We start from the raw sequence: 57671 nt of genomic DNA on the forward strand, positions 1-57671 counted from the left end.
TGTTCAAGGAGGTGAACGGCGTCGGTTTCATGGAATACATCCTTGGCAAGCGCATGGACTTCGCCAAGCAGCTGCTGGAGAACAGCCAGATGCCGGTCACCAGCATCGGCTACGAGGCCGGTTTCAAGGACCCGTCCTACTTCGCCCGCGCCTTCAAGCAGTTAGTCGGCTGCAGCCCCAGCGAGTATCGCCAGGGCTGTCGCTCGGACACGGCGCCAATGCCATCCGCCGTCGAAACCGACGAAGCGGTGCTGGGCATCGGCGCCTAGGCCTCAGCCCAGTCGCGCAAGTTCGGCGAGGAACTGCTCCTCGTCCAGCACCCGGACACCCAGCTCATTGGCCTTGGCCAACTTGGAACCCGCACCCGGACCGGCCACCACGCAGTGCGTGCGCGCCGATACCGAACCCGCCACCTTGGCGCCCAGGGCTTCCAGCTTCTCCTTGGCCACTTCCCGGCTCATGACTTCCAGGGTGCCGGTGAGTACCCAGGTCTGTCCGGCCAGCGGCAGGCCCTCCACGGCCTGCTTCTCGCTCTCCCAGTGCATGCCGAACGCGCGCAGCTGGGTTTCGATGGCCTGGGCGCGCTGGAGGTTCTCTTCCACTACGAAGAACTCGCGCAGGGCCTGCTTGGCCTTCTCGTTCAAGCCCTTCATGGTGCTCAGGTCCAGCCAGTCGCGACTGAGGGCGATCAGGCCGTCCAGGTTGCCGGCCCGTTCCGCCAGGTTCTTCGCGCCGGTGGCGGCAATACCGGAAACGTTGAGCTTGTCGATAAAGCCGGCGAAGGTCGCGCAAGCCGCGAACTCAGGGCTCAGGCCACTCTCCTCCTGCAACTCGACGCCGCGTGCCAGGAGGTCACCGATCACCTTCTGGTTGTGCCCATCGGCGAAGAAGGCATGGATCTCGTGGGCCACTTCCAGGCCCACGTCCGGCAGGTAGGTAAGCACGTCCGGCAGGGCCTGCTGGATGCGCTCCAGGGAACCCAGGGCGCGCGCCAGTAGCTTGGCGGTTTCCTCGCCCACGTCGGGAATGCCCAGGGCATAGATGAAACGCGCCAGCGCCGGCTTGCGGCTGTCGGCGATGGCGCCCAGCAGATTGCGGGTGGACAGGTCGGCGAAGCCTTCCAGTTCCACCACTTGCTCGTACTTGAGGGTGAAGAGATCGGCTGGCGAGGCCACCAGGCCGGTATCCACCAATTGCTCGACGATCTTGTCGCCCAGGCCTTCGATATCCAGCGCGCGACGGGAGGCGAAGTGGATGATCGCCTGCTTCAGCTGGGCGCCACAGGCCAGGCGCCCGACACAGCGATAGATGGCCCCTTCGGTCGTGGTTTCCTTGCCCTTGCCGCGCTTGATCAGCTGGGTGCGCTCCACGGCCGAGCCGCAGACCGGGCATTGCTCGGGAATGTGCACCGGACGCGCATCGGCCGGGCGACGCTCCAGCACCACCTGCATCACTTGCGGGATCACGTCGCCAGCGCGGCGGATGACCACCGTATCGCCAACCCTCAGGTCAAGGCGCGCCACCTCATCCATGTTGTGCAGGGTGGCGTTGGACACGGTGACGCCCGCAACCTGGACAGGCTTCAGACGGGCTACCGGGGTTACCGCGCCGGTCCGGCCCACCTGGAACTCCACGTCCAGTAGCTCGGTGAGTTCTTCCCGCGCCGGGAACTTGTGCGCCAGCGCCCAGCGCGGCTCGCGGGCGCGGAAGCCCAGCTCGCGTTGCCAGGCCAGGTTGTTGAGCTTGTAGACCACGCCATCGATTTCGTAGGCGAGGCCGTCGCGGCGCTCACCGATATCGCGGTAGTAGTCCAGGCAACCCTGGGATCCCTTGACCAGCTTCAGCTCGCGGCTGATGGGCAGGCCCCAGCCCTTGAGCGCCTGGAGGATGGCGAACTGGTTGTCCGGCAGCTCGCCTTCCACCCGACCGAAACCGTAGGTGCAGAATTCCAGCGGGCGGCTGGCGGTGATCTTCGCATCCAGCTGACGCAGACTTCCCGCCGCTGCGTTGCGAGGGTTGGCGAAGGTCTTGGCGCCCAGTTCCAGATTGCGGGCGTTGAGGGCATCAAAGCCGGCCTTGGACATGAACACCTCGCCACGCACTTCCAGCACGGCCGGCCAGCCTTCACCCTGCAGCTTCAGCGGCACGTTGCGGATGGTGCGCACGTTGCTGCTGATGTCCTCGCCTGTGGTGCCATCGCCACGGGTGGCTCCGCGCACCAGCACGCCGTTCTCGTACAGCAGGCTCACCGCCAGGCCGTCCAGTTTCGGCTCGCAGGTGTATTCCACTTCCGGACCATTGCCGAACAGGTCGCCGCCGGGCAGCAGCTCGCCCAGGCCCTCGCGCACACGGCGATCGAAGTCCTGCAGGTCCTGCTCTTCGAAGGCGTTGCCCAGGCTGAGCATGGGTACTTCGTGGCGCACTTCGCCGAACGCTGCCAGAGCCGCACCGCTGACCCGCTGGGTTGGCGATTCCGGGGTCACCAGCTCGGGGTGTTCGGCCTCCAGGGCCTGCAGCTCGCGGAACAGTCGGTCGTACTCGGCATCGGGCACGCTGGGCTCGTCCAGCACGTAGTAGCGGTAGTTGTGCGCATCCAGCTCGGCGCGCAGCGCGAGAATGCGTTCGGCGGCGGTTTGGGCATCGGTCATGGTTCAGGCTCGTTCTCTTGAAACAAAAAGAGCAGCCGGGGCTGCTCTTTCGTTGACTGGGCGCCGGATCAGCGCTTCTGGGTCATGTGCTTGCGCTCGAATTCGACGATGCGCTGGCGGTAATGCTCGATGGTCTGGGCAGTCATCACACTGCGCTGGTCATCCTTCAGCTCGCCGTTCAGTTCCTGGGACAGCTTGCGGGCGGCGGCGACCATCACATCGAAGGCCTGCTTTGGATGACGCGGGCCCGGCAGCCCGAGGAAGAAGCTCACGGCGCGGGTGCTGAAGTGGTCGATATCGTCCAGGTCGAAGGTGCCGGGCTTGACGCCGTTGGCCATGGAGAACAGCACTTCACCGTTACCGGCCATGCTTTCGTGGCGATGGAAGATGTCCATGGCGCCGAAGCGCAGGCCGCTTTCCAGAATGTTCTGCAGCAGGGCCGGGCCTTTGAAGCCGTCTTCATCGCGGGCGACGACGTTGATGACCAGGACTTCCTCGACCGGAACTTCCTGGGCCTGCACCTGCGGATGGACCTTGCCGTTCTTCTTGCCTTCATCGACCGGGTTGAGCAGGGTCGGCACCGGCTCGTCGAGGTTCAGGTCGCCCTGCTGCGGCTCGCCGCGGCGCTTGCCGGCTTCGCGAGCGCTGAGCGATGGCAGGTCTTCCTCGTCCAGGGATGGCTCCTGGTGCGAGCGGTCCTTGACCCGCGACGGGCCAAGCAGGTTTGGATCTTCATCGTCATCCGGGGCGTTGGAGAAGCTGCGATCCAGCTTGAACTTGAGTTTCCCCTTGCCGCCACTCATGCGGCGCCAGCCATCGAACAGAATGCCGGCGATTACGATGATGCCAATGACAATCAGCCACTCGCGCAGACCGATATCCATGTAGTCCTGTGTCCCCTAGTGAAAAAATGCAAACAGACAATGGTGAAGAAAGGACATCCCGTCCCCTGAAACGTGGCGCCCAACTCCATGTTCTGAATGGCGTTTTCCACGTGCGACAAAATTGGGCATAAAGCTAGCACGACAAGCCCAGCAGAGAAACCTCTGATAGAGGCTTACTCCAAAGCCAACGCGAATTTGATCCCCGGAGCTTTCCAGGGTTCACAAGTGGCCGACCACTAGGCCTCGACCATCGACATCGCCTCCTCCACATCCACCGCCACCAGACGCGAGCAGCCAGGCTCGTGCATGGTCACACCCATCAGCTGATCGGCCATTTCCATGGCGATCTTGTTGTGGGTGATATAGATGAACTGCACTTTCTCGGACATTTCCTTCACCAGTCGCGCATAACGACCGACGTTTGCGTCGTCCAGCGGCGCGTCCACCTCGTCCAGCATGCAGAACGGCGCCGGATTGAGCTGGAAGATGGCGAACACCAGGGCCAGCGCGGTAAGCGCCTTCTCGCCACCGGACAGCAGGTGAATGGTGCTGTTCTTCTTGCCCGGCGGCCGCGCCATGATGGCCACGCCGGTGTCCAGCAAGTCTTCGCCAGTCAGCTCCAGGTAGGCATGGCCACCGCCGAATACCTTCGGGAACAGCGCCTGGAGACCGGCGTTGATCTGGTCGAAGGTTTCCTTGAAGCGGTTACGGGTTTCCTTGTCGATCTTGCGGATGACGTTTTCCAGCGTCTCCAGGGCTTCCACCAGGTCGTCGTTCTGCGCATCCAGGTAGCGCTTGCGCTCCGATTGCTGCTGGTACTCGTCGATGGCCGCAAGGTTGATCGGCCCGAGGCGCTGGATACGCGCGGCAAGGCGTTCGAGCTCTTCTTCCCAGGCGCTTTCGCTGGCCTCGGCGGGAAGGGTGGCGAGTACGCCATGCAGGTCGTAGCCATCCTCGTGAAGCTGGTCCTGCAGGGTCTTGCGGCGGACCGTCAGGGCCTGCCATTCCAGGCGTTGCTGTTCCAGCTGGCCACGCAGCAGTTGAGCCTGCTGCTCGGCCTGGGTACGGCGTTTTTCGGCGTCGCGCAGTTCGCGGTCGGCATCTTCCAGGGCCAGCCGCGCCTGCTTGAGTTCTTCCTCCACGCCAAGGCGCTTCTCCAGCAGTTCTTCCAGCTTCAGGCGCAACTCTTCCAGCGGCGCGGCGCCCTCCTCCAGGTTCAGGCTGAGCTGCTCACGGCGCTCGTTGAGGCGCTCGAACTGCAGGGTCAGGCGCTCCAGGGCCTGGCGGGTGGAGTCGTGCTGCGCCGTCAGGGAGCCGACGCGAACCGCCAACTGGTGGGCATGGTCCTTGTGCTGGCGGGCTTCCTGGCGAATCCGGTCGAGGCGCTCACGCAGGCTGTCGCGCTCGGCGAGGAGCTTTTCGCGCTGCTCGGTATCGCTGGCCATGGCGTCCAGTGCGTCCTGCAGGGTCAGACGGGCCTCGCCCAACTGTTCATGCTCCAGGGCCCGCTGCTCGTCCAACTCGCGTAGTTCTTCTTCCAGGCGACGGCGGCGCAGGGCCAACTGCTCCACCTTCGCCTGCTGAGCGGACAGGCGGGCCTTGAGCTCGCCCAGGGCGCGGGATTCTTCCTGCAGCAGGCGGCGCTGCTGCTCACGGGATTCTTCCTGTTGACGCTGGTCGTCACGCAGCCGCTGCAGGAGTTCTTCCAGTTGCTCCAGGGCGGCTTCGCGCTCTTCGCGCTCGGCATGCAGGCGTTCCAGTTCCTGGCCACGGGCCAGCAGACCGCTCTCCGCTTCACTGGCACGGCGCACCCGCAGGAAATTGCGTCCTACCCAGTAGCCATCCCGGCTTATAAGGCTTTCGCCCTCACCCAGGCTGCCACGGCGGGCCAGGGCCTGGTCGAGGCTTTCCACGGGCTGGACCTTGGCCAGCCAGGGCGCCAGGTCCACTGGCGCCTCGACCTTGTCCAGCAGGCTACCCGGAACCCGCGCCCCGCCCTTGCCGGCACTGGCCAGGCGCAGTTCGCCCTGGCTGAAACCGGACAGGTCGAGGCCGTTGAATTCGTCCAGCAACACGGCCTGCAGATCAGCGCCGAGCACGGTTTCCACCGCCAGCTCCCAGCCCTGCTCCACGCGCAGGCCCTCAGCCAGGCGGGGGCGATCAGCCAGATTGTGCTCCCGCAGCCATTCGGCGGCGCCCTTGCCGGGGTTCAGCGCGGCCTGCTGAAGGGCCTCCAGCGAGGCGATGCGGCCGTTCAGGCGCTGCAGTTCGCCCTGAGCCTGCTGCTGGGCCTGGTTGGCCTGCTGCAGCTCTTCACGTAGTTGGTCCAGGCGCTCCGCCAGGCCCTGTTCGGCGGCCTGGAGCTCTTCCAGGCGCATGTCGCCAACAGCCAGTTCTTCGAGCATTTCCTGGATTGCGGCATCTTCCGGGTCTGCGGCCAGTTGGGCGCGCTCGTCATTGAGGCGACGCTGGCGCTCCAGCAGGCGCTCCAGGCTCTGCTCCAGCTGCTGGATGCGCGACTGCTGCACTTCGGCCTGGCGGCGCGGCTCGGCGCTGCACTGGTTGAAGCCATCCCACTGCTCCTGCCAGGCATGCATGCCGGTTTCCGCTTCCTCCAGCTGGGCAGCGGCCTCTTCGGCGGCGGCGGCACTCATTTCCTGCTCGGGGCCGAGCATCTCCAGCTCTTCGCTCAGGGTGGCGAGCAAGGTGCGGTCGTGGCCCAGGTGGGATTCGGTTTCCTGGCGGGCGCGTTCGGCCTCGCGCAGGTCGTCCTGCAACTGGCGCAGGCGCTGCTGGCCGTGCTGGATGCTCTGCTCCACCCGGGCGATATCACCGCCCACTGAATAGAAGCGGCCCTGCACCTGATTGAAGCGTTCGGACAGCTCGTGGTGTCCGTCGCGCAAACGTTCAATGCTGGCGTCGGCGTTGCGCTGCTCGGCCACCAGGGCCTCGAAGCTGACCTCCTGGTTGCCGATCACCGCCTCACGCTGGCCGACCTGGTCGTTCAACGCGCGCCACTTCAGGGCCGCGAGCTGGGCCTTGAGCTGACGCTCCTCGGCCTTGTACTCCTGGTACTTTTCGGCGGACTGGGCCTGGCGGTGCAGGCGTTCCAGTTGGCGCTCCAGTTCTTCGCGCAGGTCGGTCAGGCGCGCCAGGTTCTCCTGGGTGCGGCGGATGCGGCTCTCGGTCTCGCGGCGGCGCTCCTTGTACTTGGAGATGCCGGCGGCTTCCTCGATGAAGTTGCGCAGGTCCTCGGGCTTGGCCTCGATCAGTTTGGAGATCATCCCCTGCTCGATGATCGAGTAACTGCGCGGGCCCAGGCCGGTGCCGAGGAAGATATCGGTGATATCACGGCGCCGGCACTTTGTGCCGTTGAGGAAATAGGTGTTCTGGCCGTCGCGGCTGACACGGCGGCGAATGGAAATCTCGGCGAAGGCGGCGTACTCGCCCACCAGGGTGTTATCGGAGTTGTCGAAGATCAGCTCGATGCTGGCCTGAGCGACCGGTTTGCGGGTATTGGAGCCGTTGAAGATGACGTCGGTCATCGACTCGCCACGGAGGTTCTTCGCCGAACTCTCGCCCATTACCCAGCGAACGGCGTCGATGATGTTCGACTTGCCGCAACCATTGGGGCCGACCACGGCCGCCATGTTGCTGGGGAAGCTGACGGTGGTCGGGTCCACGAAGGACTTGAAGCCGGCCAGCTTGATGCACTTCAGCCGCATCGATGCGCTCCGTTCAACGCTCGGCCAGCGCCGCGAGCACCAGGTCGCAGTTCTGTTTGCCGTAGCCCAACAGCACTTCGCGAATCCTCGCCTGGTCGCGGGCGATCACCGCCAGCAGCAGGTCGTCGAACACAGCACCGAGGTTCTCCATCTGGCCGCGACGGCGCTCAAGGGCCATGTAGTAGGTGCGGGCGATGGCCGGCTGCAGGTTATCCAGGGTCTGCTGCAGGTAGGGGTTGTCGGCGAAGGGATAGGCCGTCTGCATGATGGCGAAGCTGGCCTCGACGAACGCCAGGATGTCTTCCCGCTGGCGCGCTTCGGCCAGGCGCTGCTGGATGGCGCGGAAGGGCAGGAGGTCGTCCTCGCTGCGCCAGTGCTCGGCAACGGCGTAGCCGAGCAGGATGTAAAGCTCCATCACCAGGGTATAGAGGCTGCGCACGTGCTGCTGGGTCAGCTCGGATACCTGGGCGCCACGGCGCGGCAGGATGGTGATCAGGTGGCGTCGTTCGAGGATCAGCAGCGCTTCGCGCACCGAGCCCCGGCTGACATTCATGGCCTGGGTGACTTTCTGTTCCTGGATGCGCTCACGCTCTTTCAACTCGCCGCGAATGATGCGCTCGGCGAGGTGCTGGGCAATCTGCTCGGAGAGGCTGTCCGGTGCCTTGAACGTCATGGTTTTCCTTCGAACTGGGGAACATTGTGCGCTGCGCCGGAGCTTTCCCACGCCAAAGCTCCGGCGCTGACAGTACTACGGGTACGGGCAGTGGGCGCAAGAGCAAAAAAGGGGAAATTTCCGACTCTGCCGCAGGACGCGGGCAGGGAGCGGATTCTACCACAAGGCAACGGGCGCCACGGGCGGCTCCACGAACGGAAACGATCGAGGACGGGCGCCCTTCCGTCTCTTTTCTACAATTAGGACAGGAGGCGCAAACGCGCCTGAACCTTGAGACAGAGCGCTCGCGGCGGCTAATAGCTGAAAGACATGAAGATTTCCTGACTTTTGGGTCAAATATTTATTGACCCACAGGTCAGACCCCTCTAAATTTGCCGCCATACGAGCCCTCGTAAAAACAATAAAGTGCCTGGAGGTCGTCCTTGATCCAGTTTTTACTCAATCGGGAGCTGCGCACCGAGCAAGCCCTCGATCCCAATGTCACGGTGCTCAACTACCTGCGTGAGCATGTCGGCAAACCCGGTACCAAAGAAGGCTGTGCCTCGGGCGATTGCGGTGCCTGCACCGTGGTTGTCGGCGAGCTGGACGGGGACCGCATCCGCTACCGCACCCTCAACTCCTGCCTGACCTTCGTGTCGTCGCTGCACGGCAAGCAGCTGATCACCGTGGAAGACCTCAAGCACCAGGGCCAACTGCATTCCGTGCAGCAGGCCATGGTCGACTGCCACGGTTCCCAGTGCGGCTTCTGCACCCCCGGCTTCGTCATGTCCCTGTTCGCCCTGCAGAAGAACAGCAACGGCTACGACAAGGCCCAGACCATGGAAGCCCTGGCCGGCAACCTGTGCCGCTGCACCGGCTACCGCCCGATCATCGACGCTGCCGAGCAGGCCTGCTGCCAGAAGCAGCCCGACCAGTTCGACGTTGCCGAAGCCCAGACCGTCGCTCAGCTGAAAGCCATCGCCCCGCGCGAGACCGCCGAGCTGAACAGCGGCGACAAGCGCTGCCTGGTTCCGCTGACCGTGGCCGACCTGGCCGACTTCTACGTGTCCAACCCGCAGGCCCGCCTGCTGGCTGGCGGCACCGATCTCGCCCTGGAAGTCACCCAGTTCCACCGTGAACTGCCGGTGATGATCTATGTCGGCCACATCGACGCCATGAAGCGCATCGAGCAGAACGGCGACTACATCGAAATCGGCGCCGCCACTCCGCTGTCCGACTGCTACGAGACGCTGTCCCAGGAGTACCCGGACTTCGGCGAACTGCTGCACCGCTTCGCCTCCCTGCAGATCCGCAACCAGGGCACCCTGGGCGGCAACATCGGCAACGCCTCGCCCATCGGCGACGCCCCGCCGCTGCTGATCGCCCTCGGCGCGGAGATCGTCCTGCGCAAGGGCAACCAGACCCGCATCCTGCCGCTGGACGAATACTTCCTCGATTACAAGGTCACCGCCCGCCAGGAGTCCGAGTTCATCGAGAAGGTGCGTGTGCCGCGCGCCCGCAGTAACCAGACTTTCCGCGCCTACAAGGTCTCCAAGCGCCTGGACGACGACATCTCCGCCGTCTGCGCCGCGTTCAACCTGGTGATCGAGAACGGCCAGGTGCGCAAGGCCCGAGTCGCATTCGGCGGCATGGCCGGCATTCCCAAGCGCGCCAGCGCCTGCGAACAGGCCCTGATCGGCGCCGCCTGGTATCCGGGCACCGTCGAACGCGCCTGCGAGGCACTGGCCAAGGACTTCACCCCGCTCTCGGACTTCCGCGCCAGCAAGGAATATCGCCTGCTGACCGCCCAGAACCTGCTGCGCAAGTTCTTCCTCGAGCTGCAATCCCCAGAAGTCGAAACCCGGGTGACCGCATATGTCTAATCACTTCCATCACAAAACCCAGGAAGAGCTGGCGGAACTGTTCCGTGCCGACATCACCACCGGCGTCGGCAAGAGCGTCAAGCACGAGAGCGCGCCCAAGCATGTGACCGGCGAGGCCGTGTACGTCGACGACCGCCTGGAGTTCCCCAACCAGCTGCACGTCTATGCCCGCATGAGCGACCGCGCCCATGCGCGCATCACCCGCATCGATACCACGCCCTGCTACCAGTTCCCGGGCGTAACCATCGCCATCACCGCCAAGGACGTGCCCGGCCAGCTGGACATCGGTCCGGTGGTTGCCGGTGACCCGCTGCTGGCGGACGGCAAGGTCGAGTACGTCGGTCAGGTGGTCCTGGCCGTGGGTGCCGACAGCCTGGAAACCGCACGCAAGGCCGCCATGGCCGCCATCGTCGAATACGAAGACCTGGAGCCCGTGCTGGACGTGGTGGAAGCGCTGCGCAAAAAGCACTTCGTACTGGACAGCCACCAGCACAAGCGTGGTGATTCCAGCACCGCGCTGGCCAATTCGAAGAACCGCATCCAGGGCACCCTGCACATCGGCGGCCAGGAACACTTCTACCTGGAGACCCAGATCTCCTCCGTCATGCCCACCGAAGACGGCGGCATGATCGTCTACACCTCCACCCAGAACGCCACCGAAGTGCAGAAGCTGGTGGCCGAGGTGCTGGGTGTGCCGATGAACAAGATCGTCATCGACATGCGTCGCATGGGTGGCGGCTTCGGCGGCAAGGAAACCCAGGCGGCCGGCCCGGCCTGCCTGTGCGCGGTGATTGCGCACCTGACCCGTCGCCCGACCAAGATGCGCCTGCCGCGCATGGAAGACATGACCGTCACCGGCAAGCGTCACCCCTTCTATGTCGAGTACGACGTGGGCTTCGACGAGAACGGCCTGCTCACCGGCATCGAACTGGAACTGGCGGGCAACTGCGGCTACTCGCCCGACCTGTCCGGCTCCATCGTCGACCGTGCGATGTTCCACTCGGACAACGCCTACTTCCTCGAAGACGCCACCATCAATGGTCACCGCTGCAAGACCAACACCGCTTCGAACACCGCCTACCGCGGTTTCGGCGGCCCGCAGGGGATGGTCGCGATCGAAGAGATCATGGATGCCATCGCCCGCCACCTGGGCAAAGACCCGCTCGATGTCCGCAAGCTGAACTACTACGGCAAGGACGAGCGCAACGTCACCCACTACTACCAGACCGTCGAGCACAACATGCTCGCCGAGATGACCGCGGAACTGGAAGAAAGCGCCGAGTACGCCAAGCGCCGTGAGGAAATCCGCGAATTCAACGCGAAGAGCCCGGTACTGAAGAAAGGCCTGTCGATGACGCCGGTGAAATTCGGCATCAGCTTCACCGCCACCTTCCTCAACCAGGCTGGCGCGCTGGTGCACATCTACACCGACGGCAGCATCCACCTGAACCACGGTGGCACCGAGATGGGCCAGGGCCTGAACACCAAGGTCGCCCAGGTGGTGGCCGAAGTCTTCCAGGTGGACATCTCGCGCATCCAGATCACCGCCACCAACACCGACAAGGTGCCCAACACCTCGCCGACCGCCGCCTCCAGCGGCACCGACCTGAACGGCAAGGCTGCACAGAACGCCGCCGAAACCATCAAGGGCCGGCTGGTGGAGTTCCTCGCCAATCACTTCAAGGCGACCACCGAGGACGTGCAGTTCAAGAATGACCAGGTGCGCGTGCGCGACCACTTCCTCTCCTTCGAGGAAATGATCCAGCTCGCCTACTTCAACCAGATCTCGCTCTCCAGCACCGGTTTCTACCGTACACCGAAGATCTTCTACGACCGCGACAAGGCCGCCGGCCGCCCCTTCTACTACTTCGCCTACGGCATCGCCTGCTGCGAAGTGCTGGTCGACACCCTGACCGGCGAGTACAAGATGCTGCGCACCGACATCCTGCATGACGTGGGCGCCTCCCTGAACCCGGCCATCGACATCGGCCAGGTCGAGGGGGCCTTCGTTCAGGGCATGGGCTGGCTGACCACCGAGGAACTGGTGTGGAACGCCAAGGGCAAGCTGATGACCAACGGTCCGGCGAGCTACAAGATCCCGGCCATCGCCGACATGCCCATCGACCTGCGGGTGAAGCTGGTTGAGAACCGCAAGAACCCCGAGCAGACGGTGTTCCACTCCAAGGCCGTGGGCGAGCCGCCCTTCATGCTCGGCATTGCCGCCTGGTGCGCCATCAAGGACGCCGTGGCGAGCCTGGGAGACTACAAGGCGCAGCCGCAGATCGACGCGCCGGCTACCCCTGAGCGCGTGCTCTGGGGCGTCGAGCAGATGAAGAAACTGCAACAGCCGGCAAAGGCCTCCAGCCAGGCGGAGACCGAGCCTGCGTAACCCGTAGGAGCCAGCTCGCTGGCGAAAGCGATTCGCCAGCAAGCTGGCTCCTACATAGATAAAACGGTGCAGAACAATGACAACATCCACCGATCAAACGAAGACTAAGCAGCAGGACGGCGAGGCCGTGCTGCTGGAAACGCTGCCGGCACCGGTCCGTCCCAAGGACGACTGGCGGCTGTCGCGGACCACCAGGCCACTGCGTAGCTGGAGATTGAGCAAATGAGCTGGATCAGCGCCCTCGCCGACCTTCAGCACCGTGGTGAACCCTGCGTGCTGGTGACCATCATCGAAGAGCGTGGCTCGACCCCGCGCAATTCCGGTTCGAAGATGGTCGTCACCGCCGAGCGCATCTTCGAGACCATCGGTGGCGGTCATCTCGAATTCAAGGCGATGGAGATCGCCCGCGAGATGCTCGAAAGTCGCAGCCAGGACACCCGCCTGGAGCGCTTCAGCCTGGGCGCCAGCCTCGGCCAGTGCTGCGGCGGCGCGACCGTGCTGCTGTTCGAACCCATGGGCCAGCCACAGGCGCATATCGCCGTATTCGGTGCAGGCCACGTCGGCCGTGCACTGGTTCCGCTGCTCGCCAGCCTGCCGTGCAAGGTGCGCTGGATCGACTCGCGGGAAAACGAATTCCCCGAGCAGATTCCGTCTGGCGTGGACAAGGTGGTCAACGAGGAAGTGATCGACGAGATCGCGGACATGCCCAAGGGCAGCTACTTCATCGTCATGACCCACAACCACCAGCTGGATCTGGAACTCACCGCCGAGATCCTCAAGCGCAACGACTTCGCCTACTTCGGCCTGATCGGTTCGAAGACCAAGCGTCTCAAGTTCGAGCACCGCCTGCGCGAACGCGGCTTCGCAAGCGAAACCGTGCAACGCATGCGCTGCCCGATGGGCATTCAGGAGGTCAAGGGCAAGCTGCCGGTGGAGATCGCCATTTCCATCGCCGGCGAAGTGGTCGCCACCTACAACGCCAACTTCGGCCAGGAAGTGAAAAAGGGCGAAACCGTCGCCAAGCTGATTCCTTCCTCGCGCCGCGAACAGGCCTGAATTATTCCTTCCCCCACGGGGAAGGCGACGCGTAAGTGCCGGGTGGGGAGAGCCGCGTGACAGGGAGCTCCCCACTCCGGCCCCTCCCCTCGCGGGACGCAAGAATCGCAACGCCAACGAACGAGACTGACATGACCAGCCACGTAACCGCCTACCGCTCCGCCATCCTGCACAGCATCGCCGACCCCGCCCTGGTGGGCGTCGAGCAGTCCTATCAGTACTTCGAGGACGGCCTGCTGGTGGTGGAAGACGGTCGCATCAAGGCCCTGGGTGAAGCCAAGTCCCTGCTGCCGGGCCTGGATGCCGGCGTCGAGGTGCATGAGTATCGCGATGCCCTGATCACCCCCGGTTTCATCGACACCCATATCCACTTCCCGCAGACCGGCATGATCGCCTCCTACGGCGAGCAGCTGCTGGACTGGCTGAACACCTACACCTTCCCCACCGAGAAGCAGTTTGCAGACAAGGCCCACGCCGCTGACGTCGCGGGCATCTTCATCAAGGAACTGCTGCGCAACGGCACCACCACCGCCCTGGTGTTCGGCACCGTGCACAAGGAGTCGGTGGACGCCTTCTTCGAAGCCGCCCAGGCACTCGACCTGCGGATGATCGCCGGCAAGGTGCTGATGGACCGCAATGCCCCGGACTACCTGACCGATACCGCCGAGTCCGGCTATGCGGACAGCAAGGAGCTGATCGAGCGCTGGCACGGCAAGGGTCGCCTGCACTATGCGGTGACGCCGCGCTTCGCCCCCACCAGCACCCCCGAGCAACTGGAGCTGGCGGGCAAGCTGTATGCCGAGTACCCGGGCCTGTACATGCACACCCACCTGTCCGAAAACCGCAAGGAAATCGAATGGGTGAAAGAGCTGTTCCCGGAGCGCAAGGGCTACCTGGACGTCTATGACCACTACAAGCTGATCGGCGAGCGATCGGTCTTCGCCCATGGCGTGCACCTCTGCGACGACGAGTGCAAACGCCTGGCGGAAACCGGCTCGGCCGTAGCCTTCTGCCCCACCTCCAACCTGTTCCTGGGCAGCGGCCTGTTCGACCTGCAGAAGCTGGAAGAGCACGGTGTGCGCGTGGGCCTGGGCACCGACGTGGGCGCTGGCACCAGCTTCTCCCAGCTGCAATCGCTGAACGAGGCGTACAAGGTGATGCAGCTGCAGGGCAAGAAGCTCGACCCCTTCAAGTCCCTGTACCTGGCCACCCTGGGTGGCGCGCGCTCGCTCTACCTGGACGACAAGATCGGCAACTTCCAAACAGGCAAGGACGCGGACTTCGTGGTCCTGGACTACAAGGCCACCCCGCTGCTGGACTACCGCATGCAGCAGGCCAAGAGCCTTCCGGAACGCCTGTTCGCCCTGACCATCCTCGGCGACGACCGCACCGTGAAGGAAACCTTCGCCGCCGGCCGTAGCGTGCACAAGCGCGGCTGATCGAACGCGCAAACAGAAAAGCCCCGCTTCGGCGGGGCTTTTCTTTTGGAGTTCCGGTGGGTTCAGGAGCCTTGTAGGAGCTAGCTTGCTAGCGAAAAGGGGCCATTCGCTGGCAAGCCAGCTCCTACGGGCAATGCAACCCGTAGGATGGGTTGAGCGGAGCGATACCCATGCGGACGCCAATTGATGGGTATCGCAAGCTCGCGGAACGCCGCCCGACCCACCCTACGTTCTGGCCGTGCCTTCAAGCCGCTCAAACAAAAAACCCCGCATTCGCGGGGCTTTTTACCTGGGTCTGAATCAGACGTTGCGCGGCGTTGCGCGGCCGGGCTTCTTCTTGGTCTGCAGCAGGTGTGAGAACACCGCGTGCAGGTCGTCCGAGGCACCGCCTTCGTCCAGGTTCAGCTTGTCGTCGATGTGATCCATGTGATGCATCATCAGCATCACCGCGCGCTCGGCGTCGCGGGACTCGATGGCGTCGATCAGGCGATTGTGCTCATCGAAAGAACAGTGGGAGCGGCTGCCGCTCTCGTACTGGGCGATGATGAGGGAGGTCTGCGATACCAGGCTGCGCTGGAAGCTCACCAGCGGGGCGTTCTTCGCTGCCTCGGCCAGCTTCAGGTGGAACTCGCCGGAAAGGCGGATGCCGGCGCCACGGTCGCCACGGGAGAAGCAGGCCTGCTCTTCAAGGACCATCTGCCGCAGTTCCTGCAGCTGCTCGGCGGTGGCGTGCTCGACCGCCAGCTCGGTAATGGCGCGCTCCACCAGTCGGCGCGCGTAGAAGATCTGCCGGGCTTCCTCGACGCTGGGGCTGGCCACTACGGCGCCACGATTGGGTCGCAACAGCACCACGCCCTCATGGGCAAGGCGCGACAGGGCGCGACGGATGATGGTGCGGCTGACACCGAAAATCTCACCCAGGGCCTCTTCGCTCAGCTTGGTACCGGGAGCGAGGCGCTGCTCGAGAATCGCATCGAAAATGTGCGCGTAGACGACGTCGTCCTGAGTGCCGCTGCGGGTGCTTTTGGCGGTGCGCGGCTGCTTCTTGAGTGGCTGCAACTGTTCGTTCATGGGTGCTCGCGTAAAGGGGGTCGGCGGTATTCCAGGGCCCTTTTTGCCCCTTTTCGCCGGGCTGAGCAGGTGGGTCAGCGGGGGAAATCAGGGAAAAATCGAGTGATATTGTACACAATCATCCCCCCTTGAACAGTTTCGCAGCAGCTCCAACCCCATTCCTGACCAGTTGCACAGGTTTTCCAGCAGGATCCAGCCACCTCTTTTTTCATTGAGGGTTGAAGCGACAAACCTGCGGATTTCCCTACATTTTTTTGTCATAAGCGCAGCTGGCGCAGTGCCATTTCGTGCTTTCGCTCCCCTCCCTCCACTCCGCCTCTCTTTTGGCATTACCTCATAAGTCATTGTTTTTTAACGATTTGGTTAATTCGTTAGCCTGCAAATTGTCGCGACATAACCTAACCGTACGGTCAACTTTTGTTGATTGGATCGTTTTTTCGAACATTGAAAACATTATTTGTTTTTTTTGTATACAAAGGCATAATCGCGCCGTGACTTCCTGACCCTGCGGTCAAGTATTGGAGGAAGTGCACCACTCACGCCATCCGCCTCAGTCAGTCCGGAGCCAGCTCCCGGCTCTGGGTGAACAAAACAAAAGAGATGAGGAGTACCACGCTGTGGAAAGCATCAAACAACAAGAACAAGGAACGTACGTCGCTACACCGCCCGCCAAGGGTCTGCTTGAACGTCTCTTCAAGCTCAGCCTGCACGGCACCACCGTGAAGACTGAGCTGGCTGCAGGCCTGACCACCTTCATCACCATGGCCTACATCATTTTCGTCAACCCGAACATCATGGCCGATGCCGGGATCGATCATGGCGCAGCTTTCGTTGCCACCTGCCTTGCCGCAGCCTTCGGCTGCCTCCTCATGGGCCTCTACGCCAACTGGCCGGTCGGCCTCGCTCCGGGCATGGGCCTGAACGCCTTCTTCACCTACACCGTGGTCAACACCATGGGCTACAGCTGGCAGATCGCGCTTGGCGCGGTGTTCCTCTCCGGCGTGCTGTTCATGATCCTGACCTTCTCGCGCATCCGTGAGTGGCTGCTCAACAGCATCCCGAGCAGTCTGCGCTTCGCCATGGGCGCAGGTGTCGGTCTGTTCCTCGGGCTGATCGGCCTGAAGACCGCCGGCATCGTGGTTGCCCATCCGGCCACCCTGGTGCACATCGGTGACCTGACCTCCCCCGGTCCGCTGCTGGCCGCCATCTGCTTCCTGATGATCGCGGTACTGGAATACCGCCGCATCTTCGGCGGCATCCTGATCAGCATCCTCACCGTGACCCTGATCGGTGTTGGCCTGGGCATCGTCAAGTTCGGCGGCGTGTTCTCCATGCCCCCGAGCCTGGCCCCGACCTTCATGGCCATGGACATCACCGGCGCATTCAACGTGACTATGGTGAGCGTGATCCTTGCGTTCCTCTTCGTGCACATGTTCGACACCGCCGGCACCCTGATGGGCGTGGCCCAGCGTGCCAACCTGGTGCAGGAAGACGGTCGTATCGAGAACCTGTCCCGCGCCATGAAAGCGGACAGCGCCTCCAGCGTCTTCGGTGGCGTGCTCGGGGTACCGCCGGTCACCAGCTACGTAGAAAGTGCTGCGGGCGTTGCTGCTGGCGGCCGCACCGGCCTGACCGCAGTGACCGTGGGCATCCTGTTCATCGCCGCGATGTTCTTCGCCCCGCTGGCCGGCATGATCCCCGCCTATGCCACCGCCGGTGCCCTGATCTACGTTGCGATGCTGATGATGGGCGGCATGGCCCACATCGACTGGAAGGAACACACCGAAACCATCCCGGCCATCGTCACCGTCATCATGATGCCGCTGACCTTCTCGGTCGCCGACGGTATCGCCCTGGGCTTCGTGACCTATGTCGCCATGAAGGCCTTCACCGGCAAATACAAGGATGTGTCGGTAAGCCTGTATGCCCTGTGCGCCATCTTCGTGGCCAAGTTCATCTTCCTGTAATCGCAGGTAGCGCTTCACCGGGCCCTGTCGCTTTGCGCCAGGGCCTTTTCATTTGGAGCTGTGGTCCTGGCCCTGCCAGTGACGATTGGAATGCACTGAATAGCAGGATGAAGCCGCATAGGTAGGGGGCACCGTGCGTTCAGCCGGGGCACATGGGTAACGCCTGTCGGGGGACATGGGTAACGGGTTGAGGGTCATAGCCCTCCCCTCCTACCCCCTGCGCTTGATTCGCCTCCCGGCGCAGAGCTGCCCCATTGCCTGACAGCGACAGACCGAAACGATTTCCGACCGTCGGCCTGCGAAATGGCAAATGCCGCCTAGACTCTCCCCTAACCCGACATTCCCCATGCATCAGCGCAGCCCCTTGGGCTGGCGCACAGGCTTTGTGTTGTCGATTTTCGCACTCCCTTGCGCATCTCCCCGTGATGCGTTTCAGCCCGGCCTTGTGCCGGGCTTCTTTTTTCGGCCTGACACTTTTCTGCAGGCGAAAAAAAGGCCCGCAGTGTGGACGGGCCGTAAAAGACTCCAGTGAGTCGAGGGTAACGAGTATTCGGTACTAGCTGCCGCGATAGGTGGAATAGCTGTAGGGGGAGATCAGCAGCGGCACGTGGTAGTGATCTTGCTCGGCGGAGATGCCGAAGCGCAGCACAACCACATCGAGGAAAGCGGGTTCGGCGAGCTTCACGCCACGGGCGCGGTAGTAGTCGCCGGCGTGGAAGTGGATCTGATAGACGCCGCTCTGGTAGTCGGCACCCTGCAGCACGGGCGCATCGCAGCGGCCGTCGTCGTTGGTGATGGCGGTGGCGACCAACTCCATGCCCGCGCCTTCTACGCGATAGAGCTCGATCTTGATATCACGGCCAGGGCAGCCGTGGGCGGCATCCAGTACATGCGTGGTCAAACGTCCCATTGCTCGCTGGGCGTCTACCGGGCCAATGCGTGGCCAAGGCAGGAACGCCACACCTCCTCTGCTTGTTCATATCGGTGTGTGGGTGGGGTCGAAGCCCCGGTATGGAACGCAGAATAACATGCGACCGAAGAAATGTAAGACATAAACTCAAAAAATTGTACACAATCTAGACGCCATATCCCGTCGAGCCTTTGCGACGACTGGCTCCATCCGGATTTACGTGCACCGGCCAGCCCTCGGGCCTTCTGCCATGCAGACCTGACAAGATGGACAGGTTCGTTAAGCGAACGCGGAATGTCGAATCAGACAAAGATTTGATTTACAAAACTCATGACAGTTTGTATACAATCACCCCATCCCCGGTCGCGCACCACTTTCCAGGCTGTCGCTGATCGCCCAACAGACAAGAAGGAAGACTGCAGTGAGCGCCGAGTACCCACGCGACCTGATCGGTTACGGCAACAATCCTCCCCACCCGCACTGGCCGGGTGAGTCCCGCATCGCCCTGTCCTTTGTCCTCAATTACGAGGAAGGCGGCGAGCGCAATGTGCTCCATGGTGACAAGGAATCCGAAGCCTTCCTGTCCGAGATGGTGGCCGCCCAGCCGCTGCAGGGCGTGCGCAACATGAGCATGGAATCCCTCTACGAGTACGGCAGCCGTGCTGGTGTCTGGCGCCTGCTGAACCTGTTCAAGCAGCACGACATCCCCCTGACTATCTTCGCCGTCGCCATGGCCGCCCAGCGCCACCCGGACGCGATCCGCGCCATGGTCGAAGCCGGTCACGAGATCTGCAGCCACGGCTACCGCTGGATCGACTACCAGTACATGGACGAGGCCCAGGAGCGCGAGCACATGCTCGAAGCCATCCGCATCCTCACCGAGCTGACCGGCGAGCGTCCGGTGGGCTGGTACACCGGCCGTACCGGCCCGAACACCCGTCGCCTGGTGATGGAGGAAGGCGGCTTCCTCTACGACTCCGACACCTACGACGACGACCTGCCCTACTGGGACCCGGCCAGCACCGCTGAGAAGCCGCACCTGGTCATCCCCTACACCCTGGACACCAACGACATGCGCTTCACCCAGGTGCAGGGCTTCAACAAGGGCGACGACTTCTTCGAATACCTCAAGGACGCCTTCGACGTGCTCTACGCGGAAGGCAGCGCCGGCGCGCCGAAGATGCTGTCCATCGGCATGCACTGCCGCCTGCTGGGCCGTCCCGCTCGCCTCGCCTCCCTGGCGCGCTTCATCGAGTACGTAAAAGGCTTTGATCAAGTCTGGTTCGCCCGCCGCGCCGACATCGCCCGCCACTGGCACGCCACCCACCCGTTCAAAGAGCAAGCCAAATGAGCCGCTTTCAGACCCTGACTCCGTCCACCCTGTCCCGCGAAGCCTTCGTCGAAGCGTTCGCCGACATCTACGAGCACTCGCCCTGGGTCGCCGAGAAGGCCTTCGACCTGGGCCAGGACGACCGCGTCGACGAGATCGATGGCCTGCACCAGCGCATGGCCGACCTGTTGCTCAGCGCCAGCCATGAAGCCCAGCTGGCACTGATCAACGCTCACCCGGACCTGGCCGGCAAGGCAGCCGTCCGTGGCGAGCTGACCGAATCCAGCACCAGCGAACAAGCCGGTGCTGGTATCCACGAATGCACGGCTGAAGAGTTCGCACGCTTCACCGAGCTGAACGACGCCTACAAGGCCAAGTTCGGGTTTCCTTTCATCATGGCGGTGAAAGGCAGCAACCGGCACCAGATCCTGGCGGCCTTCGAGGAGCGGATCCACAACTCCCCTGAAGCCGAGTTCTCCAGGGCGCTGGCCGAGATCAACAAGATCGCGCTGTTCCGTCTGCAGCAGATGTAAGCCGCAGTCGCACCGCCCCTATTCGAGACCGGGCAGGCTAAGGCCCGCCCATCGGCTCTCCACCTAATCGGAGAGCCACGGGGGAGGATGGAAATACTGCCCTCCCCACCGGCCCCTCCCCCTCGCGGGATGGGAACCAGCAACGAACAAGTAGAACAGCCATGCGAACCCTGAAGATCGAGCCCCTGACCAAAGAAGCCTTCGCCCCCTTCGGAGATGTGATCGAAACCGACGGCAGCGAGTACTTCATGATCAACAACGGCTCCACCCGCCGTTATCACAAGCTGGCCACGGTCGAGACCGCCCAGCCCGACGACAAGGCGATCATCAGCATCTTCAGCGCCGAATCCCTCGAGATGCCATTGCGCATCCGCATGCTGGAACGACATCCGCAGGGCAGCCAGGCTTTCATTCCGCTGCTCGGCAACTCCTTTCTGGTCGTGGTCGCGCCAATTGGCGATGTACCTGTACCGGGTTTGGTCCGTGCCTTCCTCTCCAATGGCAGGCAGGGCGTTAATTACCATCGCGGCGTCTGGCACCACCCGGTGCTGACGATCGAAAAGCGGGATGACTTCCTGGTGGTTGATCGCAGTGGTTCTGGCAACAACTGCGACGAGCATTACTTCACTGAGGACGAGCAACTGCTCCTCGACCCCCACCACTAATAAGAGAAGCCCAACGATCGGCGTGCTGGTCAGCGGGAAAAGAGGTAAACACTGTGGAAGCACATCTGACCGAATGGCTGAACCTGAGCATTCGCTGGGTTCACATGATCACCGGTATCGCCTGGATCGGCGCATCCTTCTATTTCGTCTGGCTGGAGAACAACCTGAACCGCGCCAACCCGCGCGACGGTCTGTCGGGTGACCTCTGGGCCATCCACGGTGGTGGCATCTACCACCTGGAGAAATACAAGCTCGCTCCGCCGAAAATGCCGGACAACCTGCACTGGTTCAAATGGGAAGCCTATTTCACCTGGTTGTCGGGCGTCGCCCTGCTGACCGTGGTGTTCTACATGAACCCGACCCTGTACCTGATCGCACCCGGCGTGGACATCGCTCCGGCTGCCGCCGTCGCCATCGGCATCGGCTCGCTGATCGCAGGCTGGTTCATCTATGACTTCCTCTGCGACTCGCCGCTGGGCAAGACCCCTGCCCTGCTCGGCCTCGTCCTGTTCGTGCTGGTGATCGGCGCTGCCTGGGGCTTCACCCATGTGTTCAGCGGCCGTGGTTCCTACATCCATGTCGGCGCCCTGATCGGCACCATCATGGTCGGCAACGTGTTCCGCATCATCATGCCGGCCCAGCGCGCGCTGGTTAAAGCCATCGAAGAAAACCGCACCCCGGACCCGGTCCTGCCGGCCAAGGGCCTGCTGCGTTCGCGTCACAACAACTACTTCACCCTGCCGGTGCTGTTCATCATGATCAGCAACCACTTCCCGAGCACCTACGGCAGCCAGTACAACTGGCTGATCCTGGCCGGGATCGCGGTGATCGCGGTACTGGTGCGCCACTACTTCAACACCCGCCACGACAGCAACAAGTTCGCCTGGACCCTGCCGGCCGGCGCCCTGGGCATGATCTGCCTGGCGTTCGTCACCGCGCCGAACTACAAGGCCGCCGAACCGAGCGTTGCCGTGGAGCCCGCCCATCAGGAGCAAGCCGCTCCCGCCGCCAGCAGCGCAGCTGCTCCGGCCAGCGAGAGCAAGCCCCAGGCTGCCGCACCGGCTGAATCCGCCGCCCCGGCCCAGGCCAGCGCCACCGGTTCTGACTTCGGCAAGGTCCACAGCGTGATCCAGGAGCGCTGCGCCGTCTGCCATTCCGCCAAGCCCACCAGCCCGATGTTCACCTCGGCTCCGGGCGGCGTAATGTTCGACACCCCGCAGCAGATCCAGATGCTCGCACCGAAGATCCAGGCCCAGGCAGTCGCCAGCCAGATCATGCCGCTGGGCAACATCACCCAGATGACCCAGGAAGAGCGTGACCTGATTGGCCGCTGGATCGCCCAAGGCGCCAAGACCAACTAAGCATCAAGGGGACCTGCAACATCGGCTCCCCCAATGACCACGGCAGGCGGTGACCCCAAGCACCGCCTGCTTTAAAGCCTGCCCCCAGGCGGGCTTCTTTTTCTTCTAGTAGTACCCGCAGTCCCCCGCCGGGTGCCACCCACCCGGCCAGCAACATGAATACCCGGCAAGCCGCACCCACGAGGTGCGGCATTGCCCAGCGACTTACAAGAACAAAAGCGCCCGAGGTGTTGCATGACCACTCCGACAGAGCGAGAAATCGCCCTTTCGCCCGCTGACCAGCGCCTGCCCCTGATGCAATTGCTGCTTGTCGGTTTCCAGCATGTCCTGCTGATGTACGGTGGCGCCGTTGCCGTACCCCTGATCGTCGGCCAGGCCGCCGGTCTCTCCCGTGAAGAAATCGCCTTCCTGATCAACGCCGACCTGCTGGTCGCCGGTATCGCCACCATCATCCAGTCCATCGGCATCGGTCCGGTAGGCATCCGCATGCCGGTGATGATGGGCGCGAGCTTCGCCGCCGTAGGCAGCATGGTGGTGATGGCCGGGATGCCCGGCGTCGGTATCCAGGGGATTTTCGGCGCCACCATCGCCGCCGGTTTCTTCGGCCTGCTGCTCGCCCCCTTCATGTCGCGCATCGTGCGCTTCTTCCCGCCTCTGGTGACCGGTACCGTGATCACCTCCATCGGCCTCACCCTCTTCCCGGTTGCGGTCAACTGGGCCGGCGGCGGTAGCCAGGCCAGCCACTTCGGTGCCCTGGAATACCTGTCCATCGCCGCCCTGGTACTGGGCACCATCCTGCTGGTGAACCGCTTCCTCAAGGGTTTCTGGGTGAACGTCTCGGTACTGATCGGCATGGCCCTGGGTTACGCCCTGGCCGGCGCCTGCGGAATGGTCGACCTCAATGGACTGGACGAGACCCCCTGGTTCCAGGTGGTGGAGCCTCTTCACTTCGGCATGCCGAAGTTCGAGCTGGCCTCGGTGCTGTCGATGTGTCTGGTGGTGGTAATCATCTTCGTCGAGTCCACCGGCATGTTCCTTGCCCTGGGCAAGATCACCGGTCGCGAGGTCTGTCCCAACGCACTGCGCCGCGGCTTGATGTGCGACGCGGGCGCCTCCTTCCTGGCGGGTTTCTTCAACACCTTCACCCATTCGTCCTTCGCCCAGAACATCGGGCTGGTACAGATGACTGGTGTCCGTAGCCGCTATGTGACGGTCGCCGCAGGTGGCTTCCTGATCGGCCTGAGCCTGCTGCCCAAAGCCGCCTTCCTGGTCGCTTCGATTCCGCCGGCAGTGCTCGGTGGCGCGGGTCTGGCGATGTTCGGCATGGTGGCCGCCACCGGCATCAAGATCCTCCACGAAGCGGACATCAGCGACCGTCGCAACCAGTTGCTGGTCGCCGTCAGCATGGGAATGGGCATGGCGCCGGTGGTACGCCCCGAACTCTTCGCCCAGCTCCCCCACTGGATGGAGCCCATTACCCATAGCGGCATCGCCATGGCCACCGTCAGCGCCCTCACCCTGAACCTGCTGTTCAACATCCTGGGTGAGAAGGACCGCAGCCGGCACTGCGCCGCGCACTGAATTTGCTCCCATCCGGCCGTGCCCATGAGGCGCAACCGGAACTCCATAGCCCGCCTACCCGGCGGGCTCTTTTAACCCCCGAACCCCGGTAACGGCCGCACTCGCGTGCTGCCGTTCAGGGCAGGTCTTTGCCGCTTTCAGCTCAACAACAAAAAAAAGGAGTACCCGAATGCGTCGTTACACCAGTCTGGCGCTTGGCGCCGCTTTGATTGCCACCACCCCGACCAGCTTTGCCGCTGAAAACGGCAAGTTCTTCGAGTGGACGAGCAACAGCGTCGGCTTCCGTTACGGCCAGCAGTTCACCAACCCGAACAATCCGGACAAGTTTGCCAAGCGGATCTACAGCTTCACCCACGCCGACGGCTACCGGTACGGCAGCAACTTCTTCAACCTGGATGTGTTCCTCTCCGACAGCCGCGACCCGCGCAAGGGTACTGACCATGGCGGTAGCGAGGTCTACGCGGTCTACCGGCACCAGCTGTTCGCCTCACGGGTATTCGACCAGCCGCTGGGCACAGGCCTGATCAAGGACTACGCCTTTACCCTCGGCTTCGATGCCAACCGCAACAACAACCTGGCCTCGGCCAAGAAGCGCGCCGTGGTTTTCGGCCCGACCCTCAAGTTCAACGGTGCCGCCGTGCTCGACCTGAGCCTGATGTACTACCGCGAGAAGAACCACTCGGGTATCCCGAGCGCCAAGCACCCGGACCACACGTTCGATGCGACCTACATGGTCAACCTGACCTGGCTGAAGCCCTTCCAGCTGGGCGATCGCGACGCCAAGTTCCAGGGCTTCGTCAACTACGTGGGGGAAAAGGGCGAGGACTACTTCGACAAGGACACCGCGCCGGAAACCCTGATGCGAACTTCCTTGATGGTCGCCGCAATGCCCGGCGCCAAGCGCAAGCCGAACCTGTGGCTGGGTGTCGGCTACGAGTACTGGCACAACAAGTTCGGCGTCGACGGCGGCCGTGGCAGCCGCACCTCGACACCGACGGTGAACCTGGAATTCACCTTCTGAACCGAGTCCCGCCGAAAGGCGTTCAATCCCCTTTGCGACCCGGAGGGAGGCCAGTCGCCGTGAGGGCGAATTGATTCGCGAGTGGCCGTGCAGCGGCGCCCGGTCTGGTACACCGGGAAATCCGCAAGCCCGCATCAAGAATGAATTCGCTCCCAAACCGCAGCGACCAGCTGGTGCCATGGATGGCTCTCCTCCCCTTTTAACCGAGGGGAAGGCGTGGTGCGCCTTCCCCCGGTCTTTTTTCCCGATGGATCAGAAGTGCACCTTGACCAGCAGGCTGGCGGTGTTCTGGTCGGTACCATCGAGGATCTCGTCACCCAGGAAGCTCTCGCTGTCGATACCGTACTTGTCCTTCCAGTAGTCGTACTCGAAACCAACATAGAGCTGCTTCTCGCCCCAACCCATGGCCTTGCCCAGGTCGTACTTCACCTGCGGGTTGAAGTGCAGGTTGGCGTGGTAGGTGCCGCGATCGTTTTCGTCGTTGTCCACCACCCAGTCCATGAAACCATCGATCAGGATGTCGGAGTTGCCCACCGGAATGGTGTAGCTCCACACCGGAGTGATCTGCCACACGTCGTCGCCCGGACGGCTGCCGTCGGTCTGGCGGTTGTAGAAGTTGACCTGGAAGTAGTCGAAGCCGGGAACGGCCAGGTCGAAGCCCGGGCCAATCAGGTAGGACTCGACGTCGCCTTCACCGAACTCGTAGGTCATGGCCAGCAGCACGTCGGTCACCGGACCGAACTGGATCTTCTGGTCGAAGATCTTGCCGAGGGACAGGCGCGGCTGGAATTCGCCGTAGTAGGTGTTGTCACCGACCTGCGCGTCCTTGTCACCGTTGTAGAAGATCTTGTCCAGGAAGAAGAAGTTATCGCCGTACTTCCAGCCATCCGCGTGCTCGAAGGTCACGGTTTGCTGGATCTCCGGATTGACCTTGAAGTTCTGGCCGTAGAGATAGGTCAGGCTGTTGTTCTGCCAGAACAGCAGGTCACCGGCGATGGCCTGGCCGCCTCCGAGCAATCCGGTCGTGAGGGCGAGGCAGTGCGGCAGATACTTGGCATTCATGGTTTTTCCCTTGTTGTAGTGGTAGTGGGCTTCAGTTTTTCCACCCCGCACCCGCCCGAGACCCGCCCTTGATCAGGGCAGGCTGCAGGCGGGTTCGGGATTGGAGGGAGTTACGCGCGCCAGCGTCAGCCGGTGAGGCCGAGGCTGCAGTGGCGGGCGATACCGGACGGGCTGTCTTCAGCGTTGCGCTGTTCGGCTGCATCCAGGGGGTTCTGCTGAACCTCGTTCACCGAGGCCAGGAAGACGAATTGTTCTGCACATGCATCGTTCAGCGGTTGGCCGGAACGTCCGGGCAGACCTGCTGCAGGCATCGTCACAGTGGCGGTACCGGACGTGCACATGGATAGGAACGAGTGAAAGGCGATGAGGCAGTGCCTCGGCCGTCGACGGCCTTGCCGGCCGTGGCGGAGTTCGGAGCGAGCCCCGAAGGTGTCGGATGAACTCATGGGTAAAGCCTGCCTATTGTTTTTGTCGGTCGTGGGCTTACAGGGTGGCGATGAACACCCCATGTAGTTACTCATCAGAAAAAGCTGATCTGGCGGTCAGGTTTTTCCGAATTATATACACGCTGTGAACATCACAAACAACACTTTCTTTCAGAATTGTGTACAAAAATCAGATTTGATCTTCGCCAGATTCCGGTCGAACGGCTCTGGCACGGACTCGTAGACGATGCAGGTCAGGGCTTTGACTTCTCCTTCTGACGCTTGAGGAAGTCGACCTTCCACTGCTCCATCCCGAGGTATTCGGAGTCCAGGTTGGCCTCGACCTGGTAGCGCGCCTTGAGTGCTTCCACCTCCTGGCGATGCTCGGCGAGGAAACGGTCGAAGCGTGCGATCAGCTCGGGGTGTTTGAGGCTGGAGAGATTGAATGTGCCGCGGGTATGCGGGAGCTTCGGATCGAACACCAGCGCACCGGGGCGGGCACGGATGTTGTCGAGGTAGTAGGTAGCGACCACCACGTTGTAGTAGGCGCCGTCGGCCTGCTGCTTCATCGCCTGCTTGATCATCTGGCCGAGGTCGGCACTGTGTACCACCTCGGTCTGGCCGGCATCGATGCGCTCCTGGTAGCTCCAGGGCGTCCAGCCGTCCACCACCGCCAGCCTGGCCAGGCCGTCAACGCCCTGCCCCTGGCGCTTGGGCGCTACCAGCACCCCGTCTACGTAATCCACTACCGGCAGGCTATAGGTGATGTCCTTGCCGCCCTTCAGGTCGCCCGCCCAGTTGGGATTGTCCGGGTACTTGAAGTCGATGCTGCCGTTGAGCAAATGCTGCGTGAGCTGATTGACCGGCAACGTCTGGTACTGGATATCCAGACCGGCGTCACGGGCGAACAGGTCCAGCAGATCGCGGGCGAAGCCCTGGTATTCCCCCTGGTCGCTTACCCAGTAATGAGGCTGGAATGCCTGCTTCTCCACACCGATCACATAGGTCTGCGCCAGGGCACCATTGGCGGACAGAAGGCCGGCAGCCAGCCAGCCGAAAACCCGAGGTTTCATGACCTCCTCCTTGTTCTTCTTGGGCGGGATAGACAGGAGCGGGATCACCCCGCTCCCGGTGGCGAGTTACTCGCCGGACACCAGTTGGCGCGCCAGTTGGTTGTGGCGCTCCAACACGCGCGGCAGATCCACGGTGACCAGATGGCCATCGCGCACCACTACCTTGCCGTTGATCACGCTGGTGGAAACGTGGGTCGGGGTGCAGAACACCAGCGCTGCCAGCGGGTCATGCAGGGCGCCGGCATAGGCGACGTGATTGAGTTCGAAGGCCACGAAGTCCGCAGCCATGCCCGGCGCCAGGGCTCCGATGTCGTCGCGGTTGAGTACCTTGGCTCCGCCCAGGGTGGCGATTTCCAGGGCCTCGCGAGCCGTCATGGCATCCGGACCGAAGCCGACCCGCTGCAGCAGCAGCGCCTGGCGTACTTCACCGATCATGCTCGCGCCGTCGTTGGAGGCCGAACCGTCCACACCCAGGCCTACCGGCACGCCGGCGTCGCGCATGCGGCGTACCGGGGCGATGCCGGAAGCCAGGCGCATGTTCGAGCAGGGGCAATGGGCAACGCCGGTGCCGGTACGGGCGAACAGCTCTATGCCGTGTTCGTCCAGCTGCACGCAGTGGGCGTGCCAGACGTCGTGACCAACCCAGCCCAGGTCTTCGGCATATTCGGCCGGCGTCATGCCGAATTTCTCGCGGCTGTAGGCGATGTCGTTGACGTTCTCGGCCAGGTGCGTGTGCAGGGAAACCCCGTATTGACGGGCCAGTACCGCAGCTTCGCGCATCAGGTCGCGGCTCACCGAGAACGGCGAGCACGGTGCTACCACCACCCGCAACATCGAGCCGTGGGAGGCGTCGTGGTAATCCTCGATCAGGCGCTGGGATTCCTTGAGGATGTCCGCTTCCTTCTCCACCACGGAATCCGGCGGCAGGCCGCCCTGACTGCGGCCGACGCTCATGCTGCCGCGAGCGGCATGGAAGCGCATGCCGATTTCGCCTGCGGCGTGGATGCTGTCATCCAGCTTGCAGCCGTTGGGGTAGATGTAGAGGTGGTCGCTGGAGGTGGTGCAGCCGGAAAGGATCAACTCGGCCATCGCGGTCTGGGTGGAAACGCCGATCATCTCCGGAGTCAGGCGCGCCCAGATCGGGTACAGGTTGGTGAGCCAGTTGAACAGCTCGCCATCCTGGGCCGCAGGCACCACGCGGGTCAGGCTCTGGTACATGTGGTGGTGGGTGTTGACCAGGCCGGGAATGACGATCTTGCCCTTCATATCCAGCACTTCGTCGGCACTCTGCGGCAGCTCGCTGGTCGGTCCGACCTGCACGATGCGGTTGTCCTCGATGAACATCCCGCCCTGCCGGATCTCCCGGCGCTGGCCATCCATGGTCACCAGCAGGTCGGCGTTCTTCACCAATAGCGTCTTGGCCACGTGTCTTCTCCTTCGCCTCGAGGGCGCTCTTGTTTTGAGTATCTAAATGGCGTCGGGGTCCTTGGGGACGCCATGGCAAGGCGCGTCATCGAAGACAGTAGGTCTCCTACGGCGAGATGACGTAACGCGGCCAGGGCTAACCCAAGGAGCTCGATCAGCCGCCGGTCATGCTCATGAAACGGACCACCTGCACCTGCTGGTCCGATTCGAAGAAATGCCGCTCGGGCTTCAGCCTGAGGGCATCGATCAACGCCGTGCGCAGCCGCTCGCCATCGCCGGGGTGACGACGGATCAGCGCCTTGAGGTCCAGCGCGCCTTCATGGCCGAGGCAGAGCACCAGCTTGCCTTCGGCGGTGACGCGCACACGGTTGCAGTCGCCGCAGAAGTTGCGGCTATGGGGCGAGATGAAGCCGACCTGGCTTTCACTGCCAACCACCTGGTAATAGCGCGACGGCCCGCCAGTGCGGTAGCTGCTGGGCAATAGCTGGAAGCGCTGTTCCACTCGCTCGCGCACTTCTTCCGAGGTGCAGAGGGTGGCCTTGCGCTCGTGGCTGGAGACGCTGCCGAGGGGCATTTCCTCGATGAAGCTGATATCCAGCCCGCGGTCCACCGCGAAGGCGACGAGGTCCTGAACTTCGTCATCGTTGCGGCCTTTCTGTACCACGGTGTTCAGCTTGATCCGACGAAATCCGGCAGCACGCGCGGCGTCGATGCCGGCCAGCACTTGGTCGAGACGATCACGACGGGTGAATGCGGCGAAACGCTCGCGTTGCAGGGAGTCGAGACTGATGTTCAGACGGGTGACCCCGGCCTTGCGCAGGTCGGCGGCCATGTGGCCAAGCTGGGAGCCGTTGCTGGTGATGGCCAGGTCTTCCAACTCCTGGCGGGCGCCCAGGCGCGTCAGCAGCGAGTTCAGCCCCTTGCGTACCAACGGCTCACCGCCAGTGATGCGGATGCGCTTCACGCCGAGGCCGATGAAGGCATCAGCGACTGCGTAGAGTTCTTCAAGACTGAGGATCTGCGCCCGGGGTGCGAAGACCATGTCTTCGCTCATGCAGTAGGTGCAACGGAAGTCGCAGCGGTCAGTGACCGAGAGGCGCAGGTAGGAAATTCGACGCCCGAAGGGATCGAGCAAGTGGTTGTCTTGCATGGGTGACGTCTGCCGCAACACGCACCGGACAGGACTCCGATGACATGGACGGATGCCGAATGGAAACAGAATCAAAACTTTTTGTATACAGGAAATTCATCCAGTGGCTCGCTTGAGAGCCCTGCAAAGCGGGTGATAACATGCCCGACCTCTCGCCGGCCGGCCTTCCTGGCGCCCGGGCGAGTCAGACAAGGAGCCGATGTGAGTAGCATTCGCGAGCGCAACAGAGACCTCATCCTGCGCGCGGCCAGCGAGGAATTCGCCGAAAAAGGGTTCGCCGCCACCAAGACGAGCGACATCGCGGCCAAGGCCGGCCTGCCCAAGCCCAACGTCTACTACTACTTCAAGTCGAAAGAGAACCTCTACCGCGAGGTCCTCGAGAGCATCGTCGAGCCCCTGCTGCAGGCGTCCGCGCCCTTCAATCAGGCCGGCCACCCCCACGAAGTGCTCACTGCCTATATCCGCTCGAAGATCCGCATCTCCCGTGACCTGCCCTACGCCTCCAAGGTGTTCGCCAGCGAGATCATGCACGGTGCCCCACACCTCTCGCAGGAACAGACCGAGCACCTCAACCTGCAAGCCAAGCACAACATCGAGTGCATTCAGGGCTGGATTGATCAGGGCCTGATGGCCAAGGTCGACCCCCATCACCTGCTGTTCAGCATCTGGGCGGCAACCCAGACCTACGCCGACTTCGATTGGCAGATCTCCACCGTCACCGGCAAGCCCAGCCTCAGCGAGGCCGACTACGACGCCGCCGCGGAAACCATCATCCGCCTGGTGATCAAGGGCTGCGAAGTGGAAGAAAAGGTTTCGGCGAAGAGCGCCTGATACCGGCTACACCGGCCCCTACAAAAAGTATTTCGCCCCCACAGGGCCAGTGCCGGCTGGCACAAACCCTGTGGGGGCGAATTCATTCGCTAAGGGCTGCGCAGCAGCCCCTATCAGGCGTCAGGCCGCGCCAGCGTCCGCCTTCAGGCCGGCCGCCTCTACTGCGCTGACTGCGCACTGCTCATCGATATCGGACGTATCGCCGCTGATACCAATGGCGCCGATCACGACTCCCTCACCATCACGGATCAGAACACCGCCCGGTGCCGGCACCAGATTGCCGTCGGCCAGGTTGTTCACCGCACCGATGAAGGCCGGACGCTGCTGCGCGTCGGCAGCGATCAGGCGCGACCCCTTGCCCAGGGCCACTGCGCCCCACGCCTTGCCGATGGCGATTTGCGGTCGAAGCATGCTGGCGCCGTCCTGGCGCTGCAGGGTGATCAGGTGGCCGCCGGCATCCAGCACGGCGATGGTCAGCGGTGCCGTGCGCAGCTCGCGACCAACGGTCAGGGCATGGTTGGAAATGCTCACAGCGGTTTCCAGGGTCAGGGTGGTCATTTTCAAGCGTTCCTCGTGAGTGGTTGAACCTTGTGCGGCGTCGTCTGGGCCAGGGCTGGCGCATTCCTGAATCCACGCGGGCGTTTTCCAGCCCGTCCTGCGACGCATCCGAAAGCTGTAGCTCACTATCCCACCGAACACAAAAAAATCAACATATAGATACAATCACATTATTTTTTGTATACAGTATTTCCGTCAGCGTTCTGACTATCGCTGGAGAGCCCCGTGAAACAGGCGTTTTAAAAGAGTCGACACCCTGCGACCTTTAGCCTCACAAATGGCCTTGACCCTTCAGTCAGACGATGAATAGAATCCAGCCACGTAGCTTGTATACAATTTTCACAAGAAAGAGGCACAAAACATGGCCAAAATGAGAGCAATCGAGGCTGCCGTCCTGGTGATGCGTCGCGAAGGCATCGACACCGCGTTCGGCATCCCCGGCGCCGCCATCAACCCGCTGTACGCGGCCCTGAACAAGATCGGCGGCATTGACCATGTACTGGCCCGTCACGTCGAAGGCGCCTCGCACATGGCTGAGGGTTACACCCGCACCAACGCCGGCAACATCGGCGTCTGCATCGGCACCTCCGGTCCCGCCGGCACCGACATGGTCACCGGTCTGTACTCGGCTTCCGCCGACTCCATCCCGATCCTCTGCATCACCGGTCAGGCTCCGCGTGCACGTCTGCACAAGGAAGACTTCCAGGCCGTCGACATCACCAGCATCGTCAAGCCGGTCACCAAGTGGGCCACTACCGTTCTGGAGCCGGGCCAGGTGCCCTACGCCTTCCAGAAGGCCTTCTATGAAATGCGCAGCGGCCGTCCGGGCCCCGTTCTGATCGACCTGCCGTTCGACGTGCAGATGGCCGAGATCGAATTCGACATCGACGCCTACCAGCCGCTGCAGGTAGTGAAGCCGTCCGCCAGCCGCATCCAGGCCGAGAAGGCCCTGGCCATGCTGAACGACGCCGAGCGTCCGCTGCTGGTCGCCGGTGGCGGCATCATCAACGCCGATGCCTCGGACAAGCTGGTGGAGTTCGCTGAGCTGACTGGCGTCCCGGTCATCCCGACCCTGATGGGTTGGGGCACCATCCCCGATGACCACCCGCTGATGGCTGGCATGTGCGGTCTGCAGACCTCGCACCGCTACGGCAACGCCACCGTGCTGGAGTCCGACCTGGTATTCGGTATCGGCAACCGCTGGGCCAACCGCCACACCGGTTCCGTTGACGTCTACACCCAGGGCCGCCGCTTCATCCACGTGGACATCGAACCCACCCAGATCGGCCGCGTATTCACCCCGGACCTGGGCATCGTTTCCGACGCAGGTTCCGCGCTGGACGCGTTCCTGGAAGTCGCCCGCGAATGGAAAGCCGCAGGCAAGCTGAAAGACCGCAGCGCCTGGGTCGAATCCTGCCGCGAGCGCAAGCGCACCATGCAGCGCAAGACTCACTTCGACAACGTGCCGGTCAAGCCGCAGCGCGTATACGAAGAGATGAACGAGTTCTTCGGCAAGGACACCTGCTACGTCAGCACCATCGGTCTGTCGCAGATCGCGGGCGCGCAGTTCCTGCACGTCTACAAGCCGCGCCACTGGATCAACTGTGGCCAGGCGGGCCCGCTGGGCTGGACCGTTCCGGCAGCGCTCGGCGTGGTCAAGGCCGACCCGACCCGTCCGGTCGTTGCACTGTCCGGCGACTATGACTTCCAGTTCATGATCGAAGAGCTGGCCGTGGGCGCGCAGTTCAACCTGCCCTACATCCACGTACTGGTGAACAACTCCTACCTGGGTCTGATCCGTCAGGCGCAACGCGGCTTCGAAATCGACTACTGCGTGCAGCTGTCCTTCGAGAACGTCAACGCACCGGAACTCAACGGCTACGGCGTGGACCACGTCGCAGTGGTCGAGGGCCTGGGCTGCAAGGCGATCCGCGTGCATGACGCCAACGACCTGCAAGCCGCCTTCGCCAAGGCCAAGCAGCTGATGGAAGAGTTCCGCGTACCGGTTGTGGTCGAGGTCATCCTGGAGCGTGTCACCAACATCTCCATGGGTACCGAGATCAACGCCATCAACGAGTTCGAGGAACTGGCCCAGTCTGGCGCCGACGCTCCGACCGCCATCTCGCTGCTGGATTGATTGCCGTCTTCCCCTCTCCTATTCGTGGTGGGAGAGGGGCTTTCACCTCCCTTCTCTCGCTCGCGAGAGAAGGGAATCAGAAGGAGACATTCATGCCCCGTTTTGCCGCCAACCTGTCCATGCTGTTCACCGAAGTGGACTTTCTGGATCGTTTTGCCGCTGCCGCCGAAGCCGGCTTCAGCGGAGTCGAATACCTCTTCCCCTACGACTTCCCGGTAGAGGAAATCCGCGCACGCCTGGACGCCAACAAACTGGAACAGGTGCTGTTCAACCTGCCGGCCGGTGATTGGGGCAAGGGCGAGCGTGGCATCGCCTGCCACCCGGACCGCGTGGAAGAGTTCCGTGCCGGCGTGGACAAGGCCATCGCCTACGCCAAGGTACTGGGCAATACCCAGATCAACTGCCTGGCTGGCATCCGCCCGCAAGGCTACGACTGCGCGACCATCGAGAGCACCTTCGTCGAGAACCTCAAGTTCGCCGCCGAGAAGCTCCAGGCCGCCGGTATCAAGCTGGTGATGGAAGCCATCAACACCCGCGACATCCCCGGCTTCTACCTGAACAACACCAAGCAGGCCCTGGCCATCCGCGAAAAAGTGGGCAGCGCCAACCTGTTCCTGCAGTACGACATCTACCACATGCAAATCATGGAAGGAGACCTGGCGCGCACCGTCGAGTCCAACCTCGCCGCGATCAACCATGTGCAGCTTGCCGACAACCCGGGCCGCAACGAGCCGGGCACTGGCGAGATCAACTACCGCTTCCTCTTCGCGCACCTGGACCGTATCGGCTACCAGGGCTGGATCGGCTGTGAATACAAGCCGGCAACCACCACCGCTGCCGGCCTGGGCTGGCTGAAAACCCATAACGCCATCTAAGAACGAGGTATTCAACATGGCCAAGATCGGATTTATCGGCACCGGCATCATGGGCAAGCCCATGGCTCAGAACCTGCAGAAAGCCGGCCACACCCTGTTCTTCTCCGAACACTTCGACAAGGCTCCGGCCGACCTGCTGGGCGAGAACGGCGTCGCCCTCGCCAACCCGAAAGAGGTTGCCCAGGAAGCCGAGTTCATCATCGTCATGGTCCCGGACACCCCCCAGGTCGACGACGTCCTGTTCCGCAAGGACGGCATTGCCGAAGGCGTTGGTGCCGGCAAAGTCGTGATCGACATGAGCTCCATCTCCCCCACCGCCACCAAGGTCTTCGCCGAGAAGATCAAGGCGACCGGCGCTGCCTACCTGGACGCCCCGGTATCCGGTGGTGAAGTCGGCGCCAAGGCCGCGACCCTGAGCATCATGGTCGGTGGCTGCCCGAACGCCTTCGAACGCGCGCTGCCGCTGTTCCAGGCCATGGGCAAGAACATCACCCGCGTCGGTGCCAACGGTGACGGCCAGACCGCCAAGGTGGCCAACCAGATCATCGTTGCCCTGAACATCCAGGCCGTCGCCGAAGCGCTGCTGTTCGCCGCCAAGAACGGCGCCGATCCGGCCAAGGTACGTGAGGCCCTGATGGGTGGCTTCGCCGGCTCCAAGATCCTTGAAGTTCACGGCGAGCGTATGATCAAGGGCACCTTCGACCCGGGCTTCCGCATCAGCCTGCACCAGAAGGACCTGAACCTGGCACTGTCCGGCGCCCGCGAACTGGGCCTGAACCTGCCGAACACCGCCAATGCCCAGCAAGTGTTCAGCACCTGCGCGGCGCTCGGCGGCAGCAACTGGGACCACTCCGGCCTGATCAAGGGCCTGGAGCACATGGCCAACTTCTCGATTCGCGAGGAGTAATGTTTCGTAGGACGGGTTGAGCGAGTCGCTGCCCATCGAGCCGGCAGCTCCCGCGATGGCCAGCGCCCGCTCCCCCCGTCCTACGATCCCTTTCGACCCTCCTGGTCCGAGGTGACACGGCGCCAACGACCAGGAAGGTCGATTCCAGTCCCGAGCCGCTGCGTGCGGCGGTTCGGGACTGAAATCGGCCTTGAACGCCCGGCGATTCCACTCGCCGGCATGCCGCCCCACAAGAAGCATTCGGCCACCTGGAGCCTGCCATGTCCCTCGATCCCAAAGCCTTCCTGCGCGACCTATTCGCCACCGCCATCGCCGCAGCCCACCCACGCCAGGTACTGGCCGACCACCTGCCGGCCGACCGCTCCGGCCGCGTCATCGTCATCGGCGCCGGCAAGGCTGCCGCCGCCATGGCTGAAGTGATCGAACGCGAATGGCAGGGTGAGATATCCGGCCTGGTGGTGACCCGCTACGACCACGGCGCCGACTGCAAGAAGATCGAAGTGGTCGAGGCCGCACACCCCGTGCCCGACGCCGCCGGCCTGGAAACCGCCGAGCGCGTGCTCAAGCTGGTGAGCGGCCTCCAGGAATCCGACCGGGTGATCTTCCTGCTCTCCGGCGGCGGCTCTTCCCTGCTCGCCCTGCCCGCCGAAGGCCTGACCCTCAAGGACAAGCAGGCGATCAACAAGGCACTGCTGAAATCCGGCGCCTCCATCTCCGAGATGAACTGCGTGCGCAAGCACCTCTCGGCGATCAAGGGCGGCCGCCTGGCCAAGGCCTGCTGGCCCGCCACCGTCTACACCTACGCGATCTCCGACGTGCCCGGCGACGAGGCCACCGTGATCGCCTCCGGCCCGACCGTAGCCGACCCGACCACCTCCGCCGAAGCGCTGGCCATCCTCGCCCGCTACGAGATCGAAGTGCCCGCACATGTGCGTGCCTGGCTGCAGGACCCGCGCTCGGAAACCGTCAAACCGGGTGATCCCTGCCTTTCGCGCAGCCATTTCCAGCTCATTGCCACTCCGCAGCAGTCCCTCGATGCCGCCGCCGAGAAAGTCCGCGCCGCCGGCCTGACCCCGCTGATCCTCGGCGACCTCGAAGGCGAATCCCGCGAGGTGGCCAAGGTCCACGCCGGCATCGCCCGCCAGGTGATCCTGCATGGCCAGCCGATCACGCCGCCGTGCGTGATCCTCTCCGGCGGCGAAACCACCGTGACCGTGCGCGGCGAAGGCCGTGGCGGGCGTAACGCAGAGTTCCTGCTGAGCCTGACCAACACCCTGAAGGGCCTGCCGGGCGTTTACGCACTGGCCGGCGACACCGACGGCATCGACGGTTCGGAAGACAACGCCGGCGCCATCATGACCCCCTGCAGCTACAGCCGTGCGATCAAGCAGGGGCTTTCTTCCAGCGATGAGCTGGACAACAACAACGGATACGGGTATTTCGCCGCCCTCGGCGACCTCGTCGTCACCGAACCGACCCGTACCAACGTGAACGACTTCCGCGCCATCCTGATCCTCGAGAGCCCTGAAAAATGACGCCTGACAAGAAAGTAAAAATCCTCGCCACCCTCGGTCCGGCGATCAAAGGCATCGACGACATCCGCCAACTGGTGGAAGCCGGCGTCAACCTGTTCCGCCTGAACTTCAGCCATGGCGAGCACGCCGATCACGCCCAGCGCTACCAGTGGGTGCGCGAAGTGGAGCGCCAGCTCAACTACCCCATCGGCATCCTCATGGACCTGCAGGGACCGAAGCTGCGCGTGGGCCGCTTTGCCGATGGCAAGGTGAACCTGGAGCGAGGCCAGGCCTTCCGCCTGGACCTGGACAACACCCCTGGCGATGCGCGCCGGGTCAACCTGCCGCACCCGGAAATCATCGAGGCCCTGGAACCCGGCATGAACCTGCTGCTGGACGACGGTCGTCTGCGCCTGCAGGTAACCGCGAGCCACGCCGATGCAGTGGAAACCACCGTAATTGCCGGCGGCGAACTGTCCGACCGCAAGGGCGTCAACGTGCCGGAAGCGGTGCTGCAACTCTCGCCGCTGACCGCCAAGGACCGCCGTGACCTGGACTTCGGCCTGGACCTGGGCGTGGACTGGGTCGCCCTGTCGTTCGTGCAGCGCCCTGAAGATATCGTCGAAGCTCGCGAGCTGATCAAGGGCCGCGCCTTCCTCATGGCCAAGATCGAGAAGCCCTCGGCCGTGGTGCACCTGGAAGAAATCGCCCGTCTCTGCGACGCCATCATGGTTGCCCGTGGCGACCTGGGCGTCGAAGTGCCGGCGGAGAATGTGCCGCGCATCCAGAAAGACATCATCCGCACTTGCCGCCAACTGGGCCGTCCGGTCGTGGTGGCCACGCAGATGCTGGAATCCATGCGCTTCTCCCCTGCCCCGACCCGCGCCGAGGTGACCGACGTTGCCAACGCCGTGGCCGAGGGCACCGACGCCGTGATGCTGTCCGCTGAAACCGCTTCCGGCGACTATCCGCTGGAAACCGTGCAGATGATGAGCAAGATCATTCGCCAGGTGGAAAACGGCCCGGACTTCCAGAGCCAGCTCGACGTCAGCCGTCCGCAGGCCGAGGCCACCTCGTCAGATGCCATCAGCTGCGCAATCCGCCGCATCAGCAGCATCCTGCCGGTAGCCGCACTGGTGAACTACACCGAGTCGGGCAGCTCCAGCCTGCGCGCCTCCCGCGAGCGCCCGAAGGCACCGATCCTCAGCCTGACGCCGAACCTCAACACCGCGCGTCGCCTGACTGTGGCCTGGGGTATCTATTCGGTCGTCAATGAACGCCTGCACAAGGTCGAGGAAGTCACCAGCACCGCGCTGGAGATTGCCCAGGCCCAGGGTATGGCCAAGCGTGGCGATACCGTGGTGATCACCGCCGGCGTGCCGTTCGGCCAGCCGGGTAGCACCAACAGCCTTCGGATCGAAACCCTGCATTGATGTGACACACCTGGAGCGACGGGTTCCAAAGAGAACCCGCGCTCCCCGCACCGGCCTCGATGCCGGGCGACAACAGAAATCCCATCTGGCCATTGCCAGTTATGCGGGCGCCCTCTCACCGGGGCGCCTCCTTTTTTTCAAGCTGCCATGTACCGACTGCCACTACGACCCGAAGTCCGTAGCTGGGCATCCGCCCAGTTGAACGGCTTCAGCCAGATATTCCTCCAGCGTCACCCCGGTTGCGGTGCGCTGATCCTGCTCGCCATCGCTGTGGGGGCCCCGAGCCTGCTGGGCGGCGCCCTGCTTGGCGGTGCCACCGCCTGGCTCACCGCCGTGCGCCGCCGCTACGCCCCCGAAGATATCGAAGCCGGCCTCTACGGCTACAACGGCGTCCTGCTTGGCCTGTTGCTGAGCGTCCGTTTCGAGCCTTCGCTCTACCTGGCGCTGCTGATCTTCTGCGCCGCCGGGCTTTCCAGCCTGGTGCTAAACGCCTTGCTCAAGGCCGTCCGCCAGCGCAACTGGCTGCCGGCCTACACCTCGCCCTTCGTCGGTCTCGGCTGGCTGTTGCTGGCCCTGGGCGGGCCACTGGAACTGACGCCCTCCCCCACTGCCGCCGCTACGCTGCAGCCCGGCTGGATCGACACGCCGCTTGCACTGGTGCGCGGCATTGGCCAGGTGATCTTCCTTGACCAGCCCATCGCCGGTGGCCTGGTGCTGGCCGCGCTGTTCCTGGCCGGCTGGAGGGTGGCGCTCTGGGCACTGTTGGGTTCGGCCACCGCGCTGATCCTGGCGCTGCTCCACGGCATGCCGATGCAAGCGGTGCTGGGTGGACTGTTCAGCCTCAACGGTGCGCTGATCGCCCTGGCCCTGGGCAAGGACCTGCGCCGTCCCTGGTGCGCCCTGGCAGGCATCCTCCTGGGCGTGGTCCTACAGCCCGGCTTTGCCGCCATCGGCCTGCCCGCCATGACCGCGCCGTTCATTCTTGCCTGCTGGCTGGTGCTGGCGGCCAAGCGAATGATGGGACGGTCGCAACCGGCTCCGTCGCGGACGTTGTAGGAGCGAGGTTGCTCGCGATAGCTTTGTACGGGCTCTTCGCGAGCAAGCTCGCTCCTACATATTCCGCGGTAGACGCTAAATGCGCCCCCAAAAGAAAAAGCCCGGACAAGGTCCGGGCTTTTCATTGGGCTTGAATCGCTTCAGGCAATCTTCGCCAGCAGATCGCGCGCTTCCTGCTTCTGCTCATCGTCACCGTCACTGATGACTTCGTTGAGGATGCTGCAGGCCGCCTCGATATTGCCTTGCTCGATATAGGCCAGAGCCAGGTTGAGCTTGGTGATGTTCTCTTGGCGGGCATCCAGCTTGTCCAGCTCTTCCAGGCTGACCATCGGATCCACGAACTCCGCGGTAAGCTCGTCCAGGCTCTCGGCCTGGGGCAGTTCCGGCAGGTCGCCAAACGGGCTCAGGGTGTCGGCATCCAGGGTCAGTTCGAAGACTTCCGGCAGTTCCTGCAGATTGGTGGGGAAGCCCAGGTCGTCCTCCACCGTCGGGAAGGCCTGGATCACAGCGGCCTTGCGCTTGGGCTCGGCGGTCTTGAAGGGACTGACCTGTTCCCAGTCAGCGTCCAGCGGATAGCCGTCGAAGTCGGATTGCAGAGCGTCGATGGGTTCGTTGCTCACCTCGGCCATGGCCGGGCTCGTTTCGTCCAGCACGAACACAGGCTCGCTCGGCGCTGCTGCCGAACCGATATCCGTATAGCGGGCGACGATGGCGGCAAGGCGCCCTTCGTCAGCGTGGAGTTCGCGCAGGGCGGCTTCTTCAAGGGTGAAGGCAACCGGATCACGCAGCTCACCCAGCACTTCCAGCAGACGGAAACGCAGGTCGAGGCGCTGAGGTTCCTTGTCAACGGCCGGCTGCAGCACAGCCAGGGCCTCACGCCAGCGGCCGTAGGCGATGTAGATGTTGGCGCCTTCCAGCGCATCGGACGCAATCTTGATGGAGGGAGTCGCGACGACCTTCAGCGGGACTACGGCCGCGACAGTGGCAGCGACAGGCGCCGGTTTCGGCATGACCGGGGCAGCGGGCCGTACCTCCTCGTGGCGGTGCTGCAAGGCCACCTTGGCCTTGCCAGTGGTCTGGGCTTCTTCGAGTTCCTGTTCCTGCGCATCGCGACGGGAGCGGCGCAGCAGCACCCAATCGAGCAGGAACAGCAATACCAGGCCGGAAACCATGATCGCCCACCAGAACGGGCTGATGCCGGAGTTGCCCTGCTGTACCGGAGCCGGCTGTTCGGCAGCCTGGGCGACGGGGATCACCGCAGGAACGGCGGCTACAGGCTGGGCTTGCGCTGGTTCGACAACCGGCGCAGTGGCCATCTGCTGGATCTGGTTGCGCAGCGCGGTCACTTCCTGGTCACTGCCGCTCAATTGCTGCTGCATGGCGTCCAGCTTGGTCTGGAGCTCGGCGATATGCTGCCGCAGTTCCGCGCGCTCGGCTTCACCCTGGGCGATGCTGGAATCCACCCGCTGCTGGGCCTGGGTCAGCTCATCCAGGGTCGGACCAGCTGGCGTTGCGGCAACCGGAGCCGGAGTCGGCGCTGGGTTTTGTGCGACCACAGGTGCCGCAGGAACAGTGGCCTGGACGGCGGCGTCGGGCAACAACAGGGACTGCCCAACATGGAGGCGGTTGATGTCTCCCCCCGGGAAAGCCTGGGGATTGAGAGCGTAGATACCATCCAGCATCTGCTGCTGGCTCATGCCACTCCCGGCGCTCAAGCGCTTGGCAATCAGCCAGAGGCTGTCACCTCGTACAACCTGGTAGTGATTACCCTGGGTCGCAGCCGGCGCCGGCTTGGGTTGTACCGGTGCAATGCTCGCGGTTGCGGCCGACGTCTCGTGAGCCGGGCTGACCGGCGCGGCGCTTGCGGTAAATGCCGAACCGGGTGGATCCAGCAGCAGGGTGTATTCGCGCAGCAGCTTGCCGTTGGGGCGAGCGACTTCGACGATGAAATTCAGGTAAGGCTCGCGGACCGGCTTGCTGGACGCCACGCGGATGCGGCTGCCAGAGCCACGGATCACCGGGCTGAAGCGCAGGTCGTTGAGAAAGATAAAGCGGTCGACGCCGGCACGCTCGAAATCATCAGCGGATGCCAGGCGGATCTTGATTTCGCTGTCATTGAGGTCACCGACCTCCAGCAGCTCGATCTCAGCGTCCAGCGGCTGGTTGAGGGCGGAGTGCAAGGTAATTTCGCCTAGCCCCAACGCAGGTACCAGGCCCGAGTACAGTGCAGAGCCGGACGCAAGCGTCAAAAGGAGCTTGTGAACCCTTGCCATATGTCCTCCCCGATCATCCGTAACCACGCAACTGGCTCCTGATATCCCACCCGGGCATCCTCGAAGCGACGTGAAGTACGTTGACCTCAAAACAACAATGATAGTGGGGTGGAGCTCCCTATCCATTCCACTCGAGACCTACAGCTTCGGGCTCTCCGCTCCCTCGCCCGGAATAATGGCAGCTGGCCACAAACCTGGGCTGTAGCTTACTCCACTATAGGAAAGATTTCGCTAGGGGCTTGACAAAATTTTCATCGTGCGATTTGCACGCTCAACGCCTTGCAGGACGCACGCCCCAGGCCGGCACAACGGCCATCAGGAAGAGTAGCGCAACCAGCCAGAAACTCTGTTCGAATGCCAGCACTTCGGCTGCGGCATTGCCGCCACCTGCGGCGTGGCGCCACTCGATAAAGAAGGTCAGCAGATTGACTCCAAAGGCGCCACCCAGCTGACGAACGAATGTGATGGCACCCGCTCCCAGCGCCAGCTCTTCCGAGCTGAGGACGTCCAGCGCCCCCGTACTCATCGCTGGCAGGAGCAAACCGAGCCCCAGCCGGCCGACGCAGGCCCAGCCGCAGAGCGCCAGAAACGAAGCCCCGTGCCCCGCCAACCCAAGGCCCGCCGACGACAACGCGAACACCAGGAGGCCGAACACCAGCATGGAGGCAGCCGACAGGCGGTCGCTCGCCCAGCCACCAATAAAGGACGCCAGCCCCAGCACCACGCCGGTCGGCAGCATCAGAAGGCCGGCCTGTCCGGCGCTATAACCCTCTACCGTCTGCAGGTAAAGCGGGATCAGGTAGGTGGAGCCATACAGCCCAAGGCCGAGCACCAGGGCGACCCAACTCGCCTTGCGAAACGCGGCGTGGCGCCAGAGTTGCAGCGGCAGCAGGGGGCGTCCGCAGGTGCGACTGCGGCGCAGGAAGGCCACGGTGCATGCCACGCCAAGTAATCCCGGCAGCCATGCACTGGGGGCCAGCCAGCCGAAACGCTGGGCTTCGGCCAGGGAACCAAGCAAGGCGAACAGCGCGACACTCAGGAGAGTGAAAGCTGGCAGGTCGACGCCTGGCGTGTTGCGGTCGCGCACGCTGGGCATCAGCCATTGGGCACCGATCAGCGCGAGGAGACAGAGCGGCAGCGGCAACCAGAACACCGCACCCCAGCCGAAATGGTCGATCAGGTAGCCACCGATGGTCGGCCCGAGGGTCGGCGCCACCATGATGCCCAGCCCGTAGATGCCCAGGGCCATGCCACGACCGCCTTCGGAATAGACGCGAAAGATCAGCACCATCGCCAGCGGCTGGATGATCCCGGCGCAAGCCCCCATGACGATGCGCAGGGCGATCAGCTGCCAGGCCGATGTGGCCACCAGGGCCAGGAGCGATGCCAGGCAGAACAGGCCGAGCCCGAACTGCACCGTTCGCCGCGCACCCAGCCGCGCCTGGCACCAGGCTGCCAGCAACAGGCCGGCCGTCATGGCGGCGAGGAAGCCGGTGGAAAGCCATTGCGCCAGCGGCCGGCCGATACCGAAGTCGGCCATGATCGCCGGCAATGCAACGTTGATACTGGTGGAGGCGAGGATCATCGCCATGCTGCCGAGCATCAGCAGGCCCAGCAGCCATTGCGGATAGCGGGCGCCGAAGCGCTCGTGAAGCGCCTCGAGGTCCTGCCCCATCAGAGGCGGTCCAGGTTCGTCAGAATCCGCGCATGAACCTGCTGGCAACGGCGCAGCTCTTCATCCTCGATACCGGCGAAGAGTTCCTGGCGCAGCTGGCTGGAGATGGCTTCGATCTTTTCAATCAGGGGACGGGCCGGCGGGCACAGGGCGATCTTCTTCGCCCGGCGATCTTCGGCAACGGCCATACGCTGGATCAGCCCCTGTGCCTCAAGGCTATCCAGCAGGCGGGCCAGGGTCGGGCCTTCGACGCCGACGCTCTTGGCCAGCTCGCGCTGGGTGGGCAAGTCGTCCTCGAAACGGGACAAATGCAGCAATACCAGCCAGCGGGCCTGGGACAGCCCCATGCCGGCCAGACGGCGGTCGAGTTCGGCGCGCCACGCGCGGGACATCTGTGCGAGCTGCATGGCGAAACGGTGTTGATCGGGGTAGGACATCGAAATTGACTCGGACTTCTTATACTAATAATTAGCCAGCTAATCATAGCCGCAAGCCGCGAGCAAGTCCCCCCGCCCTACCACTTGACGTACTGGTCCTCGACAAAGCCCCACATCCTGTCGATCTGCACCGGTTCACGCCCCGCCGGTCGCAGGGTGCCGCTGAATCGGCCGAACACCTGCTTGAAATTACTCGCAATGAAACCGAGGTTCAGGCGCTCCTCATGCAAGCCCTCGCCAACTAACGTCAGCTCGACCTGACCATCATGGGAAGCGACGCTCCAGGTCTTCAGCGGCTGGTCGCGGTCGAAGGCAAAACGGACCGTATCGACCTTGATCAGCTCCCCATCCAGCCAGAAGCAGTTTTCGGTGAAGCTGGTCTCGTTCACCCCGCAGGACAGGTTCAACCCGACCCGCAGCCCGTCAGCCAGGCCGGACAGGCAGGCCCAGTTCCAGTTGGTTTCCGGGCGCATGTAGCCCGCGGACCAGTCGTGATGGGCGAAGGCGCCGATTTCCGCGAGATCGAAGTTCCCCAGCGCGCTGCTCACCTGGCCGCGGCAGGCGACCCCCGCCACCTTCTGCGCATACACCCAGCCATTCACCGCCGTCGGCGTGCAGATGCACATGGGCTGGAACGCCGGCTCCCGCTCGCTGAACGACGCATCGATGCGGGTACCGTCATCCAGCTCTACCAGCAGGCGCTTTTCACCGGTATCGGAGCGGTTTTCCAGGCGCAGCAGGTTGCGGCCCTGACGCAGCTCGCAAATGCCCTCGTCCGGCGATTGCGAGAACGAAGTGCCCAGGCCCAACGGCAACTTGAATTGACGCTCGATCATGCGCCCGCTGGCGGGATGGAAGAGGTAGACGAAGCCAACCCCCACCAGACTGAGGTTGGCCAGGGCGCACCCGCCAATCAGCTCGTTGCCGAGCAGGCCGAAGTACTGGAACTGGTGGAAGCGTCGCCACTTGGCCAATGCCCCCAGGCGGCGCCCCATGGGCGAGCGGAAGTCGAAGTCGCGGTAGTTGATGAGGCCGGGGGCGGCGGGAAATATGCCGTAGTGCGGCTGGCCGTCAGCCTGGATCAGCTTGTCCATGCGGATCGCTCGATGCGGGAGGAGCGGCGATGCTAACACCGGCCAAGGCCCCGGACAGTCACGGCTCGCGCCATCCGGAGCGACGAATTGAGTTCTGCACGAAAAGTCGCCGAGCGAAGCCCAGGCAAGGCAAAAGTTGGTGAGGAAGCGGAGTTAACGACTGTTAATGAGCATTCCGAACCAAGTTTTAACGACGCATGGCCGAGCGCAGGCAGTTTTCGTCCGAACTCAAGCCACCACCCGATTGCGGCCGAATGCCTTGCCTTCGTACAGGGCACGATCCGCATGCTCATACAGCTCATAGAGTTTGCCCAACGGCATGCCCGGCTGCGGATGGACGCAGGCAACGCCAATGGACATGGTCAGCACTGGTGCCGTGGGTGAAGCCTCATGGCGGATGGACTGCTCTTCCAGCGTCGCCCGCAGCTTCTCGGCGCAGCGGCGCGCCTCCTGCTCCCCGATGTCATAGAGCAGCACGGCGAACTCCTCTCCCCCCAGGCGAACCGCCATATCCAGGGGCCGACGCGCGGTGCCTTCGAGCACACGGGCGACTTGCTGCAACACCAGGTCGCCGGCCTGATGGCCGTAGCGGTCGTTATAGGCCTTGAAGTGGTCGACGTCGCAGAGCAACAGGGCCAGGCCGTGCCGTTCACGCTGGGCCTGGCGCCATAGACGCTCCAACTGCCTATTGAAACTGCGGCGGTTGTACAGGCCGGTCAGGCTGTCGTGATCCGCCAGTACCCGCATCAGGCGGCTGATGAGGAAATGCTCGCGGGATTTGAACTCCAGCAGGTAGCAACCGACTGCACCGGCGATGTTGCCAAACAGCAGGAACAGCAGGTTGTTGATCAGCCTTGGCCAGGGCAGTCCGGCCCAGAGTTCCAGCCCCACATAGGCCAACAGGATCACCAGGGAAACGCCCAGCGCCTCCACCAACCGCAGCCCCACCAGGAAGTAGGCGGCCATGCAGACCAGCAACAGGCCCTCGTAGGGGAAGGACGGATCGCTGCGATGGGCGATGGCCACCACCGCCCCGGCGCCCACGCCCAGGGAACCAATGCAGACCAGGCTCAGGGGGGCCAGCAGGTGCCGATGGCGGCGTTGGAGCATCAGCACGCCGCAGCCCAGCAGCAGTCCCAGCACGCCGAGCCGAACGGCCAGCATCCACCAGCGCGTCTCACTGCTGATCAGGTAGAAATCGAGCACGGCAAATGCCAGCCAGATCAGCAGGCCAGCACTCAGGGCGATGCGTTTGAGGTCGAAGTTCTCTTCGAGGAAATAATCGCGGTACTCGCGCTCCAGCGAGCGCGTGAAGCGGAGATGCCGGAATCCCAGGGCCAGTTGGTCGGCATAGGGATTGGGACGAACGTCATTGAGCCAGGCAGTATTGTTGTAGGACACGTCCACCCCTTCTGTCGGAGGCCTCTGACGCACATTAGCCGGTCGTGCGCCGCGTCACAAGTTCGTCGTTTTGCCCCGTCATTTTATCGACGCCGGAATGGCCGGCGTCGAATCAAGCCTCGAACTCCGCCTGCAGGGCCGCGCGTACGCAATGCAGCACGCCATCAGGCACGCGACCGGCGAACAGCTCTGCCACCTCGGCCACAGGCGGCAGTTCGCCTTCGCCGTCGAGGAAGGCGTCCTGAATCTCGCCCAGCAGCTCTTCCGGCAGGTCCAGCGCCTGTTCCAGACTCAATTGCTGATTGCCGATGGTCTCGGCCAGCAAGCTGTAGACGTTCTTCTCACTGCAATTGAGCTGACGGGCGATCTGCGCCGGTGTCATGCCCGCACGGGCCAGGCTCACCAGTTCATGGCGCAGGTCGGTGACGGCACGCGGTGCCTCACCGGCGCCATTGCCGTTGAGCACTTCGAGGAAGGCCTCGCCATAACGCTCCAGCTTGCGCGCGCCCACGCCGCTGACCTGGGCCATTTCAGAGAGGCTGCGCGGCTTGCTGCGGAGCATTTCCAGCAGGGTCGCGTCAGGGAAGATGACGTAGGGCGGCACGCTGTGCTCTTCCGCCAGCTTGCGACGCAGCGTACGCAGGGCTTCCCACTGCTCGCGCTCTTCGCCACGCACCAGTTGGCTGGCGGCGCTGGCGGTGGGTTTGGGTGCCTTGGTCGACAGGTCCCGACGCAGCTCCAGTTGCACCTCGCCACGCAGCAGCGGGCGGCAGGCCTCGGTCAGGCGCAGGCCGCCGAAGCCTTCCAGGTCGACGTCCGCCAGGCCGCGGGCCACCAACTGGCGGTACAGGGTGCGCCAATCGCCTTCGGAAAGGTTCTTGCCCATGCCGAACACCGAGAGGTGCTGATGGCCCGAAGACCGCACCTTCTCGTTGTCTCGTCCGAGCAACAGATCCACCAGATGGCCGACGCCGTAGCGCTGGCCGCTGCGGTGGATGGTCGAGAGCGCCAGACGCGCGGGCTCTGTGGCGTCCCAGGTCTGCACGCCGTCGGTGCAGATATCGCAGTGGCCACAGGGCTGCGGCAGTTCTTCGTCGAAGTAGGCCAGCAGCGCTTGCCGGCGGCAGCGGGTTTCCTCGCAGAGCGACAGCATCGCGTCCAGCTTGTGCTGTTCGATGCGCTTGTGCCGCTCGTCACCCTCCGAGTTGCTCAGCATCTGCTTGAGCAGCAGCACGTCCTGCAGCCCATAGGCCATCCAGGCATCCGCAGGCAGGCTGTCCCGGCCGGCGCGGCCAGTTTCCTGGTAATAGGCTTCGAGGGACTTGGGCAGGTCCAGGTGGGCCACGAAGCGCACGTTGGGCTTGTCGATGCCCATGCCGAAGGCAATCGTGGCAACCATGATCAGCCCTTCCTCATTGAGGAAACGCTTCTGGTGGAAGGCTCGCAGGTCGTTGGACAGGCCCGCGTGATACGGCAGCGCCGGGAACCCCTGCTCGGAAAGGAAGGCCGCCACCTCCTCCACCTTCTTGCGCGACATGCAGTAGACGATGCCCGCATCGCCGCGTCGCTCAGCGAGGAAGCCCAGCAGCTGCTTGCGCGGCTGATCCTTCGCGACGATGCGATAGAAGATGTTCGGGCGGTCGAAGCTGGAGAGGAAACGCTCAGCGTTCTGCAAGTGCAGGCGCTGCACCATCTCTTCGCGGGTCCGCATATCGGCGGTGGCGGTCAGCGCCATGCGCGGCACGTTCGGGAAGAGCTCTGCCAGTTGGCCCAGCTGCAGGTACTCGGGGCGGAAATCATGGCCCCATTGGGACACGCAGTGGGCTTCATCGATGGCGAAGAGGCCGATCTGCAGCCGCTGGAGGAAGGCCAGCATGCGCGGTTGCACCAGGCGTTCCGGAGCGAGATAGAGCAGCTTGATCTCGCCCTGGCGCAGACGATCGGCAATTTCCCGCTGGGCTTCCGCGGACAGTGTGGAATTCAGCGCCACGGCCGGCACGCCCAGTTCGTCCAAGGTGGCGACCTGGTCCTCCATCAGGGCGATCAGCGGCGAAACCACCACCGTCAGGCCCTCGCGCAGCAGCGCCGGTACCTGGTAGCAGAGCGACTTGCCACCACCGGTGGGCATCAGCACCAGGGCATCGCCACCCGAGGCTACACGTTCGATGATCGAGGCCTGGTTGCCGCGGAAAGCGTCGTAGCCGAATACGTCTTTGAGGATGCGCAGTGCCTGGTCGAGCATGGGGGTCTCCGGAACAAGCCGCGCATTATACGTCAGCCGCACCGGCAATTTGGCCACGCCTATCGCCCGCGCCTTTTGCCGCGAACCTCGCACTCGACTAGAATTCAGCGTCGTTTATTCCTCAAGGTAGTCCCACGATGTCCTTCGCTGAGCAACTGTCCCGCCTGCAAGCTTTTCTCGACGCCGATGATCTGCACGAAGAGGCTCTGGACTATGTGGCCACCCATGGCTACCTGAGTGCCCTGTCGATCTGCCCGGACCAGGTGCCCGAGCGCGAATGGATCGACGCCCTCTTCTCCGAGCCGCCGCACTATCGCAGCGACGCCGAGCGCGAAGAGATCGAATCCACCCTGCTGGCCCTCAAGGCCCACATCGCCCGCCAACTGGCCAGCGACGAAGACCCCGAAATGCCCTGCGACCTGGACCTGGGCGAGGACCCGGACGATTCCGACCTGCGCGGCTGGTGCATCGGTTTCATGGAAGGCGTGTTCCTGCGCGAGGAAACCTGGTTCGAGAACGCCGAAGAGGAAGTCAGCGAACTGCTGCTGCCGATCATGGTGGGCTCGGGCCTGTTCGACGAGCAGCCCGAATTCGCCGAGATCGCCAAGGACCGCAACCTGGTGGACGAAATGGTCGAGCAGATCCCCGAACTGCTGACCGCCCTCTTCCTGCTCTGCAACGCACCAGAAGAAAAACCCGCGCTGCTCAAGCCCCGCCACCACTAAGGCCGGCGCATGGCGCACAGCGATATCCAGCAGCAGCGCCACCCGGCGCTGCGCATGGTCCTCCTGATCATCGGCTGGCTCAGTGTCGCCCTGGGCGTGATCGGCATCTTCGTGCCGGTCCTGCCCACCACGCCCTTCCTGCTGCTCGCCGCGGCCTGCTTCGTACGCAGCTCGCGGCGTTTCTACCTCTGGCTGGTGGAACACCCGAAGCTCGGCCCCTGGATTCGCGATTATCTGGAGGGCCAGGGCATTCCCCTCAAGGGCAAGGTCTACGCCCTGGTACTGATGTGGGCCAGTATCACCCTCTCCTGCTTCCTCGTGCCCCTGCCCTGGGCCCGCGGATTCATGCTCACCAGCGCCGTACTGGTCAGCATTTATATCCTTCGCCAGAAAACCCTGCGCAGCCACTGAATCCAGCTCCGGCAAATCATGGATTCCCGCCTAGACTCTGAGCATCCTGGGCGGAGAGACGGCTGATGCGGCAACGCTGGGCGGCAATCGGACTGCGGCAACCCTCGTGGCTGGCATGGCAAGGCAGCTGCCTGCTCGCAGGCCTGCTGCTCTGCTTGGCCAGCGTGCTGGCCAACTGGGATTTCGACCTGATCCTGCAGAACGCCACCAAGCGCTATGGCGACCTTGGCCCCGCAAAAGGGCGCATCCTCGCCTGGAGCGAGCTGATCCAGGCCAGCATCGACCTGCCCGAAGGCGAGAAGCTCACAGCAGTCAACCGCTTCTTCAACCGCCAGCTCCGTTTCACCGACGATATCCGCACCTGGCGCCAGAACGACTACTGGGCCACCCCCGTCGAGGCCCTGATCAAGGGTGCCGGCGATTGCGAGGACTACTCCATCGCCAAGTACTTCACCCTGCGCCGCCTCGGCATCCCCGCCGAGAAGCTGCGCATCACCTACGTCAAGGCCCTGCGCCAGAACCAGGCGCACATGGTCCTCACCTATTACAAGACGCCCACCGCCGATCCCCTGGTGCTGGACAACCTGATCGGCGAGATACGTCCGGCGTCGCAGCGCACCGACCTCTTGCCCGTGTACGCCTTCAACGCCGAAGGCCTCTACACCGGTGCCAAGCGTGCCGGGGATACCAAGAAACTGTCGCGCTGGCAGGACCTGCTGAAAAAAATGAGAGCCGAAGGCTTCGCCATTGGAGAGGGTTAGCCCATGTCGTTACTCAAGCAACTGTTCCTGGCCATCTGCCTGCTGCTCGCGCTGGCCTTCGCCGGCAGCTTCCTCGCGGGCGTGGAAAGTTCCCGCGAGCAGTTGCTCAGCCAGTTGCGCTCACACGCCCAGGACGCCGCTACCGCCCTCGGCCTGTCCATGACGCCCCACGTTGACGACCCGGCGATGATCGAGCTGATGGTCAGCTCCATCTTCGACAGCGGCTACTTCGCCAGCATCCGCGTGGTTCGCATCCCCGATGGCGGAGTGATCGCCGAACGCCGCACGACCACCACCAGCGACCAAGTGCCGGGCTGGTTCGCCCATCTGGTCAACCTGCGGCCCCAGGGCGGCGACGCGCTGATCATGCGTGGCTGGCAGCAGGCCGCGCGCGTGGAGGTGCTCAGCCATCCGCAGTTCGCCTTGGCCAAGCTCTGGGATAGCGCCATCGGCAGCCTCGCCTGGCTGCTGCTCTGCGGCCTGGTCAGCGCCCTGGTCGGTGCCTGGCTGCTGCGCACGCAACTGCGCCCGCTGGACAACATGGTGCAGCAGGCCGAGGCCATCAGCCGCCGCGAATTCCTTGCCCTGCCCAAGGTACCGCGCACCCCGGAACTGCGCCGCGTAGTGCTGGCCATGAACCAGATGGTGGACAAGCTGCGCAACCTCTTCGCGGAAGAAGCCGCGCGTAGCGAACGTCTGCGCGAAGAGGCATACCAGGACAGCCTCACCGGCCTGGCCAACCGCCGTCAGTTCGATATCCGCCTCGCCAACCAACTGGTGCCCAACGACCAGAACGCCGCCGGCTACCTCGTGCTGTTGCGGGTCAACGACCTCGGCGGGCTCAACCAGCGCCTCGGCGGCCAGCGCACCGACGCGCTGATCCGCGATATCGGGGAAATCCTCGGCAATCTGGTGCAGAAAAGAGGCAATCCTGACTGGCTGGCTTCGCGCAGCCGCGGCGGCGAGTTCGCCCTGCTCTGCCCCGGCCTCACCGGGGAAGACACCGAACAACTGGCAGCCGATCTCGCCAATCAACTGGAAAACCTGCATGCCACCGGTGCCAGCGACCGCAGTCCGGTCGCCCTGCTCGGCATCGCCGCCTACCGGCCGGGTGAAGACATCCAGCGGGTGATGAGCCGCGCCGACCAGGCCCTGGCCCAGGCAGCGCAAGGCACCGACCGCCCCTGGGTGCGCCTGGACGACTTCGACGCCGCGCCAGGCCAGAGCCTGCACGACTGGCGCGCCTGGATCGACGACGCGCTGAGCAAGGGCAAGCTGCGTCTCTACTTCCAGCCGGTGAGCCTCTGCACAAACACCGCCGAAACCCTGCACCACAAAGTGCTGGCACGCCTGCTGGATCCCCAGGGTGAAGCCGTGCCCGCCGGGCGTTTCCTGCCCTGGATCGAGCGCCTGGGCTGGTCCGCACGCTTCGACCTGGCAATGCTCGAACACTGCCTGGCACACCTGCAGCAGACACCATCGCGCATCGCCCTCAGCCTGTCCGCCGCCAGCCTGCGCCCGGGCGAACACCGTGAGCGCCTGCTCGCATTGCTCAAGTCCCATCCCCAGCAGGCGGAGCTGCTCACCCTGGAGCTGGACGAGCGCCACCTGCCACCGGCCAACGAACTCGGGCAGCTCTGCCAGGCGATCCGTGAAACCGGTTACGGCGTCGGCCTGCAGCACTTCGGCGGACGCTTCAGCCTGATCGGCAACCTCGCCCACCTGGGCCTCGCCTACCTGAAGATCGACGGCACCTACATCCGCGCCATCGACCTGGAAAGCGACAAGCGCCTGTTCATCGAAGCCCTGTTCCGCGCCACCAACAGCATCGACCTGCCGCTGATCGCAGAGATGGTGGAGTCCCAGGGTGAATTGGATGTGCTGAGGGAACTGGGCATCCAGGGCGCCATGGGCCGCCTGATCGGCGCACCGGCGCCATGGCATGGATGAAGCGGGCAGCGGTTTGCGAGCCTGCGATCCCCGCGCTGCCCTGCCGTAGGTTGGCGCAGAGCGGAGCGAAGCCCAACGATGCACGCACAAACTCCGAACGTTGGGCTTCGCGTAGCTCAGCCGCAACCTACGAAAAGATGTGATTGTGGCAGCGAACTCATTTGAACTTGGGAAACCACGTCCTGAGGGCGTGGTCATGAGTCATCGGCTCTGCCTGTGACGATTGGGATGCCGGGTTATCAGGATGACGTTCGTAGGATGTGGTGGAGCGAAGCGATACCCATCGACTCTGCAAAACAGCATGGGTATCGCAGGCTCAACCCATCCTACGTTGCTACGTCGTCGTGGCCAGTTTCGTCGCAGGAAGGAACTCTGGGAAAAATCCCGCCAGTGCTCCCGGAATTGCTCGTGGCTTCGATTTTCCAGGCGGCACCGAAATGCCCCCCCTTCTAGGGGCCACGAGCAAGTCCACGTGCTACGAATCTGGATGTTTACTCGAAAAAAAAGCCTGGCCGCTCAATACGGCAAGCGGTAGTCCTCGGAAACCAGCTCCCCCAGATCTCCCACCTGGGAGCGGGTGTTGGCGCGGTGCTGGAGTTTGTGGCGGGCGGGGGCTGGCAGGTCGGTGTAATTCATCACGCCCCGACTCACCAGCACCTGCACCAGATCCTCGATGACCCGCACCAGCTCCAGGTCTGAATACTGTAGGGACATCAGGTGATCATGCAGGCTGCGGCTGGCGAACCAGGTCCGGACTTCCGGATCGCTGGCCGGCATGCTCTGGGTCATGCTGTCGAAGGGTTCGTGCTCCACCCGCAGAACCCTGCCCTTCTCGTCTCTCTGCACATAAACCATGGTTCCTTCCTCACTCCCGTTCCAATGCCGGGCCCGCCGCGAGGGCGGGCCCGCGACGCAGGTCAGGCATCGGCCTTCAATGAACCGTCATCGAGCATGTGGGTGATCACCGACGCTGTGTCGGCCGCACCGTAGGCTGCCTGCAGGTTCACCCCCTCCAACACGATAGTCTGTCCGGTGCCACCCGGATTGGCCGCCGTATTGGTATCCACGGTGATGGTGGTGTTGGTGCCGAAAGCCATGGTCAGGAAGTCGTCCAGGCTTCCCGCGTTGCTGTGTTCGCCAGTCAGCAGTTGCGACAGGTCCAGCTTGTCCTGCCCCGGAGTGAAGTCGGTGATGGTGGTGGTACCGGTTTCACCGGCCAGCCACTTGAAGGTGTCGGCGCCGCCGCCCCCCGTGAGCTGGTCATTGCCGCCGTTACCCGCCAGCACGTTGTTGCCGCTGTTGCCGGTCAGCACGTCGTTGAAGTGCGAGCCGAGCAGGTTCTCCATGTCGATCAGGGTATCCAGCCCGCCGCCGCCGGTGTTCTGCTGGCCAACCAGTGCGAGGTTCACCGCAACCCCGGAGGTGGCGTTGTCGTAGGAAGCCGTGTCGATCCCGGCCCCGCCGTTCAGCACATCGTTGCCCAGCCCGCCCACCAGCACATCGTCCCCGCCCATGCCTGACAGATTGTCATTGCCGGTGGTGCCATGGATCACATCAGCGCTCGCGGTGCCAATGAAGGTGGTGCTCGCCTCCATGGTCACGTGCAGGTTCTGGGTGGCCGTGGTATCGCCGTCGGCATCCTTCACGCCCACCTGGAAGTCCAGGTCGGTATCCAGGGTGTTCTTCTCGCTGGTGATGAAGCCGACATCCGAAACCTTCAGGACGTCGTTGTCGGTCGCCGAGGAACCGAAGTCGGATACATCGTTCACATTGGTGGCACCGCCATTGCCAATCACCGAGTTGAAGTTGATGGCTGTGGTGGTGGTGATGCCTTCGACACTGGTGAGAATCTGGGCGCCGTAGATCTGCCAGTTCTCCCCGGGCGCATTGAAGTCGTTGTTCTCGATGACGATGGCGCCGTCGTTCTGGTCCAGCGTGATGCCATAGGCGGCCAGCGCCACGCTGTTGGTGGTCATGATGTCGTTGGTGCTCACCACCAGCGCCCGCGTGGTCTTGACCCCGCCCGTACCGATCAGCTTGAGCACCACAACGATGTCTTCATTACCGACCCCGTCGAACTTCAGGAACATCCCGGCCGCGCGGGCGCTCGGCTCGACGCCGACATTGCCTTTGGGATTGGTGGTGTAGAAGTTCAGGTCCAGGACCTCGCCCTTGCCCAGGGTGTCGCCACCCACGCCATTGGCCGCATTGCTCACGCTGACCCACGAAGTGTTCTGGCTGAACAACTCGCCATTGGAGAAGACCGTGGGATTGTTCGTGCCTGCCCACAGGTTGTCGCTGCCGGTGCCGCCACCGGGTTCGGCGTAGGCGGTGTACTGCACGTAGAAATTGTTGGCCAACTCGACCACCGACACCGCCGGCTGCGTGTTGTCCAGTTGCGTGCTGTTCAGCTCGTAGCCGTTGATGCTGATCGAGGTGCTGGTCTTGAAGATGTTGAACCCCTGGATAGGCTCGTCCAGCGACACCGTGTAGGTGCCATTGGCCTTGTCGAACACCAGGGTGCCGTTGGCCTCGACCAGGGAGCTGGGGCTCGCGGGGTTGGGCGCGTACTTGAAGCTGATGTCGAAGGTCGCACTGGTGTCCGACTCGGACTGCCAGGTCACCGCAGTCGAGGAAATGGCCGTGCCGCCGACATTGCCGCTGAGACTGATGCCGGAAAAGTCCGAATCGGAAGCCGAGAACGGCCCGGTGCCACGGGTATCGGCCCCGGTGGCGTAGATGAAGATCCCCGACCCGCCTGCCGGATTGTTGCCGTTGGAGTAGACGAGGTTGGAGGCCGCGAGGATCACCGGCACATCGTCCTCCACCTGGATCAGCAGGTCGCCCGCCAGGGGCAGGTTGCCGCTGCCATTGCTGGCCTGCAGCGCTCCCGTCAGGTTCAGGGTGAGGAGTTGGTCGTCGCCGCCAGCGCCACTGGGATGATCCAGCGCGCCCAGCAGGGTGAAGGTGTAGTTGCCGTTGCTTTCCACCTGCAGGGTGAAGACGGTATCAGTACCCGCCTTGGCGACCAGGGTGTTGCCGACCCGCGAGTAGGCGATCGTCACACCGTCGGACGTCAGCGACGGCATTGCCTGCTGAACTGCAGCAATGCTGAACTGCGCACCGGCTGGCGTGCCCACCAGAAGTTCGCCGAGGTTGCCGGTGACCACGGTGGTCTGGGCGTCGCCGTCGGTGATGCCGCCGGGAAGTTCGTCCTCGTCCACCTTGCCGACCACCGGGGAAGCATCCTCGATCCGCACCGTCAGGGTCGCGCTGGATGGGTCGCCATCTTTGTCGACGATGGTGTAGGTGAAGCTCTCACTGGTATCCGCCGCAATGCTTGTCGGCGCTGCGTAGGTCCAGGCGCCACTGGCGAAGTTGAGGCTCAGGTTGCCGCCACTGGCAGTGGCAATGTTGCTCAGCTGGCTGCCAGTGATGGTGCCGCCGCCGCTCACGCCGATAGTAGTGGCACCGTCCCAGGTGTAGGTGGTGCTACCGATCTGGATGGACAGGACGCGGCCTGCTCCGTCGGCACCGAAGGCATCGTCATCACCGCCACCCACGGCATTGTCACTGCCCAGCAGGACATTGCCCAACACCATATTGACGGCCTGGCCACTGCCCTCTGCAACGTCGGCACTGTCATTCATCGCCTGCGGCGTATCGTCGTCGACCTTGATGTTCAGCACGCCGTTTGCGCTGTCGCCATCCTTGTCGGTGACCTGGTAGGTCAGGGCGAACTGCTGGTCGTTCTCCTGTCCGCCCGCGTCATGCTGGATGGGCGCGAGCTGGGTGACGGTGTAGGCGCCACTGGTACTGTCGAGGGTCACCTTGAGGACCGACGTGGTGCCCTGCTTGATCAGCAGGTCGCTGCCGGACTTCTCGTAGACAAAGCCGCTGGGGCTGCCCGTGGTCAGCCACTGAACGCTGCCGCCGCCGTCCGCGCCAAAGATGAAGCCGACATTGCCGGAGGTGTTCAGCGAATCCGCGTCGTCGCCCGAACCACCCGCGATACCGCCAGGCAATGCGTCGTCGTCCAGTTGCACCAGGGCATTGCTGGTCACGTTCGGCGCGTCATCGCGGAAGCTGATGGCGTTGCCGAGGTCGAGGGTCGCGCTGTCCTTGTCGCCATCGCCGTCGGTGATGGTGGCGGTCAGGGTGATGAGGTCGGCGGCGGACAGGCCAGCCACCTGGTCGGGACCGATATCGGGCGAGTGCACGATGGCGCGTGTCTGTTCCAGGGTCACGCTGCCGTCGGATGCGACACTCAGGCGGAAGGCCAACTGACCGCCTCCGCTCACACGCCCGACGATGTCCGAGCCCTCCTTGGACAACAGGATGCTGTTGCCCGTCGCGGTGTCCTGCAGACCGCTGTTCACAGCCGGCGACTTCACTCCCAGGCTGTAGGTGATGGAGTTGCTGGCAGCCGCACCATCGGCGCCGAATACCGGAGTGAAGGCACCGGCAAAGCTGGTGCTGGCGGTGGTGCCCAGGGTGGTTTCGTCCACCTGCACACCCAATGCGCCAAGCCCTTTCACGCTGACATCGGGCACATCGTCGATGATGTCGATGGTCAGGGAACCCGTGCCGGTGTTGCCGTTGGCGTCGGTCACCGTGAAGGTGAACGTCTCGGTGAACTGCAGGTTGTTGCCGTTGTTGCCCGGGTCGACCTTGGACGCGGACTGCAGGGTGTAGGTGTAGGAGCCGTTGCTGTTGACCACCAGTTGACCGTACTGGCCGTTACCCGCCCCGGCTTGCAGGTTGAAGGTGTAGGGCCCGTTGCCACCGCTGCCCAGCAGGGTGCCGCTGGCGAACTCGTCAGTGCTCGACGGCGAGCTGCCGAAGCTCAGGGCCGCTTCACGCACATCCCCATCCGAGCCGGCCTGCACGCTGCCCACTACGGTGTAGTTGGAGACGTTGATGGTCAGGGTCGTGGTGCTGAAGTCACCATCGCCATCGACGATGGTGTAGGTGAAGGTGTCGACCGCCCCTGCCTGGCCCACGCTGTTCGGATGGCTGGTGTAGCTGTAGCTGCCATCGGCATGCAGCACCAGGGTGCCGAGGCCGGTATCGATCGGTGTATCCACGCCACCGGAAACATGGGTCGTGGTATCCCCACCGGTGCGCACACCCACGACGCC

43 protein-coding genes and 1 pseudogene (2 of these 44 running past the window's edge) are annotated in these 57671 nt (G+C 63.6%); 24 read left to right on the forward strand and 20 right to left on the reverse strand.

Annotation, left to right across the window (positions count from 1 at the left end; genetic code table 11):
- Positions 1-269, forward strand: the end of a protein-coding gene (locus E8F06_RS03145; RefSeq protein WP_280364101.1) for an AraC family transcriptional regulator. 589 nt of this gene lie to the left of the window's left edge; only the last 269 of its 858 coding nucleotides appear in the window; the start codon falls outside the window, past its left edge; the stop codon is at positions 267-269.
- Between the two features lie 3 nt (positions 270-272).
- Here E8F06_RS03145 and ligA read toward each other — a convergent pair whose 3' ends face one another.
- From ligA to E8F06_RS03165, 4 genes are all read right to left on the reverse strand, one after another.
- Positions 273-2648: an NAD-dependent DNA ligase LigA gene (gene ligA, locus E8F06_RS03150; protein WP_280364104.1), complete on the reverse strand. Its 2376-nt coding sequence runs from the start codon at positions 2646-2648 to the stop codon at positions 273-275.
- 68 nt (positions 2649-2716) lie between these two features.
- Positions 2717-3532 carry a cell division protein ZipA gene (gene zipA, locus E8F06_RS03155; protein ID WP_280364106.1) on the reverse strand — a complete coding sequence of 272 codons (816 nt, stop codon included), beginning with the start codon at positions 3530-3532 and terminating at the stop codon, positions 2717-2719.
- A gap of 236 nt (positions 3533-3768) precedes the next feature.
- A complete protein-coding gene (smc, locus tag E8F06_RS03160) occupies positions 3769-7257 on the reverse strand; it encodes a chromosome segregation protein SMC (protein WP_280364108.1) in 3489 nt (1162 codons plus the stop codon).
- A gap of 13 nt (positions 7258-7270) precedes the next feature.
- Positions 7271-7930 (reverse strand): GntR family transcriptional regulator, encoded by a 660-nt coding sequence (locus E8F06_RS03165; protein WP_280364110.1) that lies wholly within the window; start codon positions 7928-7930, stop codon positions 7271-7273.
- A 422-nt stretch (positions 7931-8352) separates the two neighbouring features.
- On the opposite strand from E8F06_RS03165, the gene xdhA reads away from it, so the two are divergent.
- From xdhA to guaD, 5 genes are all read left to right on the forward strand, one after another.
- Positions 8353-9792, forward strand: a complete 1440-nt coding sequence (xdhA, locus tag E8F06_RS03170) for a xanthine dehydrogenase small subunit (protein WP_280364112.1) — start codon at positions 8353-8355, stop codon at positions 9790-9792.
- Positions 9785-12181 carry a xanthine dehydrogenase molybdopterin binding subunit gene (xdhB, locus tag E8F06_RS03175; RefSeq protein WP_280364114.1) on the forward strand — a complete coding sequence of 799 codons (2397 nt, stop codon included), beginning with the start codon at positions 9785-9787 and terminating at the stop codon, positions 12179-12181. The genes xdhA and xdhB overlap by 8 nt, the downstream gene beginning before the upstream one ends.
- A 76-nt stretch (positions 12182-12257) precedes the next feature.
- On the forward strand, positions 12258-12407 hold the full coding sequence (locus tag E8F06_RS03180; RefSeq protein WP_280364115.1) for a hypothetical protein: 150 nt from the start codon (positions 12258-12260) through the stop codon (positions 12405-12407).
- Positions 12404-13237: a xanthine dehydrogenase accessory protein XdhC gene (gene xdhC, locus E8F06_RS03185; RefSeq protein ID WP_280364117.1), complete on the forward strand. Its 834-nt coding sequence runs from the start codon at positions 12404-12406 to the stop codon at positions 13235-13237. The genes E8F06_RS03180 and xdhC overlap by 4 nt, the downstream gene beginning before the upstream one ends.
- 131 nt (positions 13238-13368) lie before the next feature.
- Complete coding sequence (gene guaD, locus E8F06_RS03190; RefSeq protein WP_280364118.1) at positions 13369-14676, forward strand: guanine deaminase; 1308 nt, start codon at positions 13369-13371, stop codon at positions 14674-14676.
- A 293-nt stretch (positions 14677-14969) separates the two neighbouring features.
- Here the strand turns inward: guaD and E8F06_RS03195 are convergent.
- Positions 14970-15747, reverse strand: a pseudogene (locus tag E8F06_RS03195) (GntR family transcriptional regulator); the annotation flags it as partial.
- Positions 15748-16364: 617 nt separating this feature from the next.
- Between E8F06_RS03195 and E8F06_RS03200 the strand changes: the two are divergent.
- Positions 16365-17714: an NCS2 family permease gene (locus tag E8F06_RS03200; protein WP_151135304.1), complete on the forward strand. Its 1350-nt coding sequence runs from the start codon at positions 16365-16367 to the stop codon at positions 17712-17714.
- A 556-nt stretch (positions 17715-18270) separates the two neighbouring features.
- On the opposite strand, the gene uraH is transcribed toward E8F06_RS03200, so the two are convergent.
- On the reverse strand, positions 18271-18624 hold the full coding sequence (gene uraH / locus E8F06_RS03205; protein ID WP_280364183.1) for a hydroxyisourate hydrolase: 354 nt from the start codon (positions 18622-18624) through the stop codon (positions 18271-18273).
- Positions 18625-19045: 421 nt separating this feature from the next.
- On the opposite strand from uraH, the gene puuE reads away from it, so the two are divergent.
- From puuE to E8F06_RS03235, 6 genes are all read left to right on the forward strand, one after another.
- Positions 19046-19975 carry an allantoinase PuuE gene (puuE, locus tag E8F06_RS03210; protein ID WP_280364120.1) on the forward strand — a complete coding sequence of 310 codons (930 nt, stop codon included), beginning with the start codon at positions 19046-19048 and terminating at the stop codon, positions 19973-19975.
- Entirely contained in the window at positions 19972-20487 is a 516-nt protein-coding gene (gene uraD / locus E8F06_RS03215) for a 2-oxo-4-hydroxy-4-carboxy-5-ureidoimidazoline decarboxylase (RefSeq protein WP_280364123.1), read from the forward strand. Before puuE ends, uraD begins: the two co-directional genes overlap by 4 nt.
- 161 nt (positions 20488-20648) lie before the next feature.
- Positions 20649-21152 (forward strand): ureidoglycolate lyase, encoded by a 504-nt coding sequence (locus E8F06_RS03220; protein ID WP_151135312.1) that lies wholly within the window; start codon positions 20649-20651, stop codon positions 21150-21152.
- Positions 21153-21205: 53 nt separating this feature from the next.
- Positions 21206-22513: a urate hydroxylase PuuD gene (locus tag E8F06_RS03225; protein WP_280364126.1), complete on the forward strand. Its 1308-nt coding sequence runs from the start codon at positions 21206-21208 to the stop codon at positions 22511-22513.
- Between the two features lie 234 nt (positions 22514-22747).
- Positions 22748-24094 (forward strand): nucleobase:cation symporter-2 family protein, encoded by a 1347-nt coding sequence (locus tag E8F06_RS03230; RefSeq protein ID WP_280364128.1) that lies wholly within the window; start codon positions 22748-22750, stop codon positions 24092-24094.
- Positions 24095-24263: 169 nt separating this feature from the next.
- Positions 24264-25115, forward strand: coding sequence for a nucleoside-binding protein (locus E8F06_RS03235; protein ID WP_280364130.1), 852 nt, complete (start codon positions 24264-24266; stop codon positions 25113-25115).
- Between the two features lie 252 nt (positions 25116-25367).
- On the opposite strand, the gene E8F06_RS03240 is transcribed toward E8F06_RS03235, so the two are convergent.
- The 5 genes from E8F06_RS03240 to moaA form a co-directional block, all read right to left on the reverse strand.
- A complete protein-coding gene (locus E8F06_RS03240; protein ID WP_190828755.1) occupies positions 25368-26177 on the reverse strand; it encodes an outer membrane protein OmpK in 810 nt (269 codons plus the stop codon).
- Positions 26178-26302: 125 nt separating this feature from the next.
- Positions 26303-26488: a hypothetical protein gene (locus E8F06_RS03245; RefSeq protein WP_280364132.1), complete on the reverse strand. Its 186-nt coding sequence runs from the start codon at positions 26486-26488 to the stop codon at positions 26303-26305.
- A 368-nt stretch (positions 26489-26856) separates the two neighbouring features.
- Complete coding sequence (locus E8F06_RS03250; protein WP_280364134.1) at positions 26857-27675, reverse strand: transporter substrate-binding domain-containing protein; 819 nt, start codon at positions 27673-27675, stop codon at positions 26857-26859.
- A 66-nt stretch (positions 27676-27741) separates the two neighbouring features.
- Positions 27742-29100, reverse strand: a complete 1359-nt coding sequence (locus tag E8F06_RS03255; RefSeq protein WP_280364135.1) for an 8-oxoguanine deaminase — start codon at positions 29098-29100, stop codon at positions 27742-27744.
- Between the two features lie 154 nt (positions 29101-29254).
- Entirely contained in the window at positions 29255-30250 is a 996-nt protein-coding gene (gene moaA / locus E8F06_RS03260) for a GTP 3',8-cyclase MoaA (protein ID WP_280364137.1), read from the reverse strand.
- Positions 30251-30451: 201 nt separating this feature from the next.
- On the opposite strand from moaA, the gene E8F06_RS03265 reads away from it, so the two are divergent.
- The gene (locus E8F06_RS03265) at positions 30452-31081 is read left to right on the forward strand and encodes a TetR/AcrR family transcriptional regulator (protein WP_280364139.1); all 630 of its coding nucleotides are present in this window, start codon (positions 30452-30454) and stop codon (positions 31079-31081) included.
- Positions 31082-31201: 120 nt separating this feature from the next.
- On the opposite strand, the gene E8F06_RS03270 is transcribed toward E8F06_RS03265, so the two are convergent.
- On the reverse strand, positions 31202-31639 hold the full coding sequence (locus E8F06_RS03270; protein WP_179057785.1) for a heme-binding protein: 438 nt from the start codon (positions 31637-31639) through the stop codon (positions 31202-31204).
- 361 nt (positions 31640-32000) lie between these two features.
- Here E8F06_RS03270 and gcl point away from each other — a divergent pair, with 361 nt between their 5' ends.
- The 6 genes from gcl (at position 32001) to E8F06_RS03300 (ending at position 39561) form a co-directional block, all read left to right on the forward strand.
- Positions 32001-33776, forward strand: coding sequence for a glyoxylate carboligase (gcl, locus tag E8F06_RS03275; protein ID WP_280364141.1), 1776 nt, complete (start codon positions 32001-32003; stop codon positions 33774-33776).
- 92 nt (positions 33777-33868) lie between these two features.
- Positions 33869-34651: a hydroxypyruvate isomerase gene (gene hyi / locus E8F06_RS03280; RefSeq protein WP_179057783.1), complete on the forward strand. Its 783-nt coding sequence runs from the start codon at positions 33869-33871 to the stop codon at positions 34649-34651.
- A gap of 16 nt (positions 34652-34667) precedes the next feature.
- On the forward strand, positions 34668-35558 hold the full coding sequence (locus tag E8F06_RS03285; protein ID WP_280364143.1) for a 2-hydroxy-3-oxopropionate reductase: 891 nt from the start codon (positions 34668-34670) through the stop codon (positions 35556-35558).
- Between the two features lie 260 nt (positions 35559-35818).
- Positions 35819-37093: a glycerate kinase gene (locus E8F06_RS03290; protein WP_280364145.1), complete on the forward strand. Its 1275-nt coding sequence runs from the start codon at positions 35819-35821 to the stop codon at positions 37091-37093.
- Positions 37090-38505 carry a pyruvate kinase gene (gene pyk, locus E8F06_RS03295; RefSeq protein WP_280364147.1) on the forward strand — a complete coding sequence of 472 codons (1416 nt, stop codon included), beginning with the start codon at positions 37090-37092 and terminating at the stop codon, positions 38503-38505. The genes E8F06_RS03290 and pyk overlap by 4 nt, the downstream gene beginning before the upstream one ends.
- A gap of 147 nt (positions 38506-38652) precedes the next feature.
- A complete protein-coding gene (locus tag E8F06_RS03300) occupies positions 38653-39561 on the forward strand; it encodes an urea transporter (RefSeq protein ID WP_280364149.1) in 909 nt (302 codons plus the stop codon).
- 140 nt (positions 39562-39701) lie between these two features.
- On the opposite strand, the gene E8F06_RS03305 is transcribed toward E8F06_RS03300, so the two are convergent.
- The 6 genes from E8F06_RS03305 to recQ form a co-directional block, all read right to left on the reverse strand.
- Positions 39702-41741 (reverse strand): FimV/HubP family polar landmark protein, encoded by a 2040-nt coding sequence (locus tag E8F06_RS03305; protein ID WP_348532247.1) that lies wholly within the window; start codon positions 41739-41741, stop codon positions 39702-39704.
- Positions 41742-42105: 364 nt separating this feature from the next.
- The gene (locus tag E8F06_RS03310) at positions 42106-43509 is read right to left on the reverse strand and encodes a DHA2 family efflux MFS transporter permease subunit (RefSeq protein WP_280364155.1); all 1404 of its coding nucleotides are present in this window, start codon (positions 43507-43509) and stop codon (positions 42106-42108) included.
- A complete protein-coding gene (locus E8F06_RS03315; RefSeq protein WP_190828785.1) occupies positions 43509-43946 on the reverse strand; it encodes a MarR family transcriptional regulator in 438 nt (145 codons plus the stop codon). Before E8F06_RS03315 ends, E8F06_RS03310 begins: the two co-directional genes overlap by 1 nt.
- 77 nt (positions 43947-44023) lie before the next feature.
- A complete protein-coding gene (locus tag E8F06_RS03320; RefSeq protein WP_280364157.1) occupies positions 44024-45040 on the reverse strand; it encodes a DUF2804 domain-containing protein in 1017 nt (338 codons plus the stop codon).
- 228 nt (positions 45041-45268) lie between these two features.
- Positions 45269-46441 carry a GGDEF domain-containing protein gene (locus E8F06_RS03325; protein WP_280364159.1) on the reverse strand — a complete coding sequence of 391 codons (1173 nt, stop codon included), beginning with the start codon at positions 46439-46441 and terminating at the stop codon, positions 45269-45271.
- A gap of 112 nt (positions 46442-46553) precedes the next feature.
- Positions 46554-48683, reverse strand: coding sequence for a DNA helicase RecQ (gene recQ, locus E8F06_RS03330; protein ID WP_280364161.1), 2130 nt, complete (start codon positions 48681-48683; stop codon positions 46554-46556).
- A 137-nt stretch (positions 48684-48820) separates the two neighbouring features.
- Here recQ and E8F06_RS03335 point away from each other — a divergent pair, with 137 nt between their 5' ends.
- The 4 genes from E8F06_RS03335 to lapD all read left to right on the forward strand — a co-directional run bounded on the left by E8F06_RS03335 (position 48821) and on the right by lapD (position 52530).
- Positions 48821-49408 (forward strand): YecA family protein, encoded by a 588-nt coding sequence (locus tag E8F06_RS03335; RefSeq protein WP_280364163.1) that lies wholly within the window; start codon positions 48821-48823, stop codon positions 49406-49408.
- A 9-nt stretch (positions 49409-49417) separates the two neighbouring features.
- Positions 49418-49819, forward strand: coding sequence for a YbaN family protein (locus E8F06_RS03340; RefSeq protein ID WP_190828795.1), 402 nt, complete (start codon positions 49418-49420; stop codon positions 49817-49819).
- Positions 49820-49884: 65 nt separating this feature from the next.
- Positions 49885-50580 carry a cysteine protease LapG gene (gene lapG / locus E8F06_RS03345; protein WP_280364166.1) on the forward strand — a complete coding sequence of 232 codons (696 nt, stop codon included), beginning with the start codon at positions 49885-49887 and terminating at the stop codon, positions 50578-50580.
- A 3-nt stretch (positions 50581-50583) separates the two neighbouring features.
- The gene (gene lapD, locus E8F06_RS03350) at positions 50584-52530 is read left to right on the forward strand and encodes a cyclic di-GMP receptor LapD (RefSeq protein ID WP_280364168.1); all 1947 of its coding nucleotides are present in this window, start codon (positions 50584-50586) and stop codon (positions 52528-52530) included.
- 516 nt (positions 52531-53046) lie between these two features.
- Here lapD and E8F06_RS03355 read toward each other — a convergent pair.
- Both E8F06_RS03355 and E8F06_RS03360 read right to left on the reverse strand, forming a co-directional pair.
- Positions 53047-53385 (reverse strand): tryptophan synthase subunit beta, encoded by a 339-nt coding sequence (locus E8F06_RS03355; RefSeq protein ID WP_280364170.1) that lies wholly within the window; start codon positions 53383-53385, stop codon positions 53047-53049.
- 62 nt (positions 53386-53447) lie between these two features.
- On the reverse strand, positions 53448-57671 hold the 3' portion of the coding sequence (locus E8F06_RS03360) for a DUF5801 repeats-in-toxin domain-containing protein (protein WP_280364173.1). 3657 nt of this gene lie beyond the right edge of the window; the window shows 4224 of its 7881 coding nt (coding positions 3658-7881); the start codon falls outside the window, past its right edge; the stop codon is at positions 53448-53450.

It is taken from the genome of Pseudomonas sp. BN411 (assembly GCF_029871235.1).
GTDB lineage: Bacteria > Pseudomonadota > Gammaproteobacteria > Pseudomonadales > Pseudomonadaceae > Metapseudomonas.

Coding starts and splice junctions, on each gene's coding strand:
- guaD (WP_280364118.1), top strand. CDS start 13,369: ATGACCAGCCACGTAACCGCCTACCGCTCCGCCATCCTGCACAGCATC.
- E8F06_RS03315 (WP_190828785.1), bottom strand. CDS start 43,946: ATGTCCTACCCCGATCAACACCGTTTCGCCATGCAGCTCGCACAGATG.
- E8F06_RS03355 (WP_280364170.1), bottom strand. CDS start 53,385: ATGGTTTATGTGCAGAGAGACGAGAAGGGCAGGGTTCTGCGGGTGGAG.
- E8F06_RS03340 (WP_190828795.1), top strand. CDS start 49,418: ATGGCGCACAGCGATATCCAGCAGCAGCGCCACCCGGCGCTGCGCATG.
- E8F06_RS03250 (WP_280364134.1), bottom strand. CDS start 27,675: ATGAAACCTCGGGTTTTCGGCTGGCTGGCTGCCGGCCTTCTGTCCGCC.
- E8F06_RS03335 (WP_280364163.1), top strand. CDS start 48,821: ATGTCCTTCGCTGAGCAACTGTCCCGCCTGCAAGCTTTTCTCGACGCC.
- zipA (WP_280364106.1), bottom strand. CDS start 3,532: ATGGATATCGGTCTGCGCGAGTGGCTGATTGTCATTGGCATCATCGTA.
- E8F06_RS03240 (WP_190828755.1), bottom strand. CDS start 26,177: ATGAATGCCAAGTATCTGCCGCACTGCCTCGCCCTCACGACCGGATTG.
- E8F06_RS03320 (WP_280364157.1), bottom strand. CDS start 45,040: ATGGACAAGCTGATCCAGGCTGACGGCCAGCCGCACTACGGCATATTT.
- uraD (WP_280364123.1), top strand. CDS start 19,972: ATGAGCCGCTTTCAGACCCTGACTCCGTCCACCCTGTCCCGCGAAGCC.
- E8F06_RS03235 (WP_280364130.1), top strand. CDS start 24,264: ATGCGTCGTTACACCAGTCTGGCGCTTGGCGCCGCTTTGATTGCCACC.
- E8F06_RS03310 (WP_280364155.1), bottom strand. CDS start 43,509: ATGGGGCAGGACCTCGAGGCGCTTCACGAGCGCTTCGGCGCCCGCTAT.
- E8F06_RS03180 (WP_280364115.1), top strand. CDS start 12,258: ATGACAACATCCACCGATCAAACGAAGACTAAGCAGCAGGACGGCGAG.
- gcl (WP_280364141.1), top strand. CDS start 32,001: ATGGCCAAAATGAGAGCAATCGAGGCTGCCGTCCTGGTGATGCGTCGC.
- uraH (WP_280364183.1), bottom strand. CDS start 18,624: ATGGGACGTTTGACCACGCATGTACTGGATGCCGCCCACGGCTGCCCT.
- smc (WP_280364108.1), bottom strand. CDS start 7,257: ATGCGGCTGAAGTGCATCAAGCTGGCCGGCTTCAAGTCCTTCGTGGAC.
- lapD (WP_280364168.1), top strand. CDS start 50,584: ATGTCGTTACTCAAGCAACTGTTCCTGGCCATCTGCCTGCTGCTCGCG.
- recQ (WP_280364161.1), bottom strand. CDS start 48,683: ATGCTCGACCAGGCACTGCGCATCCTCAAAGACGTATTCGGCTACGAC.
- hyi (WP_179057783.1), top strand. CDS start 33,869: ATGCCCCGTTTTGCCGCCAACCTGTCCATGCTGTTCACCGAAGTGGAC.
- E8F06_RS03165 (WP_280364110.1), bottom strand. CDS start 7,930: ATGACGTTCAAGGCACCGGACAGCCTCTCCGAGCAGATTGCCCAGCAC.
- E8F06_RS03270 (WP_179057785.1), bottom strand. CDS start 31,639: ATGACCACCCTGACCCTGGAAACCGCTGTGAGCATTTCCAACCATGCC.
- xdhB (WP_280364114.1), top strand. CDS start 9,785: ATGTCTAATCACTTCCATCACAAAACCCAGGAAGAGCTGGCGGAACTG.
- E8F06_RS03300 (WP_280364149.1), top strand. CDS start 38,653: ATGTACCGACTGCCACTACGACCCGAAGTCCGTAGCTGGGCATCCGCC.
- lapG (WP_280364166.1), top strand. CDS start 49,885: ATGCGGCAACGCTGGGCGGCAATCGGACTGCGGCAACCCTCGTGGCTG.
- E8F06_RS03290 (WP_280364145.1), top strand. CDS start 35,819: ATGTCCCTCGATCCCAAAGCCTTCCTGCGCGACCTATTCGCCACCGCC.
- xdhC (WP_280364117.1), top strand. CDS start 12,404: ATGAGCTGGATCAGCGCCCTCGCCGACCTTCAGCACCGTGGTGAACCC.
- moaA (WP_280364137.1), bottom strand. CDS start 30,250: ATGCAAGACAACCACTTGCTCGATCCCTTCGGGCGTCGAATTTCCTAC.
- pyk (WP_280364147.1), top strand. CDS start 37,090: ATGACGCCTGACAAGAAAGTAAAAATCCTCGCCACCCTCGGTCCGGCG.
- E8F06_RS03245 (WP_280364132.1), bottom strand. CDS start 26,488: ATGCCTGCAGCAGGTCTGCCCGGACGTTCCGGCCAACCGCTGAACGAT.
- ligA (WP_280364104.1), bottom strand. CDS start 2,648: ATGACCGATGCCCAAACCGCCGCCGAACGCATTCTCGCGCTGCGCGCC.
- E8F06_RS03285 (WP_280364143.1), top strand. CDS start 34,668: ATGGCCAAGATCGGATTTATCGGCACCGGCATCATGGGCAAGCCCATG.
- E8F06_RS03230 (WP_280364128.1), top strand. CDS start 22,748: ATGACCACTCCGACAGAGCGAGAAATCGCCCTTTCGCCCGCTGACCAG.
- E8F06_RS03220 (WP_151135312.1), top strand. CDS start 20,649: ATGCGAACCCTGAAGATCGAGCCCCTGACCAAAGAAGCCTTCGCCCCC.